This window comes from Kitasatospora sp. NPDC005856, from assembly GCF_040629945.1.
Classification (GTDB): Bacteria; Actinomycetota; Actinomycetes; order Streptomycetales; family Streptomycetaceae; genus Kitasatospora.
On record NZ_JBEXWT010000002.1, the window covers coordinates 169,315 to 223,193 of the forward strand.

56 protein-coding genes and 1 riboswitch (3 of these 57 cut by a window edge) are annotated in these 53,879 nt (G+C 74.6%); of the genes, 31 read left to right on the plus strand and 25 right to left on the minus strand.

Features of this window, described 5'->3' with window-relative positions:
- Positions 1-21: the end of a GuaB1 family IMP dehydrogenase-related protein gene (locus ABZ449_RS03205; RefSeq protein WP_360339267.1), read on the plus strand. 1,419 nt of this gene lie to the left of the window's left edge; only the last 21 of its 1,440 coding nucleotides appear in the window; its start codon lies beyond the left edge, outside the window; the stop codon is at positions 19-21.
- Here the strand turns inward: ABZ449_RS03205 and ABZ449_RS03210 are convergent.
- Positions 1-980, minus strand: partial view of a DUF5995 family protein gene (locus ABZ449_RS03210; RefSeq protein ID WP_360339270.1) — the 5' portion only. Its footprint begins 19 nt before the window's first position; the window shows 980 of its 999 coding nt (coding positions 1-980); the start codon lies at positions 978-980; its stop codon lies beyond the left edge, outside the window. The genes ABZ449_RS03205 and ABZ449_RS03210 overlap by 40 nt on opposite strands.
- Positions 981-1,163: 183 nt before the next feature.
- On the opposite strand from ABZ449_RS03210, the gene ABZ449_RS03215 reads away from it, so the two are divergent.
- A complete protein-coding gene (locus tag ABZ449_RS03215) occupies positions 1,164-2,003 on the plus strand; it encodes a poly-gamma-glutamate hydrolase family protein (protein ID WP_360339273.1) in 840 nt (279 codons plus the stop codon).
- 48 nt (positions 2,004-2,051) lie between these two features.
- Here the strand turns inward: ABZ449_RS03215 and ABZ449_RS03220 are convergent, their stop codons facing one another.
- Positions 2,052-2,441 carry a DUF3224 domain-containing protein gene (locus ABZ449_RS03220; RefSeq protein ID WP_360339276.1) on the minus strand — a complete coding sequence of 130 codons (390 nt, stop codon included), beginning with the start codon at positions 2,439-2,441 and terminating at the stop codon, positions 2,052-2,054.
- A 177-nt stretch (positions 2,442-2,618) separates the two neighbouring features.
- Entirely contained in the window at positions 2,619-3,710 is a 1,092-nt protein-coding gene (locus ABZ449_RS03225; protein ID WP_360339279.1) for a PP2C family protein-serine/threonine phosphatase, read from the minus strand.
- A 261-nt stretch (positions 3,711-3,971) separates the two neighbouring features.
- On the opposite strand from ABZ449_RS03225, the gene ABZ449_RS03230 reads away from it, so the two are divergent.
- Positions 3,972-4,922 (plus strand): pseudouridine synthase, encoded by a 951-nt coding sequence (locus ABZ449_RS03230; protein ID WP_360339282.1) that lies wholly within the window; start codon positions 3,972-3,974, stop codon positions 4,920-4,922.
- 42 nt (positions 4,923-4,964) lie between these two features.
- On the opposite strand, the gene ABZ449_RS03235 is transcribed toward ABZ449_RS03230, so the two are convergent.
- The 6 genes from ABZ449_RS03235 to ABZ449_RS03260 form a co-directional block, all read right to left on the minus strand.
- Positions 4,965-5,369: a nuclear transport factor 2 family protein gene (locus ABZ449_RS03235; protein ID WP_360339285.1), complete on the minus strand. Its 405-nt coding sequence runs from the start codon at positions 5,367-5,369 to the stop codon at positions 4,965-4,967.
- A 230-nt stretch (positions 5,370-5,599) separates the two neighbouring features.
- Positions 5,600-9,283 carry a SpoIIE family protein phosphatase gene (locus ABZ449_RS03240; RefSeq protein ID WP_360339288.1) on the minus strand — a complete coding sequence of 1,228 codons (3,684 nt, stop codon included), beginning with the start codon at positions 9,281-9,283 and terminating at the stop codon, positions 5,600-5,602.
- A gap of 204 nt (positions 9,284-9,487) precedes the next feature.
- Positions 9,488-10,678 (minus strand): alpha/beta hydrolase, encoded by a 1,191-nt coding sequence (locus ABZ449_RS03245; protein ID WP_360339291.1) that lies wholly within the window; start codon positions 10,676-10,678, stop codon positions 9,488-9,490.
- Positions 10,679-10,809: 131 nt separating this feature from the next.
- Entirely contained in the window at positions 10,810-11,610 is an 801-nt protein-coding gene (locus tag ABZ449_RS03250; protein ID WP_360339294.1) for a hypothetical protein, read from the minus strand.
- A gap of 194 nt (positions 11,611-11,804) precedes the next feature.
- Positions 11,805-12,869 (minus strand): serine hydrolase domain-containing protein, encoded by a 1,065-nt coding sequence (locus ABZ449_RS03255; RefSeq protein ID WP_360339297.1) that lies wholly within the window; start codon positions 12,867-12,869, stop codon positions 11,805-11,807.
- A 176-nt stretch (positions 12,870-13,045) separates the two neighbouring features.
- Entirely contained in the window at positions 13,046-13,459 is a 414-nt protein-coding gene (locus ABZ449_RS03260) for an HIT family protein (protein ID WP_360339300.1), read from the minus strand.
- Positions 13,460-13,642: 183 nt separating this feature from the next.
- Between ABZ449_RS03260 and ABZ449_RS03265 the strand changes: the two genes are divergently transcribed.
- Entirely contained in the window at positions 13,643-13,831 is a 189-nt protein-coding gene (locus ABZ449_RS03265) for a DUF1508 domain-containing protein (protein WP_360339303.1), read from the plus strand.
- A gap of 111 nt (positions 13,832-13,942) precedes the next feature.
- Here the strand turns inward: ABZ449_RS03265 and ABZ449_RS03270 are convergent, their stop codons facing one another.
- The gene (locus tag ABZ449_RS03270; protein WP_360339306.1) at positions 13,943-14,638 is read right to left on the minus strand and encodes an MSMEG_1061 family FMN-dependent PPOX-type flavoprotein; all 696 of its coding nucleotides are present in this window, start codon (positions 14,636-14,638) and stop codon (positions 13,943-13,945) included.
- 173 nt (positions 14,639-14,811) lie between these two features.
- Between ABZ449_RS03270 and ABZ449_RS03275 the strand changes: the two genes are divergently transcribed.
- Complete coding sequence (locus ABZ449_RS03275; protein ID WP_360339309.1) at positions 14,812-15,126, plus strand: antibiotic biosynthesis monooxygenase; 315 nt, start codon at positions 14,812-14,814, stop codon at positions 15,124-15,126.
- A gap of 94 nt (positions 15,127-15,220) precedes the next feature.
- On the opposite strand, the gene ABZ449_RS03280 is transcribed toward ABZ449_RS03275, so the two are convergent.
- Positions 15,221-15,469 carry an SCO4226 family nickel-binding protein gene (locus ABZ449_RS03280; protein ID WP_360339312.1) on the minus strand — a complete coding sequence of 83 codons (249 nt, stop codon included), beginning with the start codon at positions 15,467-15,469 and terminating at the stop codon, positions 15,221-15,223.
- Between the two features lie 327 nt (positions 15,470-15,796).
- Positions 15,797-15,924: riboswitch (FMN riboswitch) on the plus strand.
- A 223-nt stretch (positions 15,925-16,147) separates the two neighbouring features.
- Here ABZ449_RS03280 and ABZ449_RS03285 point away from each other — a divergent pair.
- From ABZ449_RS03285 to ABZ449_RS03330, 10 genes are all read left to right on the plus strand, one after another.
- On the plus strand, positions 16,148-16,867 hold the full coding sequence (locus ABZ449_RS03285) for a riboflavin synthase (RefSeq protein WP_360339315.1): 720 nt from the start codon (positions 16,148-16,150) through the stop codon (positions 16,865-16,867).
- Positions 16,868-16,923: 56 nt separating this feature from the next.
- Positions 16,924-17,511, plus strand: coding sequence for a nicotinamide mononucleotide transporter family protein (locus tag ABZ449_RS03290; RefSeq protein WP_360339477.1), 588 nt, complete (start codon positions 16,924-16,926; stop codon positions 17,509-17,511).
- A gap of 5 nt (positions 17,512-17,516) precedes the next feature.
- On the plus strand, positions 17,517-18,806 hold the full coding sequence (locus ABZ449_RS03295) for a bifunctional 3,4-dihydroxy-2-butanone-4-phosphate synthase/GTP cyclohydrolase II (protein WP_360339480.1): 1,290 nt from the start codon (positions 17,517-17,519) through the stop codon (positions 18,804-18,806).
- A gap of 56 nt (positions 18,807-18,862) precedes the next feature.
- Positions 18,863-19,336, plus strand: a complete 474-nt coding sequence (gene ribH, locus ABZ449_RS03300; protein ID WP_360339318.1) for a 6,7-dimethyl-8-ribityllumazine synthase — start codon at positions 18,863-18,865, stop codon at positions 19,334-19,336.
- A gap of 101 nt (positions 19,337-19,437) precedes the next feature.
- Positions 19,438-19,710 carry a phosphoribosyl-ATP diphosphatase gene (locus tag ABZ449_RS03305; protein ID WP_280685086.1) on the plus strand — a complete coding sequence of 91 codons (273 nt, stop codon included), beginning with the start codon at positions 19,438-19,440 and terminating at the stop codon, positions 19,708-19,710.
- A 73-nt stretch (positions 19,711-19,783) separates the two neighbouring features.
- Positions 19,784-20,632 (plus strand): ATP phosphoribosyltransferase, encoded by an 849-nt coding sequence (hisG, locus tag ABZ449_RS03310; protein ID WP_360339321.1) that lies wholly within the window; start codon positions 19,784-19,786, stop codon positions 20,630-20,632.
- Positions 20,633-20,812: 180 nt separating this feature from the next.
- Positions 20,813-21,253 (plus strand): PH domain-containing protein, encoded by a 441-nt coding sequence (locus tag ABZ449_RS03315; RefSeq protein ID WP_360339324.1) that lies wholly within the window; start codon positions 20,813-20,815, stop codon positions 21,251-21,253.
- 224 nt (positions 21,254-21,477) lie between these two features.
- The gene (locus tag ABZ449_RS03320) at positions 21,478-22,821 is read left to right on the plus strand and encodes a hemolysin family protein (RefSeq protein WP_360339327.1); all 1,344 of its coding nucleotides are present in this window, start codon (positions 21,478-21,480) and stop codon (positions 22,819-22,821) included.
- Entirely contained in the window at positions 22,818-23,864 is a 1,047-nt protein-coding gene (locus ABZ449_RS03325) for a hemolysin family protein (protein ID WP_360339330.1), read from the plus strand. The genes ABZ449_RS03320 and ABZ449_RS03325 overlap by 4 nt, the downstream gene beginning before the upstream one ends.
- Positions 23,865-23,954: 90 nt before the next feature.
- Entirely contained in the window at positions 23,955-24,941 is a 987-nt protein-coding gene (locus ABZ449_RS03330; RefSeq protein ID WP_360339333.1) for an NAD-dependent epimerase/dehydratase family protein, read from the plus strand.
- Between the two features lie 24 nt (positions 24,942-24,965).
- On the opposite strand, the gene ABZ449_RS03335 is transcribed toward ABZ449_RS03330, so the two are convergent.
- Together ABZ449_RS03335 and ABZ449_RS03340 are read right to left on the minus strand one after the other, a co-directional pair.
- Positions 24,966-27,116, minus strand: coding sequence for an AAA family ATPase (locus ABZ449_RS03335; protein WP_360339336.1), 2,151 nt, complete (start codon positions 27,114-27,116; stop codon positions 24,966-24,968).
- A gap of 322 nt (positions 27,117-27,438) precedes the next feature.
- The gene (locus ABZ449_RS03340; protein WP_360339483.1) at positions 27,439-28,041 is read right to left on the minus strand and encodes a hypothetical protein; all 603 of its coding nucleotides are present in this window, start codon (positions 28,039-28,041) and stop codon (positions 27,439-27,441) included.
- A gap of 264 nt (positions 28,042-28,305) precedes the next feature.
- Between ABZ449_RS03340 and ABZ449_RS03345 the strand changes: the two genes are divergently transcribed.
- The gene (locus ABZ449_RS03345; protein WP_360339339.1) at positions 28,306-29,469 is read left to right on the plus strand and encodes an acyl-CoA dehydrogenase; all 1,164 of its coding nucleotides are present in this window, start codon (positions 28,306-28,308) and stop codon (positions 29,467-29,469) included.
- Positions 29,470-29,582: 113 nt separating this feature from the next.
- Here the strand turns inward: ABZ449_RS03345 and ABZ449_RS03350 are convergent, their stop codons facing one another.
- Entirely contained in the window at positions 29,583-30,104 is a 522-nt protein-coding gene (locus ABZ449_RS03350) for a hypothetical protein (RefSeq protein ID WP_360339342.1), read from the minus strand.
- A gap of 229 nt (positions 30,105-30,333) precedes the next feature.
- Here ABZ449_RS03350 and ABZ449_RS03355 point away from each other — a divergent pair, with 229 nt between their 5' ends.
- From ABZ449_RS03355 to fxsA, 5 genes are all read left to right on the plus strand, one after another.
- Positions 30,334-30,774, plus strand: coding sequence for an Lrp/AsnC family transcriptional regulator (locus tag ABZ449_RS03355; RefSeq protein WP_045694655.1), 441 nt, complete (start codon positions 30,334-30,336; stop codon positions 30,772-30,774).
- Between the two features lie 50 nt (positions 30,775-30,824).
- Positions 30,825-32,432 carry an amidohydrolase gene (locus ABZ449_RS03360; protein WP_360339345.1) on the plus strand — a complete coding sequence of 536 codons (1,608 nt, stop codon included), beginning with the start codon at positions 30,825-30,827 and terminating at the stop codon, positions 32,430-32,432.
- Positions 32,433-32,475: 43 nt separating this feature from the next.
- Positions 32,476-32,928 carry an N-acetyltransferase gene (locus tag ABZ449_RS03365; RefSeq protein WP_360339348.1) on the plus strand — a complete coding sequence of 151 codons (453 nt, stop codon included), beginning with the start codon at positions 32,476-32,478 and terminating at the stop codon, positions 32,926-32,928.
- Positions 32,929-33,024: 96 nt separating this feature from the next.
- A complete protein-coding gene (gene lnt / locus ABZ449_RS03370) occupies positions 33,025-34,671 on the plus strand; it encodes an apolipoprotein N-acyltransferase (RefSeq protein ID WP_360339351.1) in 1,647 nt (548 codons plus the stop codon).
- A 56-nt stretch (positions 34,672-34,727) separates the two neighbouring features.
- Entirely contained in the window at positions 34,728-35,306 is a 579-nt protein-coding gene (gene fxsA, locus ABZ449_RS03375) for an FxsA family membrane protein (protein ID WP_360339354.1), read from the plus strand.
- A 200-nt stretch (positions 35,307-35,506) separates the two neighbouring features.
- On the opposite strand, the gene ABZ449_RS03380 is transcribed toward fxsA, so the two are convergent.
- From ABZ449_RS03380 to ABZ449_RS03390, 3 genes are all read right to left on the minus strand, one after another.
- Positions 35,507-35,881: an RNA polymerase-binding protein RbpA gene (locus tag ABZ449_RS03380; protein ID WP_360339357.1), complete on the minus strand. Its 375-nt coding sequence runs from the start codon at positions 35,879-35,881 to the stop codon at positions 35,507-35,509.
- A 322-nt stretch (positions 35,882-36,203) separates the two neighbouring features.
- Positions 36,204-37,820 (minus strand): hypothetical protein, encoded by a 1,617-nt coding sequence (locus tag ABZ449_RS03385; RefSeq protein ID WP_360339360.1) that lies wholly within the window; start codon positions 37,818-37,820, stop codon positions 36,204-36,206.
- 110 nt (positions 37,821-37,930) lie between these two features.
- Positions 37,931-38,125 (minus strand): hypothetical protein, encoded by a 195-nt coding sequence (locus ABZ449_RS03390; protein WP_360339363.1) that lies wholly within the window; start codon positions 38,123-38,125, stop codon positions 37,931-37,933.
- A 398-nt stretch (positions 38,126-38,523) separates the two neighbouring features.
- Here ABZ449_RS03390 and ABZ449_RS03395 point away from each other — a divergent pair, with 398 nt between their 5' ends.
- The 4 genes from ABZ449_RS03395 (at position 38,524) to ABZ449_RS03410 (ending at position 41,254) form a co-directional block, all read left to right on the plus strand.
- Positions 38,524-38,940, plus strand: coding sequence for an ankyrin repeat domain-containing protein (locus ABZ449_RS03395; RefSeq protein WP_360339366.1), 417 nt, complete (start codon positions 38,524-38,526; stop codon positions 38,938-38,940).
- A 24-nt stretch (positions 38,941-38,964) separates the two neighbouring features.
- Positions 38,965-39,480, plus strand: a complete 516-nt coding sequence (locus ABZ449_RS03400; RefSeq protein WP_360339369.1) for a GNAT family N-acetyltransferase — start codon at positions 38,965-38,967, stop codon at positions 39,478-39,480.
- Positions 39,481-39,528: 48 nt separating this feature from the next.
- Positions 39,529-40,644: a serine hydrolase domain-containing protein gene (locus ABZ449_RS03405; protein ID WP_360339372.1), complete on the plus strand. Its 1,116-nt coding sequence runs from the start codon at positions 39,529-39,531 to the stop codon at positions 40,642-40,644.
- 109 nt (positions 40,645-40,753) lie between these two features.
- Entirely contained in the window at positions 40,754-41,254 is a 501-nt protein-coding gene (locus tag ABZ449_RS03410; protein WP_360339375.1) for an NUDIX hydrolase, read from the plus strand.
- A gap of 7 nt (positions 41,255-41,261) precedes the next feature.
- Here ABZ449_RS03410 and ABZ449_RS03415 read toward each other — a convergent pair whose 3' ends face one another.
- The 3 genes from ABZ449_RS03415 to ABZ449_RS03425 all read right to left on the minus strand — a co-directional run bounded on the left by ABZ449_RS03415 (position 41,262) and on the right by ABZ449_RS03425 (position 43,646).
- Complete coding sequence (locus tag ABZ449_RS03415; protein WP_360339378.1) at positions 41,262-41,909, minus strand: vitamin K epoxide reductase family protein; 648 nt, start codon at positions 41,907-41,909, stop codon at positions 41,262-41,264.
- Between the two features lie 94 nt (positions 41,910-42,003).
- Positions 42,004-42,816, minus strand: a complete 813-nt coding sequence (locus tag ABZ449_RS03420; RefSeq protein WP_360339381.1) for a thioredoxin domain-containing protein — start codon at positions 42,814-42,816, stop codon at positions 42,004-42,006.
- Positions 42,817-42,971: 155 nt separating this feature from the next.
- Complete coding sequence (locus ABZ449_RS03425; protein WP_360339384.1) at positions 42,972-43,646, minus strand: hypothetical protein; 675 nt, start codon at positions 43,644-43,646, stop codon at positions 42,972-42,974.
- A 202-nt stretch (positions 43,647-43,848) separates the two neighbouring features.
- Between ABZ449_RS03425 and ABZ449_RS03430 the strand changes: the two genes are divergently transcribed.
- Complete coding sequence (locus ABZ449_RS03430; RefSeq protein ID WP_360339387.1) at positions 43,849-44,727, plus strand: CHAD domain-containing protein; 879 nt, start codon at positions 43,849-43,851, stop codon at positions 44,725-44,727.
- 55 nt (positions 44,728-44,782) lie between these two features.
- Here the strand turns inward: ABZ449_RS03430 and ABZ449_RS03435 are convergent, their stop codons facing one another.
- Complete coding sequence (locus ABZ449_RS03435) at positions 44,783-45,592, minus strand: uracil-DNA glycosylase (protein ID WP_360339390.1); 810 nt, start codon at positions 45,590-45,592, stop codon at positions 44,783-44,785.
- 201 nt (positions 45,593-45,793) lie between these two features.
- Here ABZ449_RS03435 and ABZ449_RS03440 point away from each other — a divergent pair, with 201 nt between their 5' ends.
- Together ABZ449_RS03440 and ABZ449_RS03445 are read left to right on the plus strand one after the other, a co-directional pair.
- Positions 45,794-46,804 (plus strand): slipin family protein, encoded by a 1,011-nt coding sequence (locus ABZ449_RS03440; RefSeq protein WP_360339393.1) that lies wholly within the window; start codon positions 45,794-45,796, stop codon positions 46,802-46,804.
- Between the two features lie 79 nt (positions 46,805-46,883).
- A complete protein-coding gene (locus ABZ449_RS03445; protein ID WP_360339396.1) occupies positions 46,884-47,333 on the plus strand; it encodes a CBS domain-containing protein in 450 nt (149 codons plus the stop codon).
- A 65-nt stretch (positions 47,334-47,398) separates the two neighbouring features.
- Here ABZ449_RS03445 and ABZ449_RS03450 read toward each other — a convergent pair whose 3' ends face one another.
- The 3 genes from ABZ449_RS03450 to ABZ449_RS03460 all read right to left on the minus strand — a co-directional run bounded on the left by ABZ449_RS03450 (position 47,399) and on the right by ABZ449_RS03460 (position 49,456).
- Positions 47,399-48,229 (minus strand): SDR family NAD(P)-dependent oxidoreductase, encoded by an 831-nt coding sequence (locus ABZ449_RS03450; RefSeq protein ID WP_360339399.1) that lies wholly within the window; start codon positions 48,227-48,229, stop codon positions 47,399-47,401.
- A 97-nt stretch (positions 48,230-48,326) separates the two neighbouring features.
- Positions 48,327-48,800, minus strand: a complete 474-nt coding sequence (locus ABZ449_RS03455; protein ID WP_360339402.1) for a PaaI family thioesterase — start codon at positions 48,798-48,800, stop codon at positions 48,327-48,329.
- Positions 48,801-48,832: 32 nt separating this feature from the next.
- Positions 48,833-49,456: a TetR family transcriptional regulator C-terminal domain-containing protein gene (locus ABZ449_RS03460; protein WP_360339405.1), complete on the minus strand. Its 624-nt coding sequence runs from the start codon at positions 49,454-49,456 to the stop codon at positions 48,833-48,835.
- A 73-nt stretch (positions 49,457-49,529) separates the two neighbouring features.
- Here ABZ449_RS03460 and ABZ449_RS03465 point away from each other — a divergent pair, with 73 nt between their 5' ends.
- Both ABZ449_RS03465 and ABZ449_RS03470 read left to right on the plus strand, forming a co-directional pair.
- On the plus strand, positions 49,530-50,033 hold the full coding sequence (locus ABZ449_RS03465) for a DUF1453 domain-containing protein (protein WP_360339408.1): 504 nt from the start codon (positions 49,530-49,532) through the stop codon (positions 50,031-50,033).
- Between the two features lie 42 nt (positions 50,034-50,075).
- On the plus strand, positions 50,076-50,594 hold the full coding sequence (locus ABZ449_RS03470) for a hypothetical protein (protein WP_360339411.1): 519 nt from the start codon (positions 50,076-50,078) through the stop codon (positions 50,592-50,594).
- Positions 50,595-50,648: 54 nt separating this feature from the next.
- Here ABZ449_RS03470 and ABZ449_RS03475 read toward each other — a convergent pair whose 3' ends face one another.
- Entirely contained in the window at positions 50,649-53,555 is a 2,907-nt protein-coding gene (locus tag ABZ449_RS03475) for an FAD-binding and (Fe-S)-binding domain-containing protein (protein WP_360339414.1), read from the minus strand.
- 121 nt (positions 53,556-53,676) lie between these two features.
- Between ABZ449_RS03475 and ABZ449_RS03480 the strand changes: the two genes are divergently transcribed.
- Positions 53,677-53,879 carry the 5' portion of a hypothetical protein gene (locus ABZ449_RS03480; RefSeq protein WP_360339417.1) on the plus strand. Its footprint extends 424 nt past the window's final position, so the window shows 203 of its 627 coding nt (coding positions 1-203); the start codon lies at positions 53,677-53,679; the stop codon falls past the right edge of the window.

Here is a 53,879-nt window from a genome sequence, read left to right on the forward strand (position 1 = left end):
CTGCACTCCAGCTGGGCCTGATCGCCGCCGGCGCCCGTCGCGCCTGCCGCACCCGTCAGGCCTGCCGCGCCCGCCGTGACCGTACCGCCGGCCGCCCGGCTCCTCGCTTCGGGGAGCCGGGCGGCCGCGGCCGTCACGGGGGCGCGCCGCCCGGTTCCGGGGCGGTCCGCCGCCCGGCGAGCCGCCTGGTCCTCCGAGCGGCTCCCCCGGGGAGCGGCGGGCCCGTCGTCCGGCGTGCCGTCCGGCCCGGGTGGGAGCAGAGCTCCGAGCGGGAGCAGCAGCGCGCGGCCGAGCAGCCCGACCGAAGCGTCCAGCGCGGTGGTGAACGCCCGGGCCGCGTCCGGCAGGTGGCGCAGCTCCCACAGCGCCTCGGCGGCGTTCCAGGCGCCCTCCCGGGCGGCCGCGACCGACCAGACGCCGAGCAGGTGGGTGAGCGGCTCGGCGAGCTCCAGCAGGTCGGGCCCGGGCATCAGCTGCTCCCGGACGGCCGCCTCCTCCTCGGCCAGCACCCGGTTGATCCGGTGGTAGTCCTCCTCCAGGACGGCCGGCTCGCAGCCCCGGCGGCGGCAGGTGTCCACGACGGCCAGCGGCAGGTCGTGCTGGATGTGGGCGTTCATCCCGGCCAGTGCGAACTGCAGCGGGAGCACGCCCGGGTGGGCCCGCAGCGCGAACAGCGGCCGCCAGGAGGCGGGCGGCTCCTGCCCGGCCTCGTCGGCCGCCACGGCCCGCAGGTAGTGCCCGGCGAACACCACGTCCAGCTCGGCCACCGCCCGCGGGTCGGCGAAGCACCCGCGGCCCAGCCGGTCGCGGACGGCCTCCGTCACGGTGAGGTAGAGCCGGTTGAAGACCGCCACCCCGTCGGCCGGGGGCAGCCCCGCCCCGATCCGCCGCAGCCGCCGGACCACCCGCTCGATCCCGGCCCTGTCCGGGGCCGCCTCCGCGGTCACCGCCGTCGTACGATCCACCGCCGTGTCGGGCATGTGCCACCCTCCGATGTCGATCGTCCACTGATCGCATCATCGTGGCAGCGTGGGCGGGAGCCCGGTGGACGCAGCACGTGTCCGTCGAGCCGGTGTCACACGATCAGGCTGTCCCCACCCGTGGCATGATCCGGCCAAGGCGTTGCCAAGTCTTTTCCGACACCCCGCCTCCTGCCATGATCCGTGACCGTGATCAACCGACGAACCCTCATCACCGCGCTGGCCGCGGCCCCGGCCCTCGGCACCCTCGGCGCCGTCGTGGGAAGCACCCCCGCGAGCGCCGCCGGCGACCTGTTCCCCTCCAACACGGCCCTCTACGCCAGCTCGACCGTGGTCGAGGGCGTGGACTACGGCCGCCGCTACCGCCGGCACCTGATCGACGACCAGAGCCTGCAGAGCCGCGGGCCGTTAGTCCGGACCACGATCATCGCCCCGCACGGCGGCGGCATCGAGGTCGGCACCTCCGAACTGTGCCTGGCCATCGCCGGCTACCACCCGGCCGACCTCACCCCGACCCCGGCCGCCGGGCCGACGCACGACTTCTGGATGTTCGAGGGCCTGCGCTCCTCCTACAACGGCGAGCTGCACGTCACCTCGACCCACTGCGACGACGGCGTGGCCCGTGCGATGTGCGCCGGCAGCCTCAACGTGGTGTCGCTGCACGGTTGCACCGCCGCCCAGGCCGGCCTGGAAGCCGGCGCCCAGGCCGTGCTGGTCGGCGGCCTGAACTCCACCTTCCGCCAGTACCTGATGGAGGAGTTCGCGGCGGAGGGCATCCGGGCCGTGACCGCCTCCGGCGAGGAGGAGATCGCGGGCATCTCGACGGAGAACATCTGCAACCGCAGCCTGCTCGGCATGGGCGCCCAGCTGGAGATGACCACCGAGCTGCGGACCGCGATGTTCGCCCCCGGCAAGAACACCCGTGCCGAGCGGGCGACCAACACCCTGCCGCTGTTCTGGAGCTACGCGACCGCCGTCCGGACGGCGATCAAGCGGCTGGAGGCCGGGCAGACCGTTCTCTGACCGTTCTCCGGCCGGTCGGGCGGCCGGCCGCGCGTGCCGCGGCCGGCGTCAGCCCAGCTCGTACTCCAGGACGTAGACGTGGGTGCCGGACTCGTCGACGGTCAGCCGGAACTCCCCGGTGATCCCGGCCAGCCCGCCCGTGCCCGTGCCCGGCACCACGCGTATCGTCGTGCCGGTGGTGTCCCAGGCCGCGTGCTGGAGCACGAACGAGCCCGCGCGCCCGTCCAGCTGACCCGTCACGTGCTCCACCGCGACGTACGAGGCCGGGCCGCCGGAGGGGCCCGCGACGGAGAGCATCCGCACCTCGCTCGTGCCGCTCAGCCCGCCCGTGAAGGTCTTGGCGATCCGGACCCGCCCGAAGGCAGCGCCCTCCCGCTCCTCCGTCTCCACCGGCTCGAACGCGGTGAGTTCGAACGACCCGCTTGCCCTGCTCCCCATGGCGCCGTCCCCTCGTAGACCGTCGGCCCTCGGGCGGCCGGCTCCCCGCCGACCGCGAACCGAGCCTTGCACACGGCACTGACAATCGCGTCCGGCCGCTTCCCGTAGCCGCTTTTCCTAGCCGCCTCCCGGAGGCGACGCGCGGAGCCGCCGGGCGGAGCCACCGGTGCGGCCCGGTCACGGCTCCCAGCGGATCGCCAGCACCGCCGCGTCGTCGGCCAGCCCGGCGTCCCCGACCCAGTCGCCGACGTCCGCCAGCACGGCGTCCAGCAGGTCCGCCGGGGAACCGCCGTGCAGGCCGGGCAGCCGCTCGGCGATCGGGTAGAACCCGCCCCCGGCGTCCCGGGCCTCCGACACCCCGTCGGTGTGCAGGAGCAGGACGTCGCCCGGCTCCGGGTCGAACCGCCGGTCCGCGTACCCGCCGCCGGTGAGCCCGAGCAGGCCCAGCGGCGGCGCCGGGAACGGGGGCTCCAGTTCGCTCACCCGGCCCGCCCGGCGCAGCAGCGGGTGCGGATGGCCGCAGTTCACCAGTCGCACCGGTCCCCGGTCCGGCGCCACGTCGAGCAGCAGCGCGGTGGCGAACCGCCCGTCGTCCGACGGCCGGGCGGCGAGCGCCGCGTCCAGCCGCTCGGCGAGCCGGCCGGGATCGGGCTCGGTCCGTGCGGCCTCCCGGAACACGCCGAGGACGTCCGCCGCCGTCTCCACCGCCGGCAGTCCGTGCCCCTGGACGTCCCCGAGCAGGATGCGCACCCCGAAACTGGTCTCCACCACGGCGTACAGGTCCCCGCCGATCCGGGCCTCGGCGGCCGCCGCCACGTACCGCACCGCCAGGCGCAACGGTCCGATCCGCTCCGGCGGCGGGCGCAGCAGGGCCCGCTGCGCGGCCTCGGCCACCGTCCGGACCTGGAACAGCTCCCGCTCGCGGGCCGCCACCAGGACGACGCTGGTGGCACTGGCCAGCGTGGAGGCCAGGACGGTGACCGGCACGCTGATCCGGACCGAGAGCGGCAGCCGCTCGTTGGTCGACTCCAGCATCCCGACGGTCAGCAGCGCCGCCGCGCCGACCAGCAGTGGCACCCTGGCCCGCCGGGTGGTCGCGCCGGCCAGCACCGGGGCCACCGCGAGCAGCGGGGCCAGGGTGGTTCCCGGCCCGATGGCCAGTGCGGTCACCACGGCGGCGACCAGCAGCAGGAGCGCGCCGTAGAGCAGCAGCCGGGTCCGCCTCGGCAGGTGCAGCGGCGGCACCCCGTCCGGGCCGTCGGCGGTCACGCGTCCTCCAGTGGTGCCGGCGGGTCCGGCGGTTCGGTCGGTCGGTCCGGCGAGTCGGTCCGGCGGTTCGGTCGGTCCGGCGGTTCGGTCTCGGGGCTGGTCCGGCCGGTGGGCCGGAAGCCGGCCCGCCCGTCGGCCGACCGGCACACGGTCGGAGGCCCCCGGCGGAGCGAGGGCCTCCGGTCCACTCTCCCCGCCCGGACCCGGGTCAGCACCTCGGCGGCGGGCCGCGCGCCGGCGCGCACTACGCTGGGCCGGGAGATGAGACGCAAGAACCGCCGCCCGGCCTCCCCCCTCCCGCAGCGCCGCGGCGTGGCCCCGGTGCACCTCCGGCTGCCGCTCGAAGGCCCCTGGCCGACGGTGCGGGACCACCTGGTGGACCGGCTGCCCGCCGTCCCGGCCGAGCGGATCGACGCGGCACTGCGGGACGGCGAGATCGTCGGTGAGCACGGCCCGATCGCCCCGGCGGAGCCGTTCCGCCCCGGCGCCCACCTCTGGTTCCACCGGGACCTGCCCGAGGAGGTGCGCGTCCCGTTCGAGCTGGTCGTGCTGCACCGCGACGAGCACCTGGTGGTCGTCGACAAGCCGCACTTCCTGGCCACCACCCCGCGGGGCCGGCACGTGGCCGAGACGGCGCTGTCCCGGCTGCGGCACGGCCTCGACCTGCCCGCGCTCAGCCCCGCCCACCGCCTGGACCGGCTCACCGCGGGCCTGGCCATGTTCGTCGTCCGCCCGGAGGACCGCGGCGCCTACCAGACGCTGTTCCGGGACCGCCTGGTGCGCAAGGAGTACCAGGCGATCGCCGCGTACGACCCGGAGCTGAGCCTGCCGCGCACCGTGCGCAGCCACATCGTCAAGGAGCGCGGGGTGATCGCCGCGCAGGAGATCGACGCCCCGCCGAACAGCGAGAGCCGGATCGACCTGCTGGAGCACCGCGACGGCCTCGCCCGCTACCGGCTGCGGCCGCTGAGCGGGCGCACCCACCAGCTGCGGCTGCACATGTGCGGCCTCGGACTGCCGATCCTCGGCGACCCGGTCTACCCGGTGGTGCTGCCCGAGCCCGCCCCGGACGACTTCCGCGGCCCGCTGCAGCTGCTCGCCTCGACCGTCGAGTTCACCGACCCGCTGACCGGCCGCGAGCGCCGCTTCGAGACCCGCCGCACCCTGGCCGCCTGGACCGACCCCCGGGGCTGGGCCGCCGGCGCCGTCTGACGGCCGGGTCCGCGCGGGCGTTCGGATGATCCGGCTGTTCCGTCAGGCCAGCAGCGTGCGGGCCACGTGGTCGGTGTCCAGGTACTCGCGGACGGCGGTGATCAGGCCGTCCGTCACGGTGAACACCCCCAGGCAGCGGTTCTCGTAGGCGGCGCCGTTGGCGGCCGTGCCGACGGTGGTCCACTCGGCCACCGCCTGCGGACCGTCGGCGAGAACCCGGGTGAGGGTGATGACCGGCAGGCCGTCGGCGGCGAAGAGGGCACCGACCCGGCCGAGGAAGTCCCCGAAGATCTCCTGCTTGCCGTGCCAGGTCCGGGAGAGCGGGAGGTCGCCCGGGTAGTTCCAGGTGGCGTCCTCGGCGAACAGGGCGATCGCGGCCTCGCGTTCGCCCGCCGCGAGGAGGGTGACGTAGTCGGTGACGACGGTACGGGCGTCGGGGTGCTGCACGGTGGGCTCCTGGGGTTCGTCCGGGCGGGGCGGTCCCGCCGCGGCACCAGACAACCGCCGGGGCGGGCCGACGGGCCAACAACCGCGGCGGCGGCCCGACAACCGTCCGTTGTTCATGCGGGCCGGACGGGCGTTCCGCACGCGGGACGGCGTTGGCGCACGCGGGGCGGCGTTCACGTTCGCGGGACGGGCGTCCGTGCGCGCGGGACGGCGTTCACGCGGGACGGCGTTCACGCGGGCGGGACGAAGCCCGGAGGCAGCTCCAGCTCGAACCAGACCACCTTGCCGTCCTCGGTCCGGCGGCTGCCCCAGCGGTGCGCCAGCTCGTTGACCAGGTGGATGCCCCGGCCGCCCTCGTCCTCGCCGCGGGCGCGGCGGATCCGCGGCACCTCGGATTCCTGGTCGGCGACCTCGACGGTGAGCACCCGGTTGCAGTACAGCCGCAGCTGGGTGGGCGATCCGGCGTGCACCAGGGCGTTGGTGATCAGCTCGCTGGTGAGCAGCTCGGCCCAGTCGGCGAGCGCGTCGAGCCCCCAGGCGGCCAGTGTCTCGCGGGTGAAGCGGCGCGAGTGGGCGACCATGGCGTGGTCCCCGGTGAGCGGGAGGATGGCGATCCGGTCCGCGCCCCGCGGGCGGACCTGCGCCATGATGACGGCGATGTCGTCCTCGCCGGTGGTCTCGGTGAGCCGGCTCAGGACGGCCTCGCAGGTCTGCTCCAGCGAGCCGCGCCGGTCGGCGACGGTCCGGCAGAGCAACTCCAGCCCCTCGTCCAGGTCCTGGCCCCGGCGCTCGACCAGGCCGTCCGTGTAGAGGGTGAGGATTCCTTCCTCGGGAAGGGTGAACTCGGCGCTCTCGAAGGCGACTCCGCCCACCCCGAGCGGAGTGCCCGACGGCAGCTCGATCAGGCGCGCCCGCCCCTCGGCGTCGGCGACCACCGGTGGCAGGTGCCCGGCGCTGGCCGCGGTGCAGCGGCGGTCCACCGGGTCGTACACCACGCAGACGCAGGTGGCGAACTGGCCCTCGCCGACCGTCGCGGCCGCCTCGTCCAGCCGGTACAGCACCCGCGCCGGGTCCAGGTCCAGGGTGATCAGGGTCCGGGCGGCCGTGCGGAGTTGGCCCATCGTGGCGGCGGCCCGGATGCCGTGGCCCATGACGTCGCCGACGATCAGCGCGACCCGCCCGGAGGACAGCGGCACCACGTCGAACCAGTCGCCGCCGACCTCGCTGACCACACTGCTCGGCAGGTAGCGGTAGGCGAGGTCCAGCCCGAGGGTGCGGTGCACCTCCTGCGGCAGCAGACTGCGCTGGAGGGTGAGCGCGGTGTCCCGCTCGCGGCGGTAGAGCCGGCCGTTGTCGATCGCCAGCGCGGTGCGGGCGGCCAGTTCCTCGGCCAGCGAGCGGTCCGCCGGGCCGAACGGCACCGGGTTGCGGGTGCGGACGAACTCCGCGCCGCCCAGGACGTGTCCGCGCGCCACCAGCGGCACCATCAGGTAGGAGTGCACCCCGGCGTCCAGGCTCGGCTGCACCCGGTCGGGCGAGGCGACGATCCGGCGCAGTTCCTCCTCGGTCACCTCGGAGACCAGGATCGAGCGCCGGGTGCGCAGGCTCTGCGCGTACAGCTTCGCCGACTGCGAGGTCTCGCCCACCTCGTCGGCCGCCCCCTGCATGGTGCCGTCCGGGCCGGTGTCGCCGACCGCGACCGCCCGCATCAGCACCGGGCCCTCCGCCGGGACGGCCCCGGGCTCCTCGCCGCTGAGCACCTCCTCACGCAGGTCCACGGTGACGAAGTCGGCGAAACGCGGGATCACCACCTCCACCAACTCCCGTGCGGTGCGGTGCAGATCGAGCGTGGTACCGATCCGGTTGCTGGCGTCGTTCAGCAGTGACAGCCGCTGCTGGGCGGCCCGTGCCTCGTCCAGCGCCCGCTGCCGGGCGGCGGCGGCGTCGCGCTCCCGGGTGAACAGCAGCGCGTTGTCGATGGACACGGCCGCCCGCACCGCCAACTCCCCTGCCAGCGCCACGTCGGCGTCCTCGTACGGGCGCTCGACGAGGGTGCGGTAGAAGCCCGCCACGCCGATCGGGGTGCCGCGCGCGATCAGCGGGACCACCATGAACGACCGCACGTTCTGCTCCCGAACGGCGGCCCTGCGCACCGGGTCGTCGGCGAACCAGGCCATGCCCTCCTCGTCCAGCCGCGGCACCAGCACCGGCTCGCGGTGCGCCAGGCACCACGCGTACGGCGAACCGGGCGCGAAGCGGTGCAGGTTGCGGGCGCGGTCGATCGGCGCCAGGGTCGAGCCGCGCACCGAGTGGAAGGCCATCCGCCGCAGCAGCGCCGAACCGTCCACAGGGGCGGTCGCCTCGCGCTCGCCGCGGACCAGTTCCTCCAGCACCTCCACCACCACGGTGTCGGCCAGCCGCGGTGTCGCCACCTCGGCCAGCTCCTGGGCGGTCTGGGCGAGATCGAGCGTGGTGCCGATCCGGGCGGAGGCCGCGTTGACCAGCGCCAGGCGCTCCTGCGCGGCCCTGGCCTCGCGCAGCGCCTGCTGCCGGGCCAGCCCGGTCTGGTGCTGGCGCAGGTACAGCCGGGCGTTGTCCAGCGCGACGGCCGCGCGCGAGGCCAGCTCGTCGCCGAGCGTGATGTCGGCCGCCGCGAAGGACTCCCGCGCGCCGCGCCGCGAGTACACCACCATGCCGAGCGTCGTGCCGCGCGCCACCAGCGGGGTGATCCGCACCGGGCGCGGGCGGTCGCCGAAGAAGGCCTGGCGGTGGCGCTCGTTGAGGCGCTCGCTCAGCGCCGGCAGCTCCCAGGACGGCACCACCACCGTGCGCCCGCCGGTCAGCGCCCGGGCGTACGGGGAGTCCGGCGGCAGCTCGTACACGGCGTCCACCGGCAGCGCCTCGGCCGGGTACTGGGCGTCGTCGGAGGCGATCGCGAGGCGGCGCACCAGCAGCGGGGCGTCCGGCGGGGGCGGCTCGACGTTCCGGCCGGCCACCAGCTCCTCCAGGCCGAACACCGCGCTGATGTCGGCGACCCTGGGCACCATCGCGTCGACCAGCTCCCGGGCGGTCTGCCGCAGGTCCAGGGTGGTGCCGATCGAGGCGGTCGCGTCGACCAGCAGGGACAGCCGCTCCTGCGCGCGGGCCGCCCGGGCGTCGGCGTGGAACCGCTCGGTGATGTCGATGACCGTGGCACACACCCCGAGCACCCGGCCGCCGCGGTCCCGCAGCCGGAAGTAGGAGGCCGACCAGGCGTGGTCGTGGCTCGGGTCGCCCGGGGTGCGGCCGTGCGCGAGGTCGTCCACCACCGGCTCTCCGCTCTCCAGGACCCGGCGCATCACCTCCTCGGACTCGGGGGCGTTGATCCCGGGCAGCACCTCGGAGAGCCGCCGGCCCAGGGGATCCCCGACGTCCAGGCCGTTGGCGTCCGCCAGCGCCTCGTTCAGCCGGACGAAGCGCAGGTCGGTGTCGAACACCGCCATGCCCACCGGGGACTGGGTGAAGAATCCGTCGAGGAGGGCCAGATCGGCCTGGAGCCGGTGCAGCGTGGTCACCTCGGAGGCGACCGCCAGCACCATCGGGGCGCCGCCGGGGCCGAGGACCGGATGGGTGCGGAACTCCAGGTCCACCAGGTGGCCGTCCCGGTGCCGGACGGGGAAGACCCCGGACCACGGTCGGCCCCCCAGGATCTGCCGGAACAGCTGGAGCACGTCCGGCCGGTGCTCGTCGGAGGTCAGCAGCGTCGCCGCCTTCGCCCCCACCGCTTCTCGCGCGGAGTGTCCGAGCAGCGCCTCCGCGTCACTGCTCCAGTGCAGGATGCGCCCGTCGGCGTCGATCAGCGCCGTGGCGATCGGCACCATCAGCAGGGCGTCCTGCCGAGGCTGCCCCGCGCGCTGCGCGTAGTCGTCCACCATGGCCAGAGAACCGTCCCAGAAACCGTCCGGAGATCGTTCCCACCAGCCCTGCCATCTTCGCACGCGCTCCCGGGCGGCCGCTCACCGTGGCAGCGGCCGCTCCAGGCGCAAGCCCCGGCCAGGTGGTCGGGCCGGGTGGTCGGGCCGGGGGTCGGGCGGAGGCCGCCGCCGCTCTGCCGGCGGCCCCCGCCCCGGGGACCGCCGTCAGGGGGTGAACCGCACCTCCGGGTTGGCGGCGCTCGGCCCGTCGAGCAGCGGCTGCGGGACGCCCTTCAGCTGGAGGTCGAAGAAGGCCCCGACGTACTGCCGGGTGAGCTCGACGGCGCGCCGGCTTCCGATGGTGGTGTACGGGCCCTTGGGGAGGCCGAGCCCGTCGATGAGGACCGGGAGGTCGGTGAAGCTGCCGTGGTCGGAGCCGTCGACGGTCAGCCAGCGCTTCCAGCCGTCCAGCCGGGGCCAGCTCGTGACCCAGCTCTCGTCCTCGGCGCCGTCGGGCAGCGGGTGGCCGATCATGAGGTACGGCTTGCCCTTGAGGCCGGACTCGGGCACCAGGTAGTCCATGGTGCCGTCCAGGTCCGCCCCGGCCCGGATCCGGTCGTCGGTGAGCAGGGCCGGGACGGTGGAGGCACCACCGGCGGAGTGCCCGGCCATGGCGATCCGGTCGCGGTCGATCAGACGGGCGTAGCGCCAGGCCGGGTGCGGGCGGTCGGTCAGCCGGTCGATGACGAAGGAGACGTCCTTGGCCCGGCTCTCGTTCAGAGCCTTCCAGGCCTCAGGGGTGCGCAAGGTCCCACACACCTCGCAGGGGAGCGTCCGTCCGTCGGGGAAGGTGGTTCCGGTGTTCTCGTAGGTGTGGTCGACCAGGGCGACGACGTAGCCGCGGCTGGTCAGCTCCTCGGCGAGGCCGCTGAGCGTGGTGCGCGGCATGGTGAAGCCGGGCGACAGCACCACCAGTGGGTAGTGGCCGCCCTGCGGGCGCGCCCCGGACTCCGCCCACGTCCGGGTGCCGGAGACCGCCTCGGTCGGGATGGTGTTGCCCGGCACCTTCGCGTCCAGCAGCGCCCGGGCGGCGGCGGGCGTCATGTACGGGGCGGGGGCGCCCGTCCCGGCGTGCGCGGGGTAGTACATCGAGACCATCAGCTGACGCGGACCGGAGGAGGGCACCCACGGGTCCGGGCGGTTCTGGTCCACCAGGTGCAGGACCTCCTGCCCGACCGCGTACGGCCCGGTCGGACGGGGGAGTTCGATCCGGGCGGTGGCCCGGCTGGCCGGGTCGGCGGGACCGGCGACGGAGTTGACGGGCGGCGCGGCCAGAGCGGGCGCGGCAGCGGCGACGGACAGCGGCAGTGCGAGCAGCAGGGCCGCCGCGGCGGCGGTCGTACGGAGTCGGCTCATGTCAGCGACGGTAGGCGCGGGACAGGGAACTGACGTCCACTCAGCGGCGTACTGATCCCTTCCGGGAAGGGCCCGTGGCGCCCCTTAGGGGGCGGCCCCGAGAGGGCGGGCGAGCGCCCGTCCGGCGGCCGTCAACCGGCGGCAGCCGTCCGCAGGTCCTCCAGGAAGTCCGCGGCCGCACGGGCGTTGGGCACCGGGAAGACGAGCGGCAGACCGGCCGAGTGGGTCCGGATCTCCAACTCGCCGAGGCCGGACGCCCGGGCCGAGCACACCTCCGCCCAGCGGTGGGCCTCCGTCGCGGCGAGTGGGTGCGGCGGCCGGTGCACCAGCCCGCCGGCCGTCACCGTCAGCCGCCCCCGGACGAAGCGCACGCTCCCCTCGGTGCGCAGCGTCTCGTGCAGGGCGGCCCGGAACCCGGGGGAGAGGCGCTCCTCCAGATCCTCGAACAGGGCGCCCAGCCCGCGCAGCTGCGCCAGCACCAGAGGCTCGTCAGCGCCCGCCGGCCATATTCGCCCGTGCTCGTGCTCTCGGCGCGCTCCGCCGGGGGAGTACTCGGTGGCCTCCACGGCGCGCCAGGGCAGTGCCTTCTCCCCGCCGTCGGCCGAGACCAGCACCAGGCCGCCCTCGTGGACCCGTACGGACCGAAGCCCCGGCGTCGGGCGCAGCCGCTCGAACCCGCTGACCGCCACCACCGCGGCGGCGGCCAGCACCGGCGAGGGCCACCACCCGCGCAGTGCCACGCAGACCGCCACGGAGACGACCACCCCGCAGGAGTGCAGCCACACCCGCGCCGGCCAGGACAGCGGCCGGTACCGCCGGTACACCCGCACCACCGGGCCGAGCGGACCGGTGGCACCGGTCGCACCGGCCGGACGGGCAGCGCCGGCCGAACCGGCCGACCGCACACACGTCGGCGACCACGTCACCGCCATGTCGGCCCCCTCTCACTCGGCGGACTCCCCAACGGAACCGCGACTGCCGGATCCCCAGCATCAACCGCTCGTCGCCCCTGGCGACAGTGCCAATCAGCACGTTTTGGCCTGAATCGACCCCGTCATCATCGCGCCCCCGCCGAGGCCTCCCACCACCGGGGTGGGGGCGGACGGGAGAGCCGGACGAGGGTCCCTCACCCCGTCGTCGCGAACCCGTTCTGCAGCCTGCGCAGCAGCGCCGTGCCCGCCGGATCGGCCGACCGGCGGGTGTTGACCAGCACCACCACGCCCACCCGCTTCTCCGGGTCGAAGGCCACGAACGAACGGAACCCGCCCGTGCCTCCGTTGTGCCAGACCTGGAGGTGCCCGCCCTGCTGGGCGTGCAGCCGGTGCCCGAGCCAGCCCAGGTGCGTCCAGGCGAACGGGTTGACCCGGTGGCGGCCCTCCCGGGTGAGGGCGATCGCCGGCGACAGCGGTGCGTCCGGCTCGCGTTCGGCTGCCAGCTGGGCCCGCAGGAAGAGCACCAGATCGGCAGCGGTCGACCGGAGCGCCCCCATGCCGGGCAAGGCCGCGAAGTTCCAGCCCGGGACCGGCCGGCCGCCCGGCGTGTGCCCCTGGGCCAGCCGCGCGGACCGTTCCTCGTCCGGCCGCACACAGGTGTCCGCCAGGCCCAGCGGCGCACAGACCTCGCGCGCCACCAACTCCTCGTACCCCACGCCGGACCGCTGCGCGAGGGCCAGGCCGAGCAGGCCCGCGCCGAGGTTGGAGTAGCGGAATCCACGCCCGGGCACGGACCGCAGCCGCGTCCGGGCGAGCCCGTCGAGCACCCGCTCGGCGGTGCAGTCGGCGTACGGATCGGGCGTGCCGGGCGACAGCAGCGACCGCACCGCCATGCCCCGGGGCAGCCGGGGGAGCCCCGAGGTGTGGCTGGCGAGGTGGCGCAGGGTGACCGGCTCCGGGCCCCTGACCGGGACGACGGCACGCCCGCCCGCGGGCCCGGTGAGCACCTCGGCGAGGGGCTCGTCCAGCCGGACCGCACCGTCCAGGGCCAGCCGCGCGAGCACGAGCGAGGTGAACACCTTGGTGACGGAACCTATCTCGAACAGCGTGCGCGGCCCGGGCACCCCACCGCCCGGACCGGTCCGCCCGGCGCCGCGGATCTCCACGTCGCCGCCGGCCAGCCCGGCGACCACCGCCCCGGTGTGGCGGCCCGCGAGCCGGTCGGCCGTGTCTTGCACGAGGCAGGCGAGTTCGTTCATGGTCGCGAGCCTAGGTGTCCTCACCGGCCGGATCGTCCGTCCGGAAAACGATATCGACCCCCGCCGATGCTCCCGCAGAGGTACGCCTCGTCGCTCCCGCCGGAGTACGCCCCGCCGGGCCCCTACTCCACCCGACGCTCCGCCCCCACCCGCCGCGCCCTGCCGGTCCTCCGCGCTCAGTCCTCCAGCGCCGCCCTCAGCCGGTCCGCGACCGCCGCCGCCCCTGCCTCGTCCGGGTACCGCCGCCGCGGCCAGAAGAACCCGCGCAGCCCGTCCTTCGGATTGCGCGGCACCACGTGGACGTGCAGGTGCGGCACCGACTGGCTGATCCGGTTGTTCGCCGCCACGAAGCTGCCCGCCGCGCCCAGCCCGCGCTCGACGGCCGTCGCCACCCGCTGCACCCGCAGGAAGAACGGCCCCACCTCGGCGGCCGGGAGGTCGGCCAGGGTCGGGTGGTGGGCGCGCGGCACGACCAGCACGTGCCCGGGGAACAGCGGGCGGCGGTCCAGGAAGGCCACCGCCGTCCCGTCGTCCAGCACCAGGTGCGCCGGCTCCTCGCCCGCCACCACCGCACAGAAGACGCAGTCCATCCGTCCATTCAAACCACCGGCCGGCCCTCCCGGCACGCCCGCAAACCCCCGGGCGTCCCCCTTCACCCGACCGGCTCCCGCCCGGGTGCGGCCGGCCCGGCCCGGGGCGCACGGTGGCGCCGGGGGCAGGACGGCGGGCGCATCGAGCGTTCGGCGAGGAGGCCCCGCGAGGAGGTGGCCCGGATGGCGGGCAAGTTCGAGGTCTATCAGGACGCCGGCGGCAAGTACCGGTTCCGGCTCAAGGCGGGCAACGGCGAGATCGTCGCCACCGGCCAGGGCTACGCCAGCAAGGACGCCGCCCACAAGGGCGTCGAGGCGGTCCAACGGGCCGCCGACGGCGCGGCCGTGGAGGACCTTCCGAAGGCGGCCTGAGCGCGCGCCGCAAGGCACGCGCCGCCCGGCACGCGCCGCCCGGCGACCGGCCCACCCGGACCGGTCGCCGGGCGTGCCGCGGCGCGCGGGGCTCCGCAGGCCGGCCCGGCCTCACTCGTACCGGTACAGCAGAGCCTCCCGCTCGTACTGCTCGATCATCTCCACGGTCAGCGACTCGTCCCGCAGGTGCGCGAGCGTGACCTCCGCCGAACTCGGCTGCGCGTCCTTCGCGAGCCAGTTCTCCGGCTTCCACGCCGAGGCGCGCAGGAAGGCCTTCGGGCAGTGTCCGTACACCTCCTCGACGGCGACCACGATCGCGCTGCGCGGCGGCTTGCCGACGGCGGTCAGCTGCCGCAGCAGCTCCGGGTCGGTCGAGACGCAGGCCCGCCCGTTGACCCGCAGCGTGGTGTCCCGGCCGGGGACGACGAAGAGCAGCCCGACCCGGCCGGTCTCCAGCACGTTGTGCAGGGTGTCCAGGCGCTTGTTGCCGGTGGCGTCCGGAATGGCCAGGGTGTACTCGTCGAGCACCGAGACCAGCCCGGCCGGCCCGCCGCGCGGGGAGACGTCGCAGCGTCCGGCGGCGTCCGTGCTGGCCACGAACACCAGCGGGGAGCAGGCGATCAGGCGCTGGGCCACCTCGTGCAGGTGGTCCACCTGCTTGCGGCGGGCCTGGTCGCCGGGCTGTTCGTAGATCTCCCGCAGCTGGGCGGGATCGCTGAGCGCGCCCGCACGGAGGGCGTCGAACAGACTGCCCTGCGGCTCCGGCGCGGTGGTTGACGAAACGACAGATTCCGGTGTGGTCGTCATACCGGGAATGTAGCCGAGGCCGCTCGGCGCAGCGGGCTCCCGTCTTCCCCCAGCCCTTCGTCCAGCCCTCCGTGAATTTCTGCCGCCACCCCTTCCCACCAGCGGTTTCCCGCTCATAATGGGGGCCAGGGAGCAGTGGGACAAGGCCCGCCGGGCACCCGGAGGTGGTGGTCGTGATCGTCAGAATCTGGGCCGGGCAGGTCCTGGCCGGTCGCCTCGAGGAGTTCTGCGCACACCTGGCCGCCCAGGTGATCCCGCAGCTCGGGCGGACCGACGGGTGTCTCGGCGGCGAGCTGCTGCGCCCGGTGTCCGAGGAGGGGCAGCGGGTGCTGGTGCTGAGCCGCTGGCGCGACGAGGAGGCCCTGCGCGGGTACGCGGGACCGATGTGGCGGATCCGGCCGGTCTGGTCGGAGGGTGAGCTGAACTACCTCGCCCACCCGCCCGAGGTCACCCACTTCGTGCAGGTCACCACACCGGCCGCGCTCTGAGCCACGGGCCCCGCAGCCTCGGCGTCCGCACACCCCGCAGCGACGGCGTCCGCAGGCCCCGCAGTGGCGGTGTCCGGAGCCTCACGCCGGAGTCTCACACCGACAGCGGCACCGGGTGGATCTCGTCCGCCGGGTGACCGGTGCGGCTGTGGACCCGCTGCACGGCCTCCTTGGACGGTGCGTCGGAGAGGCAGTACACCGTGCCCGACTCCGGGTCCGCCCAGGCCTGCTCGAACCGGACGCCCTCCTCGCCCTGGACCGCCACGTCGGCCGCGTGGGCCTGCCTGAGCTGCTCGGCCGTGATCCCGGCCATCCCGTGGTGGACATCCATGAACTTCGACATCGCCCTCGCCTCCGTAGCCTCGGTGTGTCATCGGCAGGGCCCCGTCTTCCAGCCTCGCCCCCGCCGCCCGCCTTCGCCACCAGACCGCTCCGCCCGTCCCGACCGGACCGCTCCGCCCGTCCCGACCGGACCGCTCCGCCCGTCCCGACCGGACCGTTCGCCCACGCCCGTGGAACTGTTCGCCCACGCCCGCGGACCGGAGCCCACGCCGGGCGGACGGCACCCCGCCGCGCATTCCCCGCAAGCCCGTGAAACAGACCACAGCCACGGGGTCTCCCTGCCGTTGCGCCGACCGTGGCACAATGACGGCATCAAGCAGTGACGTTCAGCGCACTCCGGGGTCGGTGAAAATCCGAACCGGCGGTTACAGTCCGCGACCCGTCCGCAGCCAGCGGCCGGTTGACCAGGTGAAATTCCTGGACCGACGGTTAAAGTCCGGATGGGAGGCGTGCGCGGGCGGACGAAGAGCAGTACCCGTGGGTCCAGTGGCGCAGCGCCGTCTTCCGGGCCCCGGTCAGGTGAACGACGGGAGCGGTGTCTCCCGTGCCGGGCGAGCGATCTCCCGGTGGCCCCGGCATCCCGGCGACGGGTGTGTCCCGAGGTCCGTACACCGGTGCCCGTCCGTGTCATCTCCCATGCCGCCCCGGAGTCCGCGCCCCAAGCGCGAGGAGAACCCGGGTGTTCACCGGCATCATCGAAGAGCTCGGCGAGGTCGTGTCGATCCAGGAGATCGGCGAGTCCTCCCGGATCCGCCTGCGCGGCCCGGTGGTCTGTACGGATGCCCGGCACGGCGACTCCATCGCGGTCAACGGCGTGTGCCTGACCGTCGTCGACAGCCCGGTGGAACTGGCCGCCGGCACCGGTGAGTTCAGCGCCGACGTGATGGCCGAGACGCTGCACCGCTCCAGCCTCGGCGAACTGGCGCCCGGCTCCCGGGTCAACCTGGAGCGCGCCATGGCGCTCGGCGCCCGGCTGGGCGGGCACCTCGTCCAGGGCCATGTCGACGCCACCGGGCGGCTGTTGAGCCGCGAGCCCGGCGAGCGCGACGCGGCGGGAGAGCTGCGCTGGGAGGTGCTGCGGTTCTCGCTGCCCGACACCATCTCCCGCTACCTGGTGGAGAAGGGCTCGATCACGGTCGACGGCGTCAGCCTCACCGTGGTGGAGGCCGCGAAGGACAGCTTCACCGTCAGCCTCATCCCGGCCACCCTCGCGCTGACCACGCTCGGCGCCAAGGCCGTCGGGGAGAGCGTCAACCTGGAGGTGGACGTGCTGGCGAAGTACGTCGAGCGCCTCCTGGAGTCCCGCACCCTCCCGAACCTCCCGAACCTCCCGAACGTCCCGGCCCTGTCCGACCCGTCCGCCCTCCCGGTCGACGGCACCCAGGGGGAGTCCAAGTGAGCTGGCTCAGCGGCGAGGCGTTCACCGTCCTCGGCGAACACGTCAAGTGGGCCGACATGATCGGCAACATCCTCGGCTTCGGCGGGCTCGCGCTCGGCTGGCGCCGCTCGGTCTGGAGCTGGCCGGTCCAGCTGCTGTCCGGCGCGGTGCTGATCACGGCTTACCTCGGCGGCCACGTCCCCGGCCTGATCGGCAAGCAGCTGATCGTGATCGCCACCGCCTCCTGGGGCTGGGCGCAGTGGCGGCGGGGGCGTCGCGACGGCGGCACGATCGCCGTGCGGTTCGCGAGTTGGCCCGAGCGGCTCGTGCTGGCGGCGGGCACCGCGGCCGCCACCGTCGCGCTCGCCCTGCTCTTCACGTCCTTCCCCAGCCTGTCCTGGAGCCCCTGGTCGGACGCCTACATCTTCGTCGGCACGCTGGCCGCGATGGTCGCCCAGGCCCGCGGCTGGGTGGAGTTCTGGTTCGCCTGGATCGCGGTCGACGTGGTCGGCGTGCCGTTCGCCTTCAACAGCGGCTACACCTTCTCCGGCCTGACCTACTCCGTCTACTTCGTCCTGGTGCTGCTCGGCCTGCGTTCCTGGTGGCTGAGCACCCGTGAGCCGCGCGCCAAGTCCGCCACCGTCCCGCAGGGAGCCACGGTATGACCGAGATGACCGAGAACCAGTCCAGCACCGGCGCCACCGGGTCCGAGCCCACGTCCGAGCCCGAACTCGTCCTCGACCCGGTCGAGCGGGCGATCGCCGACATCGCCCTCGGCCGCGCCGTGGTCGTGGTCGACGACGAGGACCGCGAGAACGAGGGCGACATCGTCTTCGCCGCGTCCGCCGCGACCCCCGAGCTGATGGCCTTCACCATCCGCTACAGCTCCGGCGTGATCTGCGCCCCGATGACCGGCGAGGAGCTGGACCGCCTCAAGCTCCCGCCGATGACCCAGGTCAACGAGGACCGCAAGGGCACCGCGTACACCGTCTCGGTGGACGCCCGCGAGGGGGTCGACACCGGCATCTCCGCCGCCGACCGCGCCCGCACGGTACGACTGCTCTCCTCGCCCGGCACCGAACCCGGGGACCTCACCCGCCCCGGGCACGTCTTCCCCCTGCGCGCCGTCGAGGGCGGCGTGCTGGTCCGCCCCGGCCACACCGAGGCCGCCGTCGACCTCGCCCGGCTCGCCGGACTGCCGCCGGCCGGCGCGATCGCCGAGGTGGTCAACGACGACGGCACCATGGCCCGGCTGCCCGAGCTGGTCGCCTTCGCCCGCCGGCACGGCCTCGCGATCATCTCCATCGAGGAGCTGATCGCCTACCGCCGCCGCACCGAGCTGCACGTCGACCGGGCCGCCGTGACCGCCCTGCCCACCGTGCACGGGGAGTTCACCGCCGTCGGCTACCGGGGCACCATCGACGGCGTCGAGCACCTCGCGCTGGTGGTCGGCGGCCTGGACGCGGAGGGCCGGCTGCCGGACGACGAGGACGTCCTGGTGCGGGTCCACTCCGAGTGCCTGACCGGTGACGTCTTCGGCTCGCTGCGCTGCGACTGCGGCCCGCAGTTGGAGGCCTCGCTGCGGCGGGTCGCCGAGGCCGGGCGCGGCGTGGTGCTGTACCTGCGCGGCCACGAGGGGCGGGGGATCGGCCTGGCCCACAAGCTGCGCGCGTACGAGCTGCAGGAGCAGGGGCGGGACACCGTCGACGCCAACCTGGACCTCGGCCTGCCCGCCGACGCCCGGGACTACAGCATCGCGGCCCAGATGCTGGTGGACCTCGGCGTCCGCTCGCTGACCCTGCTCACCAACAACCCGCAGAAGCTGACCGCGCTCACCGAGCACGGGCTCAAGGTCAAGGGACGCGAAGCGGTCGAGATCGCGCCCGGCGAGCACAACCTGCGCTACCTGCGCACCAAGCGCGACCGGATGGGCCACGACCTGCCCGGCCTCGGCTCCTGAACCCCCGTACGTCTCCTGAACCCCCGTACGTCCGAGACCAGAGAACGGAAGACAACATGAGCGGCCACGGAGCCCCCGAGCTGACCATCGACGGCGCCGCCGACCTCAAGGTCGCCGTCGTCGCCGCCCAGTGGCACGACCAGGTGATGAACGGTCTGCTGGACGGCGCCCACCGCGCGCTCAAGGAGCTGGGCGTCGCCGAGCCGACCGTGCTGCGGGTGCCCGGCACCTTCGAGCTGCCGGTCGCCGCCAAGCGCCTCGCCGAGCGCGGCTACGACGCCGTGGTGGCGCTCGGCGTGGTGATCCGCGGCGGCACCCCGCACTTCGACTACGTCTGTCAGGCGGCCACCGCCGGTCTCACCCAGGTCAGCGTCGACACCGGCGTCCCGGTCGGCTTCGGCGTGCTGACCTGTGACAACGAGGAGCAGGCGATCGACCGCGCGGGCCTGCCCGGCTCCGCCGAGGACAAGGGCCACGAGGCCGTCACCGCCGCCGTCGCCACCGCCGCGGTCCTGCGCGCTGCGCTCTGAGTACGACCCGAGCGGTCCCGGAGCGCGGACGTCCACCGGACTGTCCACGCTCCGGGACCGTTTACCGTCCGTCCGCCCGCACGCCGTATGGTGGGCGCATCATGGCTTCGAAGACATTCGAGGAGCTCTTCGCCGAGCTCCAGCAGAAGGCCGCCACCGGCGACCCCTCGTCCTCCCGCACCGCGCAGCTCGTCCAGCAGGGCGTCCATGCGATCGGCAAGAAGGTCGTCGAGGAGGCCGCCGAAGTCTGGATGGCCGCCGAGTTCCAGTCGGACGAGCAGACGGCGGAGGAGGTCTCGCAGCTCCTCTACCACGTTCAGGTGATGATGATCGCCCGCGGACTGACGCTCGACGACGTCTACAAGTACCTCTAGGTCTCCGAGCACCTCCGGAGACACCGCTCCCAGAGCACACCCATCCTCCCAACAGGTAAGGAAGCAACCTCCCATGCTGCGCATCGCCGTCCCCAACAAGGGTTCTCTCTCGGGTCCCGCGGCGGAGATGCTCCATGAGGCCGGCTACCGCCAGCGGAAGGACCCCAAGGAGCTCGTCCTCGTCGACCCGAACAACGAGGTGGAGTTCTTCTTCCTCCGCCCCCGGGACATCGCCGTCTACGTCGGCTCCGGCCGCCTCGACGTCGGTATCACCGGCCGCGACCTGCTGCTGGACTCGCACTCCAACGCCGAGGAGGTGCTCGCCCTCGGCTTCGCCGGGTCGACCTTCCGCTTCGCCCGCCCCGAGGGCGTGGACGTGAAGGACGTCAAGGGCCTGGAGGGCCTGAGGATCGCCACCTCCTACACCGGCCTGGTCGAGCAGCACCTGGCCGACCACGGTGTGAAGGCGACGGTCACCAAGCTGGACGGCGCGGTCGAGACCGCGGTGCAGCTGGGCGTCGCCGACGTGATCGCCGACGTGGTGGAGACCGGCACCAGCCTGCGCAACGCGGGCCTGGAGGTGTTCGGCGAGCCGATCCTGATCTCGGACGCCGTGGTGATCCGTCCCAAGGGCGCGGGCGAGGACCCGGCGGTGGAGCAGTTCCTGCGCCGCCTCCAGGGCGTGCTGGTGGCCCGCCGCTACGTGCTGATGGACTACGACATCCGCGCCGAGAAGGTCGGCGCCGCCGTCGCGCTCACCCCGGGCCTGGAGTCGCCGACCGTCTCGCCGCTGCACACCGAGGGCTGGGTCGCGGTGCGTTCGATGGTGCTCCGCAAGGAGGCCCAGCAGATCATGGACGACCTGTGGGGCATCGGCGCCCGGGCCATCCTGGTCACCAACATCCACGCCTGCCGCCTCTGACCGGTGGCCGCGCCGCCGCCCGCGACCCGCGCGTCCGGGTGACCTGCCCGCCGGTCCGCGGGTAAAGAACGGTTCAATGGGGCGGGGACGCCGACCGCGTCCCCGCCCCTCGTGCTGTCGCGAGCGGACCCGGTCGCGACCGGAACCCGCCGCAACCAGAACCACCCCCGGAGACCCCACGTGTCCACGCCGCCCGTCCAGTTCCCCGTCACCTGGGCGCCGCGCCGCACCCGCGCCGTGCTGCTGCCGGTCTGCGTGCTGCTGGTGGCGCTGTTCTCCGCGATGGCCGTGATGCTCCCGGAGAACTGGCAGCTCAACGACCGGATCATGATGGTCGCCAGCGGCGTCCTGTTCGCCGGCGTCGGCCTGATGCTGGCCCGCCCCCGGGTGAGCGCCGACGCGGAGGGCGTGACGGTGGTCAACTTCGTCCGCCGTCGCCGGCTCGCCTGGGCCGAGATCGTCCGTGTCAACTTCCGCCAGGGCGACCCGTGGGCCACCCTCGACCTCGCCGACGGCACCTCGCTCGCCGCGGTCGGCATCCAGTCCGGGGTCGGCAAGGACCGGGCGATCGCGGACGCCCGCGCGCTGCGCGACCTGGTCGAGCACCACGCCCGGGTCTGACTCCGGACCCGCTCCCACCTGGGCTTCCTCCGCCCCGGTGGGTCGAACAGGCTTCCTTCACCCATCCGGGTATGGTCTACGCTGGTAAAAGCAGGGCAAACTCCGCCCTGCCCGAAATCGAGTGCCCGAACCCGACCTGAGGAGTGACACTCCCCCTCGATGGACGATCCGTCCGGTAGTACCTGCGCCGCCTCGCTTCCGACCTCCGGAAGGCAGGCGGCACTGTGATCACCGCCTGGCTGCTGTTGCTCGCGGCCGTCCTCCTGATCCTCGCCAACGGCCTGTTCGTGGCCGCCGAGTTCGCCTTCGTGACCGTCGAGCGCGGGGAGGTCGATCGTTCCGCCGGAGCGGGCGACGCCAAGTCCCGCCGCGTCGCGAGGGCCCTGCGGCACCTCTCCTTCGAACTCTCCGGCGCCCAGCTCGGCATCACCGTCACCTCGCTGGTGGTCGGCATGCTCGCCGAGCCGGCGCTGTCCACCCTGCTCGCACCCGTGATGACCGGCATCGGCGTGCCCGAGTCCGCGGCCCGCGGCGTCTCCGTGATCGTCGGCATGGTGCTGGCCACCGTCGTCCAGATGGTGATCGGCGAGCTGGTGCCGAAGAACTGGGCGATCTCCCGCCCGCTCCAGGTGGCCCGCGCGGTCGCCGCTCCGCACATGGCCTTCTCCCTCGCCTGCCGCCCGCTGATCAGCTTCCTGAACGGCACCGCCGACCGGACCGTCCGGGCCTTCGGCATCGAGCCGCAGGAGGAGCTGGGCCACGCCCGCACCCCGGACGAGCTGGTCTCGCTGGCCCGCCACTCGGCCAGGGCCGGCGCGATAGACGAGGAGTCGGCGACCCTGTTCGTCCGGACCCTGGGCCTGAGCGAGCTGACCGCGGAGTCCGTGATGACCCCGCGCGTCGAGGTGGCCGCACTCCAGCGCGACGCCACCGCCTCCGACGTCATCAACCTGACCAGGGCCACCGGCCTGTCCCGCTTCCCGGTCTACACCGACAGCCTGGACGAGGTCACCGGGACCGTCACGCTCAAGGACGCCCTGGCCGTCCCGGCCGCCCGGCGCGGCCTGGTGCGGGTCGGCGAGCTGGCCTCGCCGCCGCTGCTGGTGCCCGAGACGCTGCCCGCCGAGCGGCTGCTCGACCAGCTGCGCCGCCTCCAGCCGATGGCCATCGTGGTCGACGAGTACGGCGGCACCGCCGGCGTCGCCACCGTCGAGGACATCGTGGAGGAGATCGTCGGCGAGGTGCAGGACGAGCACGACCCGGACGACCACCCCGAGCTGCTCCCGCTGCCGCCGGTCGACGGCCTGCCGGTCTGGGAGGCCGACGGCCGCGCCCGGATCGACCAACTGGAGCGGATCGGCCTGAACGCCCCGGACGGCCCGTACGAGACCCTGGCCGGCCTGGTCTCCGACCTGCTCGGCAAGCTCCCCGAGGTGGGCGAGCAGGCCGAGCTGCCCGGCTGGCGCTTCACCGTCACCGGTGTCGACCGCCACCGCACCACCGGGGTCCGGGTGGAACGCACCACCGCGCCCGCGCGGTTCGACGAGGACCGGGAGGAGGGCCGATGACCGCCCTGCAACTGGCCGTCGCGCTGGTGCTCCTGCTCGGCAACGCCTTCTTCGTGGGTGCCGAGTTCGCCGTGGTGTCGGTGCGCCGCAGCCAGATCGAGCCGCTCGCCGAGGCCGGGCACAAGCGTGCCCGCACCGTGCTGCACGCGCTGTCCAACGTCTCCGCGATGCTGGCCGCCGCCCAGCTCGGCATCACCGTCTGCTCGCTGGGCCTCGGTGCCCTCGCCGAGCCGACCATCGCCGCCCTGCTGGAGGGCCCGTTCCACGCGATCGGCGTCCCGTCCGGCCTGATGCACCCGCTCTCGTACGGCATCTCGCTCGCCGTCGTGGTGTTCCTGCACATGGTGATGGGCGAGATGGTGCCCAAGAACATGGCCATGGCCGGCCCCGAGCGGGCCGCGCTCTGGCTCGGCCCGCCGCTGGACCGGCTGGCCCGCTGGCTCGCCCCGGTGATCCGGCTGCTGAACGCCTTCGCCAACGGCGTGCTGAAGCTGTTCCGGGTGGACGCCAAGGACGAGGTCGAGTCGGTCTTCACCACCGAGCAGCTGATGTACCTGCTGGCGGACTCCCGGGACGCCGGCCTGCTCGACGAGGGCCGCCAGGAGCGCCTGGAGGACGCCCTGGAGCTGGGCCGCCGCCCGGTGACCGAGGTGCTGCTCAAGCCCGAGCAGCTGGTCACCGTGGACCCCAAGGCGACCGCCGCCGAGGTCGAGGAGCTGGCGCTGCGCACCGGCTTCTCGCGCTTCCCGGTCACCGACGGAGACCCGGCCGGCCACGGCTACCTCGGCTACGTCCACCTCAAGGACGTCCTCGACGCGGACGACCCCTCGGCGCCCGTCCCGGCCCGTCTGTGGCGGCCGATCACGGTGCTGCGCGGCAGCCTCCCGCTGGACGACGCCCTCGGCGCGATGCGCCGGGCCACCTGCCACCTGGCCGCCGTGCTCGACCAGGACGGGCGCACGCTCGGCGTGGTCATGCTGGAGGACGTGCTGGAGGAGCTGGTCGGCGAGGTGTACGACCCGGACCACCGCGCCACGGCCTGAACGTCCTGACGGCCGGTGTCCGCTCCTGGCGATTCTGCTGAGAGCATGCACCCGTTCCCATGCCGGCCAGCCTGGATCAGGGTGGTCGGCATGAGACTCCTGCTGCTGGGTGGAACGAAGTTCGTCGGACGGGTCGTCGCCGAGGAGGCGCTGGCCAGGGGCTGGGAGGTGACGGCCCTCAACCGCGGCACGCAGCCCGCACCCGAGGGCGTCGACGTGCTGAAGGGCGACCGTACCGCCGAGGGCGGCCTCGCCGCACTGGCGACGGGGGAGTGGGACTCGGTGGTGGACACCTGGTCCTGGGCTCCGGCCGCGGTGCGCGACAGCGCCCGGCTGCTCAACGGCCGGGTCGGCCACTACGCGTACATCTCCAGCGCTTCGGTGTACGCGTGGCCGAAGGCGCCCGGCGCCGACGAGTCCGCCGGGGTCGTGGAGGGCGACCCGGACGAGACCGGCGAGGTCGGCTACGCGGAGAACAAGCGCGGCGCCGAGCTGGCCCTGGAGGCCGAGTTCGGCGGCGGCGCGCTGCTCGCCCGCTCCGGGCTGATCCTCGGTCCGCACGAGAACATCGGCCGGCTGCCCTGGTGGTTGAACCGGATCGCCCGGGGCGGCCCGGTGCTCGCTCCCGGCCCGCGCGACACCCCGCTGCAGTACATCGACGTCCGCGACCTCGCGAGCTGGACCCTGGACGCCACGGCCGCGCGCCTGTCCGGGGCGTACAACGTGGTCAGCCCGACCGGCCATGCCACCACCGGGAGCCTCCTGGAGGCCTGTGTGCGGGCCACCGGCTCGGACGCCGAGCTCCGCTGGACGGACCCGGAGCGGATCGCCGCCGCCGGCATCGAGTCGTGGACCGAGCTGCCGATCTGGGCGGCGCCCGGCGAGCTGTACGACTACCTGCACACCGCTTCGGTCGCCCGCGCGGTGGCCGACGGGCTGCGCTGCCGCCCGGTCGAGGAGACCGTGGCGGACACCTGGGCCTGGCTGCGGGCGATCGGCGGCGAGGCCCCGCAGCGCGAGGACCGGCCGAACGTGGGGCTCGACCCCGAGCGCGAGGCCGAGGTCCTGCGAGGCTGAGCCCCGGGGGAGCCGGTCGTGGCCTCAGCCCCGGCCGTCGATCAGCTCCCCGTACGCCTGGACCAGGTCCGGCAGCCGCAGGGTGGCCAGGTCCTCCCGGCCCGGCGGCTCGCGCAGCAGCGACAGCCGCAGGTCCCGGTAGGCACAGGACTTCTCGTACAGGGTGCGGATGAACCGGCCGTTGCCCAGGTCGTCGATCCAGCCCTCGCGGACCACGTGGGTGCAGATGCTGGCGAGTTCCTCGGCGGCGTCCTCGTCCCAGCCGTCGCCGTCCCGGCCCGCCAGCGCGGCGCCGATCGCGGTCAGTTCGCCGGGTCGGTAGCTGGGGAAGTCGACCCGGGTGGTGAAGCGGGAGTTGAGGCCGGGGTTGGTGGCGAGCAGCCGGTTCATGCCCTCGGGGTAGCCGGCCAGGATCACCACCAGCCGGTCGCGGTTGTCCTCGGCGCGCTTGAGCAGCACCTGGAGCGCCTCGTCGCCGTACGCGTCGCCCTTGGTGTAGCCGGAGTTGGAGAGGCTGTACGCCTCGTCGATGAAGAGCACGCCGTCCAGCGCGGAGTCGATCAGCTCGTTCGCCTTCACCGCGGTCTGGCCGAGGAACTCGCCCACCAGGTCGGCGCGTTGGGCCTCCACCAGGTGGTCGCCGGAGAGCAGGCCGAGGGCGTGGAAGACCCGGCCGAGGATGCGGGCCACGGTGGTCTTCCCGGTGCCCGAGGGGCCGGAGAAGACGAAGTGGCGCTTCGGCGGCTGGACGGGCAGGCCCTGCTCGGCCCGCAGTCGCGACATTCTCAACTGCGCCGACAGCGCCCGCACCTGACGCTTGACCGGCTCCAGGCCGACCATCAGCGAGAGTTCGGCCAGGGCCGCGTCCAGCTCCCGCTCGTCGCCACCGGACCGGGGCTCGGGCGCGGCGGCGGTCCGGGGCTGCACCCGGCCGAGGGCCGGCGCCGGCGGTGCGCCGGGGGAGGGCGGCGCGCCCGAGCCGGAGCGCTCCCCGGCGGCCTGCGGTGCGCCGTCGCCCTGGCCGCCGTCCAGCAGGGCGCCACCGGCCAGGGCCCCGTCCGCGGCGGGCCCGTCCATCGGCCCGGCGTCCATCGGTCCGGCGTCCAGCAGTCCCGTGTCCAGCAGTCCCGCGTCCACCGAGGGTCCGCCGCCCGACGGGACGACGTCGGACAGGGCGCCGTTCGACACCCCGTCGCCCGAGACGGTCAGCCCGCTCGGCCCGCCCGCGTCCGCGAACTCCTCGCCGTACCCGGGCAGTCCGGCGAACCCGGCCTCGTCCGGGAACCCGGTGTCGGCTCCGGGACCGCCCGGTGCGGCGGCGTCGGCCGAACCCGGGCGCCCGCCCGTCGGCAGTCCGTCCGCGAACCCGTCCGCGAGGCCGTCCACGAGTCCGTCCGCGAGCGCGTCGTCGGCCGCTATGGCCGCCAGCCGGGCCGCGGTGTCCATGAACGCCGGGTCCGCCCGGTGCACCGCCCGGTAGAGCGGCAGCGCCGCCGCGCTGCGTCCGGCCCCGTCATAGGCCCGCGCGAGCCAGTACCGCAGCTCCTTGCGCTGGGGCTGCTCGGAGCGGCAGCGGGCCAGCGAGGCGGCCAGCGGGGCCTGGGCCTGGGCGCACATGTCCAGGCGCACCCGCGCCATGCCGGCGAACAGCCCGGCCTCGATGCCGAGCAGCGGGTCGTCCAGCAGGCGGTCGGTGTCCCGGATCAGCTGCTCCCAGTCCTTGAGCAGGTAGGAGCGGCAGGCGTACAGGAAGCGGGCGCAGGGGTCCTCGGCGGGCGCCGGGCACTGTTCCAACGCCCGGTCCAGCTCGGCCAGATGGCGGCCGTCGAGCCAGTGCGAGGCGTGCGCCAGCGCGAGGTCGCGGGCGTCCTCCAGCACCGGTTGCACCCACCAGCCCAGCCAGTACCAGGAACTGAGTGGCCGTCGGTGCAGCCGTCGCTGTTCGCCGAAGCGTTTCTGGTGTCGGTGCATGGCCAGCAGCGCGGCCGAGGTGTCGCTGCGCAGCGCGTGCAGTCCGAGCCAGGCGTCGGCCATGCCCGGGTCCAGCCGGACGGCGGCCCGGAACTCCTCCTCGGCCCGGGTGTACGCACCGGCCGTGTAGGCGTCCATGGCGCGCAGCCAGGCGCGGTCGGCGAGCCGGTCCGGCCCGCCCGCCGTGCTGTCGGAACTGTCCACCGTCGTCACTCACGCCCCCCGCGGTGCGGCCCGGGGCTCGACCGGCGAGTCGCCTGCGCCCAGCCCGGCCGGTGGTCGTCGACCCCTGCGGCGCATATGCGCCTGTCGGGAATCGTACCGGCGCGGAGCTGATCCGGAAGGGTGCCGTACAGGGTCAAATGTGATCGTGCGGACGGCCGTTGAGCGGCCGGGCGAGGAAACGCGCCGCCGGGGAGCGAGTTTCGGAAGGGGACCGGACGGCGCCCCCGGCTCACGGGGGAACAAGCCGGGGGCGCCGGGTCCGAGGCAACCGGAAGCATGTATTCCGGTGGCTGAGGAGAACCTAGATCCTGGCGATGCCGCAGGTCAAGGCAGTGGTTGAAGATTCACCGACGGTGCCCGGGGCGATCCGGCCGGTCACCCCGTCGACCCGCGTCGCGGCGAACGGACGGCTCGGATCGGCGGCGAAATGCGCCGATTCGGCCCGGGCCCAGCCCGCCCAGAACTCGGCCAGTTCCGGACCGTCCCGCTCCTCGCCGCGCCGCCGGGCCGCAGCGGCGTCCAGCTCCATCCAGATCACCCGGGCCAGCCGCGGCCGCACCGCCCGCCGGCCCGCGCCGACCCCCTCGACCAGCACCACCGGGGCGGCCGGCACCGCGGCCGTGCCCGCGAAGCGGCGCAGCGTCCAGTCGTACACCCGGTACTCGGCGTCCCGTCCGGCCGCCAGCGGCTCCAGCACCTGCTCGTACAGGCGCCCGGTCCACTCGAACGGCTCGCGGTGGGTGGCCAGGTCGTCGAGGTGGACCACCGGGGCCCCGCCGAGCGCCGCCGCCAGCCGCCCGGCGAAGGTGGTCTTGCCGGAGCCCGCGTGCCCGTCCACCGCGACCAGCCGCACCGGCCCGCAGGAGGGTGCCAGTGTGCGCAGCTCCGCCGCGAGCGCGGTCAGCCGGGCGTCCGGAGCGGTCCGGAGCGGGGACGGAAGAGGTTCGGATGCAGCCACAACGTCAACCCTACGGTGCCGTAGCCCGCCACTGCGGACAGTTCATCTGTGCAGGTCGTGACGGCAGCGCGGGTTTCGGGCATACTCGCCTTCGCCACGACTGTGAACGGCCGTTCACCGCAACCCGGTGCCGGTCGGTCCGACAAGCCGCACCCCGCCGGGACAGCCGACACCTCGGTCCGGCGCCCGAACGAGGAGGCGACCACCGCCATGACCCCCTCCCCTGTGAAAGCCGTGGAGCGCCAGCTGCCCAGCGAGGAGGCCCGCGAGCTGCTGAGCCTCACCCGGGACCTGGTCCAGCACGAGCTCCAGCCGCGCGCGGCGGAGGACGAGGCCGCCGACCGCTTCCCGCGGGACGTCTTCCGCACCCTCGGCGAGGCCGGCCTGCTCTCCCTCCCGTACGACGAGAAGTACGGCGGCGGCGAACAGCCCTACGAGGTGTACCTGCAGGTGCTGGAGGAGCTCGCGGCCGGCTGGCTGGCCGTCGGCCTCGGCGTCAGCGTGCACACCCTCTCCTGCCACGCGCTGGCCACCTTCGGCACCGACGAGCAGCGCGACAGGTGGCTGCCCGCCATGCTCTCCGGCGAGCAGCTCGGCGCCTACTGCCTCTCCGAGCCGCAGTCCGGCTCCGACGCGGCCGCGCTGCGCACCCGCGCGGACCTCGACGGCGACGCGTACGTGGTGAACGGCACCAAGGCCTGGATCACCCACGGCGGCCAGGCCGACTTCTACAGCGCCCTGGTGCGCACCGGCGTGGACGGCCCCAAGGGCATCAGCTGCCTGCTCGTCCCCGGCAACCAGCAGGGCCTGTCCGCGGCCCCGCCGGAGCACAAGATGGGCATGCGCTCCTCGCCGACCGCACAGCTGCACTTCGACGGTGTGCGGGTCCCGCGCGAGCGGCTGATCGGCGAGGAGGGGCAGGGCTTCCAGATCGCCCTGGCCGCGCTGGACTCCGGCCGCCTCGGCATCGCCGCCTGCGCCATAGGCGTCGCCCAGGCCGCGCTCGACCTCGCGGTCGACTACGCCCGCACCCGGCGCCAGTTCGGCCGCCCGATCGCCGACTTCCAGGGCCTGTCCTTCATGCTCGCCGACATGGCCACCCAGATCGAGGCCGGCCGCTCGCTCTACCTGTCCGCCGCCCGGCTGCGGGACGCCGGCCGGCCGTTCTCCAAGGAGGCGGCGATGGCCAAGCTGTTCTGCACCGACACGGTGATGCGGGTGACCACCGACGCCGTCCAGGTGCTCGGCGGCTACGGCTACACCCAGGACTTCCCGGCCGAGCGCTACATGCGCGAGGCCAAGGTGCTGCAGATCGTCGAGGGCACCAACCAGATCCAGCGCCTGGTGATCGGCCGCCACCTCACGAAGGGCTGACCCGCCCCGGGGGCCGCCCGGCGTCCATCCGCCCGGCGGCCCCGGCCTCCACACGGCCTCCGGCCGTCACTCCAGGGTGCGGAGTGACGGCCGGAGGCGTTCCGGGCGGAGGGTCAGCTCGCCTTGGCGGCGCGGCCGGCCAGCGCCGGACGACGGCGGCGCTGCTCCGGGATCGCGGACCGCAGCGCCGCGACGGTCGGGACGGCGGGCGCCACCGGGGCGGCCTGGGGGACCGCGGTGAGCCGTACCGGGCGGTGCGCGACGGCGTGCGAGAACGGCTGGGTGCGCCAGTCCAGCCCGCTCGGGAGCTTGAACAGGGCCTCGAAGCCGGTCGGCTCGGCGTCCTCCGGGGCCTCGACCTCGGCCAGGCCGTCCGTCGGCGTGCCCGAACCCGGGCAGATCGCGGGGGCGAAGGGGTTCCAGGCGGTCGGCAGCAGTGCGTGCTGCGGCAGCCGCTCCTCGTCCGCCACCAGAGCGATCGGGCGGCGGCACTCGGGGCAGTCGACCCGGAAGACGTCCCAGATCTCCGCCTCGCCGGGGTCGGCACCAGGCAGGTGGTCGACCGCGAGGTCCTCGTGGTCGACCGTATCGTCGGTCTCGTCGGAGCCCAGCGCACGCTGGTCGGTAGCAGGCATGAGGATCCCCCTAGGATCGGGCCCGGCGTGGTCGTCCAGGGCCACAACCAGCACTTCCCTGTGATCCGGACTCATAATCCTGCGGTCCCGTGCACCGTGATGCACCGGGTGTGTCCTTGGCCACATCCGGTGCCACATTCACCCGGCATGTGCCCGCCCGGCACCTGCGAACCCTCCCCGTGCCACCGCGTGCGCCCCCCGTGCTCCCGACCGGGTAGGTTTGCGCACTGTGGAGGATCTCGACCAACGCATCGTCCAGCTGCTCCTCGAGGACGGCCGGATGAGCTACACGGACCTGGGCAAGGCCACCGGCCTGTCCACCTCGGCGGTGCACCAGCGGGTGCGCCGCCTCGAACAGCGCGGGGTGATCCGCGGCTACACCGCGATCATCGACCCCGACGCCGTCGACCTGGCGCTGACCGCGTTCATCTCGGTCAAGCCCTTCGACCCGAGCGCCCCGGACGACACCCCCGAGCGGCTGGCCGGCCTGCCCGAGATCGAGGCCTGTCACAGCGTCGCCGGCGACGAGAACTACATCCTCAAGGTCCGCGTCGGCGCCCCCGGCGACCTGGAGGACCTGCTCGCGCGCATCCGCAGCGCCGCCGGCGTCTCCACCCGCACCACCGTCGTGCTGTCCACCCCGTACGAGGCGCGCCCCCCGAAGCTCTGAACCGCGGGCCGGTCCGCGCGGCGGAACCGGTGACGTGCAGACTTGTCGGCATGACCGAACGCACTCCACGAACCGTCCTGCTGCGCGGCGGCGCCGTCTACAGCCCCGCCGACCCCTTCGCCACCGCGATGCTCGTGGAGGGCGGGCATGTCGCCTGGGTCGGCAGCGACGGCGCCGCCGAGGCGTACGCCGCGACCGCCGACGAGATCGTCGAGCTGGACGGCGCCCTGGTCACCCCCGCCTTCGTGGACGCCCACGTGCACGCCACCGCCACCGGCCTGGCGCTCACCGGCCTCGACCTCACCGGCAGCCCCTCGCTGGCCGCCGCCCTGGCCGCCGTCACCGCGTTCGTCGAGGCCCGGACCGAGCCCGGCGGGGTGCTGATCGGCCACGGCTGGGACGAGACCGGCTGGCCCGAGGGCCGCCCGCCCACGCTCGCCGAACTCGACGCCGCCGCCCGCGGCGCCGCGCTCTACCTCTCCCGCACCGACGTGCACTCCGCGCTCGCCACCACCGCGCTGCGCACCCTCACCGAGGGCCTGGCCGAGGCGCCCGGATTCGACCCCGAGGGCCCGCTCACCAAGGACGCCCACCACGCCGTCCGGCAGACCGCGCTGGCCCGCCTCACCCCCGAGCAGCGCCGCCGGGCCCAGCGCGCCACCCTGGCCCGTGCCGCCGAACTCGGCATCGGCGCCCTGCACGAGTGCGCCGGCCCGGAGATCTCCTCGGAGGCGGACCTGGCCGCCCTGCTGGCGCTGGCCGCCGAGGGCGAGGGTCCCGAAGTCTTCGGCTACTGGGGCGAGTCGGGCGGAGTCGAGACCGCCCGCCGGCTCGGTGCGGTGGGCGCCGGCGGCGACCTCTTCGTGGACGGCGCGCTCGGCTCGCACACCGCCTGCCTGCACGCCCCGTACGAGGACGCCGAGCACACCGGCACCGCCTACCTGACCTCCGAGCAGGTCGCCGACCACGTCGCCGCCTGCACCGAGGCGGGGCTCCAGGCCGGGTTCCACGCCATCGGCGACGCGGCGGTCGCGGCCGTCCTGGACGGCGTCCGGGCAGCCGGCGCCCGGGTCGGCGCCGACCGGGTCAGGGCCCTGCGCCACCGCGTCGAGCACGCCGAGGCGCTGGACGACAAGGCCGTCGCCGCCTTCGCCGAACTCGGCCTCACCGCCTCCGTCCAGCCCGCCTTCGACGCCGCCTGGGGCGGCCCGGAGGGCATGTACGTCCATCGCCTGGGCGCCGAGCGGGCGGCCGCCCTCAACCCCTTCGCCGCGCTGCTGCGGGCCGGCGTCCCGCTGGCCTTCGGCTCGGACGCCCCGGTCACCCCGCTCGACCCCTGGGGCACCGTCCGCGCGGCGGCCTTCCACCGGACGCTGGACCACCGGATCTCGGTCCGCGCCGCGTTCACCGCCCACACCCGCGGCGGCTGGCGAGCGATCGGCCGCGACCAGGACGGCGTGCTCGTCCCCGGCGCCGTCGCCAGCTACGCGATCTGGGCGGCCGGCGACCTCGTCGTCCAGGCCCCCGACTCCCGGGTGGCCGGCTGGTCCACCGACCCGCGCTCCGGCACCCCCGGGCTGCCCGACCTCACCCCGGGCCACCCGCTGCCGACCTGCCTGCGCACCGTGGTCCGCGGCCGCACGGTGTACCAGCGGTAAAACCCGTGGAACGGCGGGCCGCCGCGGCCTAGGTTGACCGACCATGACCGCACTGGTGCCCGCCGACTTCACCGTCCCGCGCGAACTGCTCGCCCCGGAGTTCCGCCTGGAGCCCCTGGGCGAGCAGCACAACGCCTCCGACCACGCCGCCTGGACGAACAGCATTCCCCACATCCGCGCCACCCCCGGCTGGGTCGGCCGGGGTTGGCCGCCCGCCGACGGGATGCCCCTGGAGCGGAACCTCGACGACCTGCGCCGCCACGCCGCCGACTTCGAGGCCCGCACCGGTTTCACCTACACCGTCCTGGAACCGGACCGCGACGAGGTCATCGGCTGCGTCTACGTCTACCCGGACCGCGAGGACCCGTCCGTGGCCTCGGTCAGCTCCTGGGTCCGGGCCGACCGCGCCCACCTGGACGCGCCGCTGCACCGCGCCGTCTCCGACTGGCTCGCCGGCCACTGGCCGCTGCGGCAGTTCCGCTACGCCCCGCGCTGACCCCGCCACCACCCTCACCGCACGGGCCACCGACGTTCCGGGGTACCTTCTTTCGCACAGCGTCCGAACAGCAAGCCCCAGGAAGATGGTGCGCCGGTGGCCACTCCCGTCACCCAGGAACGGCCCGAGGCCGTGCCCGAGCCGCAGGAGCCGGCGCCCCGACCGAGCCGTGGAGCCCGCGCGCTCGCCAAGGTCCGCGCCGGGCTTCCCCGTACCGGCCTCGCCGTCCTGGCCGGCCTGCTGCTGGCCCTCGCCTTCCCGCCGTACGACCTGTGGCCGCTGTCGCTGCTCGGCGTCGCCGCGCTCTCGCTGCTCACCCGTGGCCGCACCTTCCGCCAGGGCCTGTGGACCGGCTTCGCCTTCGGCCTGCCGTTCTTCCTGATGCTGCTCAGCTGGCTGCGGGTGGTCGGCTGGGACGCCACGATCGGCCTGTCCGTCGTGGAGGCGCTGTTCCTGGCCCTGCTCGGCGGCGCCCTGGCCGTCACCTCCCGGCTGCCCGGCGCGCCGCTCTGGGCGGCCTGCCTGTGGGTCACCCAGGAGTGGGCCCGCGACCGGCTGCCGCTCGGCGGCTTCCCCTGGGGCCGGCTCGCCTTCGCCAACACCGCCACCCCGTTCACCCCGCTGGCCGCGCTCGGCGGCGCGCCGCTGGTGACCTTCGCGGTCGCCCTCTGCGGCGCCCTGCTGGCCTGGGCCGCCCTGCGGGTGCGCGGGCCCGGCAGGGCCCCGAAGGCGGCCGCGCTGGCGGCGCTCGGCGCGGTGGCCGCGCTGCTGGCCGGCTACCTCGTCCCGGTGCCCACGGCCGCCGACGACACCGTCAAGGTCGCCATCGTCCAGGGCAACGTGCCCAACCCGGGCATGGACTTCCTGGGCCGCCCGATGATGGTCCTCAACAACCACGCCTCGGCCACCGAGCGGCTCGCCGCCGACATCAGGGCCGGCAAGGTCGAGCGGCCCGACATCGTGATCTGGCCGGAGAACTCCTCCGACCTCGACCCGTTCAGCGATCCGCTGGCCCGCCAGCGGATCGACCAGGCGGTCAAGGCGGTCGGCGTGCCCACCCTGGTCGGCACCCTGGTGGACGGCCCGGACGCGCAGCACGTCCAGAACGAGGGCATCGTCTGGGACCCGGTCACCGGCCCCGGCGCCTCCTACACCAAGCAGCACCCCGTCCCGTTCGGCGAGTACGTGCCCTTCCGCGCCCAGCTGATGAAGGTGATCACCCGCCTCCAGCGGGTCGCCCGGGACTTCTACCCCGGCGACCACAACGGCGTGATGCAGCTCGGCCCGGCCAGGATCGGCGACGTGATCTGCTTCGAGGTCGCGTACGACGAGATCGTCCGCGACACCGTGGACAGCGGTGCCCGGGTGCTGGTCGTCCAGACCAACAACGCGACGTACGCCAAGACCGGACAGCCCGAGCAGCAACTGGCGATGAGCCGGCTGCGGGCCGTCGAGCACGGCCGGGCGGTGCTGATCGCCGCCACCAGTGGCATCAGCGCGGTGATCGCCCCGGACGGCACCGTCCAGCAGCGCACCGAGGAGCTGACCGCGGCCGAGCTGTCGGCCACCGTCCCGCTGCGCGACGGCACCACGGTGGCCGACGAGGTCGGCGCCGCCCCGGAGTGGACGCTGGCCGTCGGCGGCCTGCTGGCCTGCGGCGCGGCGGTGCTGGTCGGACGGCGCCGGAAGGCCTCGGCTGGAACACCGGCCGGGGCGGAATCGTTGGACCAGGTGGTGCCGTAGCCGGCCCGGACCTCCCGTGCGGCGCGCAGAGCACCGCCTTGGAGTGGATTCGTACCGTGACCCAGCAAGCTACCCCCACCCGTCCGGCCCCGCGTAGCAGGCTCCGCCGGGTGCTGCCGCTGCTGATCACCGCCTGGCTGGTGCTGGAGATCTGGCTGCTGGTCCAGGTCGGCTCTTGGCTGGGCGGCTTCACCGTCGTGCTGCTGCTGATCGCGGGCGCCCTGATCGGCGGCTCGCTGATCAAGCGGGCCGGGTTGAAGGCGCTGTCGGCGGCGATCGAGCAGAGCAAGAACCCGCAGTCCCAGCAGCCGCAGACCGGCACCAGCATGACCGTGCTGGCCGGCCTGCTGCTGATCGTCCCCGGCTTCCTGTCGGACCTGCTGGCCCTGACCCTGCTCTTCCCGCCCACCCGGGCGCTGTGGCGGGCGCTCGGGCGCCGGGTCGCGGAGAAGGCGCTGCGCAGTGCCTCCGTGGCCGGCGCCGACCCGTTCGCGGACGCGATGCGGCTCCAGGAGCAGCTGCGCATCCACCGCCCGGACGGCAAGGTGATCCAGGGCGAGGTGGTGGACCCGGAGGCCGGCCCGCGCGGCCCGCAGGGCCCCGACACCACCTACCGCCCGCCGATCGCCGGCTGACCGGCCCGTCACGACGAGAGCCCCCGAGGCGCGGAGGACCCGCCCCTCGGGGGCTCGTCGCGCGTAGGGCGCGGGACGGGACGGTGCGCGGAACGCGGACCCGTGTGCGGAACCTGCCGGACGACGCCCGACAACGCGAAAGGGACCCTGGTGGCCAGGGTCCCTTTTCGCGTCCTCCCGCTCGGGGCGGGAGCGAGGTGTCAGGCGCTCTTGCGGGTGTCCCGCGGGTGCACCGCGAGGTTCATCCCACCGGAGCGGAGCACGGCCAGCCGTTCGGCCAGCACCTCCTCCAGCTCCTCGCGCGTACGGCGCTCCATCAGCATGTCCCAATGGGTGCGCGTCGGCTTGGTCTTCTTCTCTTCCGGCTCGTCACCGTCGAGAAGCACCGCCTCCTGGCCGCAGAAGCGGCATTCCCAGGTCGCGGGGATCTCCGCCTCGACCGAGAAAGGAACCTCGAAACGGTGTCCGTTCTGACATGCGTACTCGACGGTCTGGCGGGGAGCCAGATCGATACCACGGTCGGTCTCGTAGCTAGTGGCCCCGAGTCGCGTGCCGCGGAGAGCTCGCTCGCTCATGAATCGTGCCTCCCGGGCTTATGGCCCACAGGACTAGTGGTCGCTGTTCTTCGTCGTTCGGTCAACGCTCGGCTTCCGACGAAGATTCCCGTCCCGGGACATGCGTCGTCTGTAGTGCCGTCCCTGTTTGTACCCACCTGCGCCCGATTTGTCACATCTGGCCGGCGATATCGCCCCAGGTGTCACCTATTTCACATCTGGTGATCCTGCGGACTTTCCGTGACGAGCGTACCGGGACGGGATTCGGCGCCGGGCGTCGACCCCTGCCCGGGAGCCGGCGGACCGGCCGGGAAGCCGGCCCGGAGGCGGCCCGGCCCCGCCGTCAGGAGATCGGCCGTGAACGGATCATCGGCTCGCCCTTGGCCAGGTCGACCGGACGGCCCGGCGCGTCCTGATCGGCCGCGGGCACCACCGGCGGGCGGTCCGGCCGGGGCGGAACGGCCGCGGCCGTCTCGGTGCGGGTGTCCCGGTGCGGCAGCAGGGCGATCACCGCGTCCCGCAGCGGGGCCGGCGCCTCGTCGTCCAGCGGATCGACGGTGGCGGGCACCTGGAGCCGGACGGGGGCGCCGTTGCCGATCCGGGCGTAGCCGCGCCCGATCGGGGCGTGGGCGGCGGGCACGATGTCCAGCGGCGCGCCGAGCGCCTCGCGGCCCTCGTCCGGGCAGGCCGGGCCGAGCACCACGCGGGCCCGGGTGGTGGCCCGGACGGTGGGGGTGATCCGGTCCCTGGCCTCCAGGTCGTCGGCGATCACCACGGTGACCCGGGCGGCCCGGCCGTGCCGCAGCGGGAGCTCCAGCAGGTCCTGCGGGTCGGGGCGGCCCTCGGCCCGGGCGAGTTCGCTCAGTTCGGTCGGGTGGTCCAGCAGCAGCCACAGCGGCCGGGTGACGTCCTCGGGCGGGGCGGTTCCCGCGTGCCGGGCGGCGTTGAGCGCGCCGAGCCGGCGCTCGGTCTCGCCGACGGCCCAGTCCAGGGCGGCCAGCGCGCCGTGCAGGCTGGTCTCCACGGTGTGCACGCCGGGCCGGTTCACCAGGCAGGCGTGCTCGCCGGTGCCCGCGCCGTCGACCACCACCAGGTCGGCGTACGGGAGGGCCTGGAGCGCCACCGAGCGCAGCAGGCTGGAGGTGCCGTAGCCGGTGACGCCGAGCGCCAGCAGGTGGGGTTCGGCGGAGCGCGGGCCGGTGCGCCAGACCACCGGCGGCTGCTGGACGGTGGTGCCGCACCGGGTGACCGGGATGGTCCTCGCGGTGCCGTCCTGGTCGGTGAAGCCCAGCACGATCTCGCCGGGGGCCGCCACGAATCGCTGGGCGGCGATGTCGGTGGGCAGCGGGGCGAGCGCGGTGATCCGCAGCCGGTTGGACTCCTCGTCCCAGTCGAAGCGGTACTCGCGGGCCCGGCCGGCCTTGCCCTGGACGACCTGCTCGATCCGGGCCCGGGCGGCGGGCTCGGTGTCGGTGAAGTAGGCGGGGTAGGTCATCTCCAGCCGGGAGAGCCGGCCCTCGCCGTCGAAGTCCCACGCGCCGAAGGCGTCCTTGTAGCTGCCCTCGAAGCGGTAGAGCGGGTTGGCGTCCTCGGGGCCGCAGAGGTAGGGGGTGAGCGCCGCGTAGAGGGCGGCGAGCTTGACGTCGGCGACGTCCGGGGCGGGCGCCGCGGGCGCCGCCCTGGGGGCCCGGCCGGCCCAGGCGGCGCTGGCCATCAGCGCGATCAGGGCGAACAGCAGACCGTGCGGCAGCAGGTAGACGCCGATCAGCAGGGCGGCGGTCAGGAACAGCGTCGGCCCGCGGCGGTCCTTCGGGGTGGCCTGCCAGCGGGACTTGGCCCAGTCGACGTGGTGGCGCAGGCCGCGGCCGATCACGGAGAGCGGGGCGAACATGTCGGTGGCGTGGTCCCCGGCGGTCCGGGCGATCGCGCGGCCCTTGGTGAGGTGGCGGTGGAGCGGCATTCCTTGACTCCCCGGGCGGTGGGACGGGTGGGGTGGCGCGGGTGGGGAACGACGGGGCCCGGGGCGGTGGGATCCGCGCCCGGGCCGGTACGGGGGAGAGCGGGGTGCGGTCAGAACCTGATGCCGCTGAGCAGGCTGGCGAGGCTCGCGCCGCCCGCGGTGATGCTCGGTGCGATCGAGGAGCCCGCGATGTAGAAGCCGAAGAGGGCGCAGACGATGGCGTGGGAGACCTTTAGTCCGTCCCGGCGGAAGAAGAGAAAGCCGATGGTGCCGAACAGGACGATGCCGGAAATCGAGAGGATCACGTTCCGCTCCTCGGGAAGGGGGGACAAGCGGGGGTGTTACGGAAAGTGCACTCATCGTGACAAAAAGTAATAGATGATGGAACGGTGCAAATGGGTGGTTCTGCCGCCAATACCGTTCCGACCGCCGGGTGGCGGTATGCGAACCGGCCGGGGTGGGGGCGGGGCGCGGACGGGATTCGATGTGCCGAGGCATTCCCGGGCGGGGGGCGGGAAGTTTCCGGGGGGTCCGGGAAGTTCGCTCGGATGGCTGCGCAACGCGCGCGGCCGCGTGTCGTGGCGGGCGCGGGCCGTCATCCGGATTCCGGACGCCCGCTGGTCCGCCGCGGCACCGGCCGCTACCGTGCCCTGGGCGCAGCCCCGAGACCGACCGACGATCCGACCGGAAAGGCCGCCCTCCCATGACCGACGCCGCCAGCCAGCAGCCCGCCGACGCCCCCGACGCCGAGGTGGTCGCGCTCGCCGGGAAGCTCTTCGACGCCGCCCGTGCCGGGGAGACCGAGACCCTCTCCGCCTACCTGGACGCCGGTGCCCCGGCCGACCTCACCAACGGCCGCGGCGACAGCCTGGTCATGCTCGCCGCCTACCACGGCCACGCCGCCACCGTGGCGGAGCTGCTGCGCCACGGCGCCGACCCGAACCGCGTCAACGACCACGGGCAGACCCCGCTGGCGGGCGCCGTCTTCAAGGGCGCCACCGATGTGCTCGACGTCCTGCTGGCCGGCGGCGCCGACCCGCGGGCCGGCACCCCGAGCGCCGTGGACGCCGCCCGGATGTTCGGCAAGGACGACCTGGTCGCCCGGTTCGAGGTCGGCTGAGCCGGGATCGTAGGCTTTTCAGCCATGAGCACCAGCACCGTCCGGGACACCGGCACCGTCGAGTTCCGCGTCACCGGCTACGCCCACCCCGACGCCCAGACCCTGGCGGCGGAGGTGCAGCAGGAGTACGTGCGCCGCTACGGCGGCCCGGACGAGACCGTCCTGCACCCGGAGGACTTCGAGGCGCCGGCCGGCCTGTTCATGATCGCCTACCTGGACGGCCGTCCGGTCGCCTGCGGCGGCTGGCGGGCCAAGCAGGCCGGCCCGGACGGCCTGCGCGACGGCGACGCCGAGCTGAAGCGGATGTTCGTGATACCCGCGGCCCGCGGCCGCGGCCTGGCCCGCGCGGTGCTGGGCCGCCTGGAGCGGACCGCGATCGAGGCCGGGCGCGCCCGCTTCGTCCTGGAGACCGGCACCGAGCAGCCCGAGGCCATCGCGCTGTACGCGTCCGAGGGCTACGCCGCGATCCGGAAGTTCGGCATCTACAAGGACCACGAGCAGAGCATCTGCCTCGGCAAGGAGCTGGCTCCGGCGGTCTGAGCGGCCGCCGCGCGGGGAAGGCTCCCGTCGGCCCGAGAGGGGAGACGGATGAGCCATCGAGCACCCGGAGCCGACGTGCCGGACGCACCGGACGCACCGGAAGCGCCCGGAGCCGGCCGGCTCCCCGCCCTGGCCGCGCCGGGCGGGGAGCTGGACCGGCTGGTCCGGGACGGCGCGCACACAGTCGGAGCGGGCGCCGTCTGGGCCGTCGGCGACGCCGGCGGCACGCTCGGCGGCGGCAGTCACGGAGCGCTCGGTCAGGGGCGGTACGCGCGGCTGCGGCCCGGGCCGGACACGCTGTACGACCTCGCGAGCCTCACCAAGGTCGTCGCGCTCTGGCCCTGCGCCGGGGTGCTGCGGCAGTCCGGGCGGCTCCCGCTGGACGAGCCGCTCGGCCGCTGGTGGGCGCCGGCCGCCGGCCGCCCCGCCGCAGCGGTGACGGCCCGTCAACTCCTCGCCCACACGGCGGGGATGCTCCCGTACACCCGCTTCGAGCAGCTCTACGGGCGCGATCCCGCGGCGATCCGGGCCGGGGTCCTCGCCGCCCCGCTGCACCGCCCGCCGGGCACCGCCGTCGAGTACACCGACCGCGCCGCCGTCCTGCTCGCCTACCTGGTCGAGGACCTCGGCGGGGCGCCGCTGGACGAGCTCGCCGCGCGCTGGGCCTGGCGGCCGCTCGGCATGACCGACACCCGGTACGGCCCGCTCGACGCCGCGCTCCTCGCCCGCACCGCGCCCACCGAGTACGAGGAGGGTGCCGGCACCCACCTGCGCGGTGTCGTCCACGACCCCTCCGCCCGGCTGCTCGGCGGGGTCTCCGGCAACGCCGGGGCCTTCTCCACCGCCCGTGACCTCGCCCGCTTCCTCACCGCGCTGCTCGCCCCGCCGCCCCGGGTGCGCTGGGGCGAGCCGTGGATCGACGAATCGCTGCGCGAGCACACCGGCGGCCTCGCCCCGGCCCGCGGCCTGTCCTGGCTGCACGCCCCCGGCACCGAGCCGGCCGAGGGCACCTTCGTCCACTACGGCTTCACCGGCACCGGCTTCTGGGTCTCCCGCAGGCTCGGCCGCTGGGCCCTGCTGCTGACCAACAAGGTGCACTACGACCGGGGAATCCGGCAGCTCACCGATCTGCGCAACGCCTTCCGGCGGGCCGTGTTCGGGTAGCCGCCGCCTGTCGGCACTCATTCGGGTGGATTAGCCGCGAACCGCCGCCTCCGGGGCCGCGGTCGCGGCAGAGTGACCGCGAGGACGGGCACCCGGCGGAGGAGGCGCGATGACGGACACCTGGGCACTCTCGGAGGAGGAGTGGCTCGCCGGAATGGTGCGCGCCTACGTCGGGTGCAGCGTGCTGCTCACCGACGGAGCGGGCAAGGTCCTGCTGCTGAAGGCCAGTTACCGTGACCAGTGGCAGTTCCCCGGCGGCGGGATGGACCCGGGGGAGGGGCCCGCCGAGTGCGCGGCCCGCGAACTGTTCGAGGAGACGGGGCTGTTGGCCGGTCCGCTGCGGCTGCTCGTCGTGGAGTGGCGGGACGCGATCCCCGACCAGGGCGAACACGCCCACCCCGCCGTGCAGTTCATGTTCGACGGCGGGACGGTCGCACCGGGGTCGGTGGTCCGGGCACAGATCGAGGAGATCGCCGACCACGGCTACTTCACCCCGGCCCGGGCGGCCGTCCTGCTGCAGCCCGGTGCGGCGCGTCGGCTCACCGCGGCCCTGGAGGCCCGGCGGACCGGCGCCGCCGCACTGCTGCACTCGGACGGGTACGTGGGGTGACGCGTGCTCAGAGGAGCGTGCTCCAGTAGTACCAGAACCGGTTGAGGACCAGCAGGGCGATCACCGCCGCCCACAGCACCGGCAGCGCCCAGTGGTAGCGCGCCGCCTCCCGGACGGCCACCGCCGCCCGCGGGCCCACCGGGATCACGCCGGTGCGCAGGTTGTGCAGCGTCGTGTACCAGAACAGCACCACCACCGTGGCCCACACCACCATGCAGTACGGGCACAGCGCGCCGATGTCGTACAGCGCCTGGTAGATCAGCCAGTGCGCGAACACCACGCCCAGCGCGGTGCCCGCGTTCAGGCCCAGCCAGAACCAGCGCCGGTAGGCGGCACCGGCGAGCAGGCCCGCGCCGATCGCCGTCAGCGCGCCGAAGGCGGCCAGGCCGAGCAGCGGGTTCGGGAAGCCGAAGACCTCCGCCTGCTCGGTGCGCATCACCGAGCCGCAGCTGATCACCGGGTTGATGTTGCAGCTGGGGATGTAGGAGGGGTTCTCCAGGATGCGGAGCTTGTCGAAGGTCAGGACGGCCGAGGCGGCCAGTCCGACCAGCCCGCCGAGGAACAGCAGCAGGGCGTAGGCCCGGCTCGCGCCGACCGGGGCCCGGCCGGCTTCGTCGGGGGCGGAGCGGGACAGGGGCATCGTTGCAGCGGACATGGCAGCACACTCCGGTGGCTGGCTGGGAGGAGCCGGCCCGGCCGGGAGTTCGGCCGGGCCGGGTGGTGCCGTGCGGTGCGGGGGAGCCGGGCGCCTACCGGAGGCCGGCGGCCTGCTTCACCTGCGCGGTGAACTGCTCGGCCGGGACGGCGGCGTTGCCGGCGAACAGGGTGATCTGCTTGCCGTCCACCTTGACGGTCGGCGTGCCGGTGACGTCGCTCTTGTTGAACTCCTCGTTGACCTTGGCCGCCCACGGGGCGTAGGTGCCGTCCTGGACGGCCTTGACGAAGGCGTCGGTCTTCAGGCCGGGCACCTGGCCGGCCAGGTCCAGGATGTGGTTGACGTCGCCGAAACCGTCCTCGCGCTCGTCCGGCTGGTTGGCGTACAGCACGTCGTGGAACGCCTTGAACTTGTCCGTGCCCTCGTTCAGCGCGGCGCCGACCGCGGCCAGCGCGGTGCGCGAGCCCTTGCCGCCGAGGTTCTTGTCCAGGAAGGCCGCCAGGTGGAACTCCACCTTGATCTGGCCGTCCTCGGTGAGCTTCTTGACGGTCTCGCCGTTGGCCGCCTCGAAGTGCTTGCAGACCGGGCAGCGGAAGTCCTCGTAGATCGCCATGGTGTGCGGGGCGTCGGCCTTGCCGTAGGTGATCACGGTGCCGTTGGTGCCGCTCGCGTTGGCCGGCACGACCAGCGACGCCGCACCGGCGGCGGAGGACTTGTCGTTCTTGTCGGAGGCCGAGTTGATCGCGACGGCGACACCGCCCGCGAGGGCCAGTACGGCGACGGCGGAGACCGTCACGACGATCCGCTGACGGCGCCTGGCGGCCTGCTGCTCCCGGCGCTTCGCCTCCTGCATCCGCTCACGGGCGGTGATGCGCTTGGCCTGCTGCTTGCTGGGGGCCTGAGCCATGGGGAAGTCAACTCCTGTACGCGGCGCGCGGGTGCGCGCGGGAAGCCGCAGCGGGTGCGGCGGGGTCGGTGAACGCGGGAGTCGTGCGCACTGCCTGCGGGCGTACCGGGGCCGTCCGGCCGGGTACGTACGAGGTGATCGGAGGGGGTCGGCGATCAGCAGGCAGGCGCGAAGGCGGGCGGGCCGCGGCGGGGCGCCGGGCTCAGCACCACGTCCTCGCGGCGCGGCCGGGCGCGGTCCGACACCGGCAGCGGCACCCGCAGCACCGGACGGACCGGGGCCGGGATCAGCAGGACGACCAGGGCGTGCAGCGGGCCGGCCAGCGACTCGCGCAGCGCGCACAGCGCTCGGGCCAGGCCGGACAGGGCGGCATCGCCCATCCGCAGCCAGGCCGAGGCGGCCAGGGCGATCACCAGGTGCACCAGGAGGAGCAGCAGCTGGGTCGCGGCGGGGGCCAGCTGACCGGCGTGGCCCAGCGGGCCGCTCAGCAGCGAGCCGTCCACCGAACCGCCGCCACAGACCAGCAGGTTCACCCCGCGGGCGGGCACCTGACCGGTCAGCACCGGCGAGCAGCCGGCCTGGCCCAGGTTGAAGGTCGTGTTGAGCAGCAGCTCGACCGGCACCATCACGCCGCAGATGTGCAGCATCCGCCGCTCCCCGCCGGCCAGTACGGCCGCGACCAGGAAGACGACGGCACCGGCCGAGGCCACCAGCGACAGCGGCAGCGGACGGCCCGTGATGACGACCTGGCCCAGGGCGGCCATCGGCACGGCGAGCGCGGTGAACACCGCGGCCCGCAGGGCCCTGGTCGCATGGGAGGAGGTCGTCACGCTCCGGAGTATGTCATGGCGCTCGTGTCCGGCACGAGGGCCCGTAGGTCCCTGGTGCGGCTGACGCGCGCTCAGTAGTCTGCGGGGTTCCCGTCCCGGCCGCCCGCGGGGTCGTGCGCCCGGGTGCCGCGGGCTCGCCATCGGCCGCCCGCGGATTAGCCTGGAAGGCGTTCCCGCTGACCCGACGAGGGGGCGAGCGTCCATGGCGAAACCCGAGACCACGGTGGGGCAGGTGCTGCTGGCCCGGATCGAGACGCAGGCGGCGGAACTGGCCGGCCTGGACGACGCCGTCCGGACGGACGAGCCGGACGCCGTGCACCGGATGCGGGTCGCCTGCCGACGGCTGCGCAGCGCGCTGCGGACCTTCCGGCGGCTGTTCACCCCCGGCGCCACCGACGAACTGGTCGCCGAGCTGCGCTGGCTGGGCGCCGCCCTCGGCGGGGCCCGGGACCGCGAGGTGCTGACCGCACGGCTGGCCGCCGAGGCCCGCGAGCTGCCCGCAGCGTGCGGGCCGCAGCGGGTCGCCGCCGCGCTGGAGCGGTGGGGTGCGGCCGAGTACCGGCGGATCCGGCCCGAGGTGGTCGCCGCGCTCGACAGCCCACGCCGCCGGGCGCTCGGCGACGCCCTCGCCGTCCTCCTCGCCGACCCGCCGCTGCGCCCGCGCGCCGGCCGCAGCGCCGTCCCGGAGCTCTCCCGGATCGCCGCCCGCGAGCAGCACCGCACCGCCGAGCGCGTCCGCACGGCCCTCGGCGCCGCCCCCGGGGAGCGGAGCGTCGCCCTCCACGAGGCCCGCAAGGCGGCCAAGCGCGCCCGCTACGCCGGGGAGACCGCCGCCCTGGCGGTCGGCGCCCGGGCCGAGCGCTACGCCCGGCGGATGAAGGCCGTCCAGGACGTGCTGGGCGAGCACCAGGACGCCGTGGTCGCCGCGAGCACCCTGGCCGAGCACGCGGCGGGCGGTGGCGAGCCCTTCGGCTACGGCGTCCTGTACGGGCGCCAGCTGGCCACCGAGGAGGCGGCCCGGCGACGGCTGCCGGACGTCTGGCGGCGGGCGGGAAGGAGGAAGCTCTCCCGGTTCGGGTAGCGGTCGAGGCTTGCGGCCGGCGGCTTCGGCGGGGGCGGCTTCGGCGCGGGTGGCTTCAGCGCGGGTGAAGTCCCGCCGAGCGGGCCGCCTCGCGCAGCAGGTCCCGGAGCATCGCGGTGGTCAGCCGGCCGGTGTTCGTGTTGCGCGGGCTCACGTGGTAGCAGCCGTACATCCGCAGGTCCGGGCCGCCGTCGCGGGCCGGGAAGACGGCCCGGGCGGCGTGGCCGAAGGCCGGGCGGGGGCGGGGGACCTGCCAGCCGGCGTCCGCGATCACCGGCAGCATCGCCTGCCAGGCGAAGCCGCCGAGGGCGACGACGGTGCGCACGGTGGGGCGCATCAGCTCCAGCTCCCGGGTGATCCAGGGTCGGCAGGTGTCGCGTTCGGCCGTGCTGGGCTTGTTGTCCGGCGGGGCGCAGCGGACCGGGTCGGTGATCCGGACGCCGAACAGCTCCAGGCCGTCGCCGTGGCGGACGGACTCGGGGCGGTTGGCGAGCCCGAGCTCGTACAGGGCGGCGTAGAGCAGGTCGCCGGAGGGGTCGCCGGTGAAGATCCGGCCGGTGCGGTTGGCGCCGTGGGCGGCCGGGGCGAGGCCGACCAGGACCAGCGGGGCGTCCGGCGGCCCGAAGCCGGGGACGGGGCGGGCCCAGTAGTCCCAGTCCCGGTAGGCGCGGCGCTTGGTCCGGGCGGTCTCCTCGCGCCACTCCACCAGGCGCGGGCAGGCCCGGCAGTCGGTGACGACGCGGTCCAGCGCGGCGAGCGCGCCGGCCCGGCGGGCGGCCTCGGCGGGATGGCGGGGGTCCTCGGGGTCGTCGGCGGGGCCGCCGGAAGGGTCGTCGGAGGGGGAGGACGGGGCCACGGTCGGCATGGTCGAGATCCTAGGGGCTCCCGGGCGTTCGCTCCGGGTGCCCGGGTGCCCGGGTGCCGGGGTGCCGGGGCTCCGGAACGTTCGGTCCGGCGCGGACCGGGCAGGCGTAGCGTGGAATCAGTTGCTCCGGCGGTCCCCGGCCGGTCAGGGTCGGCGGAGGCCGGACGCGCCGGTGTGCGCGCAGGCCGCGAGGAGGCCGCCATGATCGTCGAGTCGGTGCTGGGGGCCCTCGGGGCACTCGCCGGGCTGGGGGCGATCTGGGCGAGCCTGAGCATCAGGGTCGTCCAGCAGTTCCAGAAGGGCGTGGTCTTCCGCTTCGGGAAGGTGCGCGACGAGGTGCGCGATCCGGGGCTGGTGGCGCTGCTGCCGATCGCGGACCGGCTGCACAAGGTGAACGTGCAGATCGTGACGATGCCGATCCCGGCGCAGGAGGGCATCACCCGGGACAACGTGACCGTGCGGGTGGACGCGGTGGTCTACTTCCGGGTGGTGGACCCGGTGAAGGCCACCGTCAACGTGCAGGACTACAACTTCGCGATCTCCCAGGTCGCGCAGACCTCGCTGCGCTCGATCATCGGCAAGAGCGAGCTGGACGACCTGCTGGCCAACCGGGAACCGATCAACCAGGGGCTCGAGTTGATGATCGACAGCCCGGCACTGGGCTGGGGCATCGAGATCGACCGGGTGGAGATCAAGGACGTCGCGCTGCCGGAGTCGATGAAGCGCTCGATCGCCCGGCAGGCCGAGGCCGAGCGGGAGCGGCGGGCCCGGATCATCACGGCGGACGGTGAGTACCAGGCCTCGGAGCGGCTGTCGGAGGCCGCGGCGGTGATGAGCGCGACCCCGACCGCGCTCCAACTGCGGCTGCTGCAGACCGTGGTGGAGGTGGCCGCGGAGAAGAACTCGACGCTGGTGCTGCCCTTCCCGGTGGAGCTGCTGCGCTTCCTGGACAGCGCGACGGAGGTCCAGCAGCGGAACCTGTTGACGGCCGCCGCGACCGCGGTCGGGGCGAAGGCCGCGGAGGAGGCGGTGGAGAGCGGAGAGGTCTCGGAGGAGGAGCTCGAACCGGGGCAGCCCAGGCACGAACTCAAGCCCCTGGAGGAGGTGTTGGAGAAGTCGCCGCTGGGCCGTCCGGACTCGCCGGACGGACGGGTCGAGCAGGACGACCGGGCCGAGCGGGGCAGCCGCACGGGCCCGGACGGCGACGGCTGAGGCGCCGGCCCCGGTGGCGTCGGCCATCGGCCCGGACCACGATGGACGGGGGAAGGGAAGCCAGGTCAGGAGGCGGACCATGACCAGAGCCAGCGACATCATGCACCCGGGCGCGGAGTGCATCCGCGAGCACGAGACGCTCGCGGCCGCCGCCCGGATCATGCGGGATCGCCACGTGGGGGCCCTGCCCATCTGCGGGCCGGGCGACAAACTGCTGGGGATCGTGACCGACCGCGACATCGTGCTGCGCTGCGTCGCCGAGGGCCGTGACCCGGCGTCGGTGACGGCGGGCGAGCTGGCGCAGGGGCGGCCGATGACGGTGGAGGCGGACGAGGACTGCGAGCAGGTGCTGCGGGTGATGGAGCAGTACCAGGTGCGCCGGCTGCCGGTGATCAACCACCCCGAGCACAAGCTGGTCGGCATGATCAGCGAGGCGGACATCGCGCGCGGCATGCCGCAGGCGCGGGTCGCCGAGTTCGTCTCGGCGGTCTGCGCGGAGGAGGCGCCCGCGGGGGCCGCCCAGGGCTGACACCGCCGTGCGCACACGGCCGCGGCCCCGCCCCCTGACGGGCGGGGACCGCGGTCGTGCCCGGGTCAGGCGGCCGGGGCGGTGGGGCCGTGCGCCTCCGTCGACAGCTCCGCCCACTCCTCCCAGGTGGCGAGCCGGTCGGCGTAGACCTGCCGCAGCATCGGGTGGCCCTGGGAACCGAAGAACACCCGCAACGGCGGCCGCTCGGTGTCGACGAGCCGCAGCAGTGCCCGGCCGGCGGCGGCCGGGTCGCCGGTGTCGAGCGTCCCGGCCTGGGCGGCGAAGGCGTCGCGCAGCCCGTCGTACCGCGGGTCGGCCTCGGCGTGCACGGCGGAGGCGATCGCGTCGGTGGCGTAGCTGCCGGGCTCCACCACGGTGACCTTGACGCCGAACCCGGCGACCTCCTGGGCGAGCGCCTCGCTCAGGCCCTCCAGCGCCCACTTGGAGGCGCAGTACCCGCCGCCGAGCGGGAACGCGGCGAGGCCGGCGACCGAGGAGATCTGGACGATGTGCCCGGAGCCCTGGGCGCGCAGCAGCGGCAGCGCGGCCTGGACGACCCGCAGCGGGCCGAACAGGTTGGTGTCCAGCTGGTCGCGCAGCTGCCGCTCGGAGAGTTCCTCGACGGCCCCGGACAGGCCGTAGCCGGCGTTGTTGACGACGACGTCGAGCCGGCCGAAGTGCTGGTGGGCCCGCAGGACGGCGCGGTGCACGGCCGCCCGGTCGGCGACGTCCAGCGGGAGCGGGAGCACCGCGTCCCCGTGGGCGGCGACCAGTTCGGCGAGCTGCCCGGTGTTTCGGGCGGTCGCGGCCACCCGGTCGCCGCGGGACAGGGCCGCCGAGACGAAGGCGCGGCCGAGGCCGCGGGACGAACCGGTGACGAACCAGACCTTGCTCATGTTTTCCGCTCCACTGTGTCCGATGACCTGGTGGCATGTAGACACCGTCGGGCGTGCGGATGTGACATCCGGGCTCGGAGTCGGGGCGCCGGCCGGGTCAGCCCAGGGCGTAGACGGCGGTGGCGTGGGCGGCGGGCTCCCGGGTGCCCCAGGCGCCTCGGGTGCCTTCGGCGGCTCCGGTGTCCTCGGTGTCGCCGGTGTCCTCGGTGTCCTCGGGCACGAGGGTGATGTCGAGGAAGGCGATCCGGCGGCCGAGCCTGGTGATCCGGGCGTGCACCAGGAGGTCCCGGGCGAGGACCGCGCGCTGGAAGGTGGTGGACTGCTGGACGGTGGTCATCGGGCCGAACCCGCCGCGGGCCGCGCACAGGGCGATCACGCAGGCCGTGTCGGCGGCGGCCATCAGCGCCTGACCGGACAGCGCGCCGCCCTCGCGGGCGAGCCGGTCGGACCAGGGCAGCCGCAGGACGGCGTGGTGGTCGTCGGCCTCGACGGTCGACAGGCCCAGGTCCTGCACCCAGGGCGCGAAGTGGTCGGCCAGGATCCGGTCCGCCTCGGCGGTGGTGAGGGTCATCGCGCCATTGTGCCGGGGGTGTTGGCGCGGTGTCAGGAGGCCGGGGCGGCCAGGGTGTCGAGGTGCCGGCGCAGCACCGTGCGCAGCTCGTCCGGTCCGACCAGGTCGGGGTGCTGGACGGCCTGGAGGGTGAGGCCGTCCAGCAGGGCGGAGAGCCGGCGGGTCTCGACGCCGAGGTCGAGGCCGGGGGCCAGGCCGCCGGCGCGCTCGGACTCGGTGAGGACGCGTCGGACCAGGTCGTCGAGTCCGGCCTGCATCTCGGCGGCGCGGGGCCGCAGGTCGGGCCTGGTCCGGGCGGCGGTGACGAAGGAGAGCCAGAGCGCGGACTCCTCCCGGCGCTCGGCGTCCAGCGGGAGGGTCTCGGCGAGCAGCCGGACGGTCCGTTCGCGCCGGTCGGTGCCGGCGGAGGCCGGGTCGAGCAGGACGGCGGCGTGCACCCGGACGCGGGCCTCGATCCGGTGGGCCAGCTCGCCCATCGCGAAGATCATCAGCTCCGAGCCGCCGGCGAAGTAGTGCCGGACCGAGCCGACGGCCAGTCCGGCCTCCTCGGCGACGTTGCGCAGGGAGGCGTGCTCCAGCCCTTCCCGGGCCGCGACACGAAGGACGGCGTCGGCGACGGCCTGGCGGCGCTCGGCGGGATCGACGATCTTCGGCATGTTGCCGTTATAGCACGGGCGAGCTAAATTGCTGATTTAGCACGGTCGAGCTACAAAAATCGGGGGAGCGGGAATGAACGGCTGGGTGTACGCGGGGCTGATCGCCGCCGTGGTCGTGGCGGTGGTGATCCGGCGGTTGCGCGGTGAGCCGCTCAACGCCCGGGACCTCTTCGCGCCGCCGGTGGTGCTCACCGGCCTCGGCGTGTGGGCGCTCGCCCGGCGACACGGCCTCGGTGCGGCCGACTACGGCTGGATCGCGGCGGGTGCCGCGCTCGGCGTCGCCCTGGGGGCGGCGCGCGGCGCCACCATCCGGGTCTACGAGCGGGAGGGCGTGCTGTGGCAGCGGTACACCGGGCGGACCTTCCTGGTCGCGGCGCTCTCGCTCGCCGTGATGGCCGGCTTCGCCGCGCTCGCCGGACATTTCGGCCTGGCCGCGGACGCCCGGCCGGTCCAGCTGTCGATCGGCCCGGGCTTCCTGGGGGAGGCCCTGGTGGTGGGCTGTCGCGGGCTCGCCTCGGGCACTCCGTTCGCGCCCGAGCGGCGGGCTTCGGGGCTCCTGGATCGACTCGGTCGGTAACTTTGGTTGTCGATTCGGGATCTGGTAACTAAAGTTGTCGGCATGACGATCGTGGAGATCACCCATGAGGAACGGGCCGAGCTGGCCAAGGCCCTTCTCGATGCCCTCGGCCCCGTCGCCGCCGCCGCGCGCGCCCGCGCGACCGGTGTGCCCGCGGAACGGATGTGGAACGCCGAGCCCGTCGAGGTCGCCCTCTCCGTGCTGTCCGCCTGGAAGCTGGTGGACGCCGAGGTCAAGCGGCTCACCGCGGGCGCGGCCGCCACCGCGGGCTCCTACGGCGCCAGCTACGAACAGCTCGGTGCCGCCTGGGGCATCACCCGGCAGGGCGCCCGGAAGAAGTGGCCGGAGGCCGTCAGTCGTCCGGCAGTGGAGTCCGAATCGCTTCGACTCTTCGGTGGAACAGTCGAGTTGACCGAGGACACGGCTGCCGGCGGCTGGCGCTGGACGGCCACCGGTGCCGACGGCGCGACCGGCGAGGCGGTCACCGGCCACCGGTCCCGCGAGGAGGCCGCGGCGCACGCCGGGGCCTTCCTCGCGGCGCACGCACAGGGCGTGGCCTGAGGTCTGTCCGGCGGATCCTCGCCGGGTCCGCGAAGATCCGCCGCCCCGGCCTGGTCACTCCTCGTGCCGCAGCTCCCGGGCGATCAGCTCCGCCAGGTGCAGGGCCCGCCGCCCGTCGGCGAGTTGGGCGATCTGGGTGCGGCAGCTGAAGCCGTCCGCGAGGAGCACCGTCCGAGGCCCGGCGGCGCGGACCTCCGGCAGCAGCACCCGCTCCGCGATGGCCTCGGACACCTCGAAGTGGCCCCGCGCGAAGCCGAAGTCGCCCGCCAGGCCGCAGCAGCCGGAGTCCAGCACCCGGTTGTTCAGGCCGAGTCGGGCCTCCACCCGGCGGTCGGCGGCGCTGCCCAGGACCGCGTGCTGGTGGCAGTGGGTCTGGGTGAGGGCGTCCAGCCGGATCCGGGGGAGCGGGGCGTCCGGGGCGTACTCGTCGAGGAACTCGGCGAAGGTGCGGGTGCGGTCGGCGAGCGGGCGGCCCCGCGCGCCGAGCAGCCGGGGCAGGTCCTCGCGCAGGGTCGCGGTGCAGCTGGGGTCCAGGCCGACCACGGGGGTGTCGGCCGGGACCCCGCCCGCCGCCGGATCCGCCTCTGTCAGCGCCCGCAGGCTGCGCCGCAACACCCGGCGGGCGGTGCCGAGTTGGCCGGTGGAGTACCAGGTGAGGCCGCAGCAGACCGGGCCCGAGGGCAGCCGGACGTCGAAGCCCAGGTGCTCCAGCACCTCGACGGCCGAGCGCAACACGCTCGGCTGGAGGTGGTCGGAGAAGGTGTCCGGCCACAGCAGCACCGGCCGGGTGCCCGCCGGGGCCGGGTGGGCGGCGCGGTGCCGCCGGTACCAGGCGGTGAAGGTCTCCGGCGGGAAGACCGGCAGCACCCGCCGCGGGTCGATCCCGGCGAGCCGCTTGAGCGGCCCGCCGGCCCGGGAGCGGGCGAGCGCGTTGGCCGCTCCGGGCGCGAGCGCGACGGCCCGCAGCCAGAGCGGCAGCCAGCCCATCGAGTAGTGCGCGAGCGGGCGCGGCCGGCGCCGGTAGTGCTGGTGCAGGAACTCGGCCTTGTAGGTCGCCATGTCGACGTGGACCGGGCAGTCGCTCGCGCAGCCCTTGCAGCTCAGGCAGAGGTCCAGCGCCTCCCGGACCTCCTCCGAACGCCAGCCGTCCGCGACGGCGTCCCCGCGCAGCATCTCGGCGAGCAGCCGGGCCCGCCCCCGGGTGGAGTGCCGCTCCTCGCCGGTGGCCAGGTAGCTCGGGCACATCACCCCACTGCCCGGGGCCACACACTTGGCGACGCCCACGCAGCGGTGCACCGCCTTGACCAGGCTGCCGCCGTCCTGCTCGTACGGGAGGGCCAGCGGCAGCGTGCGGCGCGGGGCGGTGACGAAGCGCAGGTCGGCGTCGAGCGGCCGGGGATCGACCAGGGCGCCCGGGTTGAGCAGGTTCTCCGGGTCCCAGATCCGCTTGAACTCGCCGAAGAGGCCGATGACTTCGGGCGGGTACATGCGCGGCAGCAGTTCGGCCCGGGCCTGGCCGTCGCCGTGCTCGCCGGAGAGCGAACCGCCGTACGAGACCGCCAGATCGGCGGCCTGCTCCAGGAACTCCCGGAAGACCAGCACCCCTTGGGGCTCGTCCAGCGGGAAGTCGATCCGCAGGTGCACGCAGCCGTCGCCGAAGTGCCCGTACGGGACGCCGTGCAGGCTGTGCCGGCGCAACAGGGCGCGCAGGTCCCGAAGGTAGTCGCCGAGCCGCTCGGGCGGGACGGCGGAGTCCTCCCAGCCGGGCCAGGCCTCGCCGCCCCCGGGCAGCCGGGTGACGATTCCCGCGCCGGCCTCCCGGACGGCCCACAGCTGGCGCTGCTCGACGGGGTCGGTGACCAGGGCGACGGTGGCGGAGCGCTCGCGCCGTACCGCGTCGCCCAGCCGGCGGGCGGCCTGGTAGGCGGCCAGCGGGGTGTCGCCGCCGGTCTCCAGGAACAGCCAGCACTCGCCGGCCGGCAGCCGGTCCAGCGCGGGCGGGCGCGGGCCGGCGGCGAGCAGCGCGGCGATCAGGTCGGCCGCCATGCCCTCGGCGGTCAGCGGACCGTACGGCAGCAGCGCCGGGACGGCGTCGGCGGCGGCGGCCTCGTCGGGGTAGCCGGCCACCACCAGGGCCCGCGCGGGCGGGTCCTCGACCAGGCGGACGGTGGCGCCGAGCAGCAGCGCGCAGGTGCCCTCGGTGCCGGTGAGCGCCCTCGCCAGGTCGTGGCCGTGCTCGGGCAGCAGCGCGTCCAGCGGGTAGCCGGAGGTGCGGCGGGGCAGTCGGGGCATGCCCTGCCGGATGAGGGCGAGGTTGCGGTCGGTGAACTCCTGCAGCTCGGTGTGGAGCCGGCCGGCGCGTCCGGGCCGCGCGGCGAGCGCGGCACGCTCCGCGGAGCCGAGCCGGCCGCCGACGGTCAGCTCGGTGCCGTCCGCGAGCAGCAGCTCCAGCCGCTCGACGTTGTCGGCGGTGCGGCCCCAGGCGAGCGAGTGCGAGCCGCAGGAGTCGTTGCCGATCATGCCGCCGAGGGTGCAGCGGCTGTGCGTGGACGGGTCGGGGCCGAAACGCAGCCCGTGCGGCCGGGCGGCGCGCTGGAGGTCGTCCAGCACGGTGCCGGGCTGGACGCGCGCGGTGCGGGCCTGCGGGTCGAGCTCCAGCACCGAGCCGAGGTGGCGGCGGAAGTCCAGCACCACCGCCCCCGGGCCGATCGCCTGCCCGCCGATGCTGGTCCCGGCCCCGCGCGCCACCACCGGCACCCGGTACTCGCGGCAGAGCGCCATCGCGGTGCGCACGTCGTCGAGGTCGGCGGGTTTGACCACGCCGAGCGGCAACTGCCGGTAGTTGGAGGCGTCCTGGCTGTAGACGGCGCGTTCGGCGGTGCCGAAGCGGACCTCGCCGTGCAGCACGGCGGCCAGCTCACGGGCCAACTCGGCCCCGGGGACGGCGGACGGACGGCTCACCAGGGACCTCCCGGGCGGGTGCGGCGACTGCTCCGCCGATGATCGCAGGCGCTCCGCGGCACCGGTACCGGGCACGACGGGGGTACCGCCGACGGGGTGTCATATGACACTCTCGATGGTCATGATCGACGAACCCGCGGCCGCCGACCCGGCCGGTCCCGACGCCTACCTCGCCCGACTCCCGATCGGCGAGCCGCTGCCCGTCCCGTCGGACGGCGCGCCCTCCTGGGAGATCTTCCCGTACGACGGCGAGCTGACCGTCCGCGTACTGCGCGCGCCCGAGCTGCCCGAGCCGCCGAGGCACGGCGAGGACGGCCCGGAGAG

What these genes read in the sequence shown, in the direction of transcription:
- ABZ449_RS03400 (WP_360339369.1), top strand. Translation starts at nt 38,965, where the DNA reads ATGAGCACCAGCACCGTCCGGGACACCGGCACCGTCGAGTTCCGCGTC.
- ABZ449_RS03465 (WP_360339408.1), top strand. Translation starts at nt 49,530, where the DNA reads ATGAACGGCTGGGTGTACGCGGGGCTGATCGCCGCCGTGGTCGTGGCG.
- ABZ449_RS03290 (WP_360339477.1), top strand. Translation starts at nt 16,924, where the DNA reads ATGATCGGCAACATCCTCGGCTTCGGCGGGCTCGCGCTCGGCTGGCGC.
- ABZ449_RS03455 (WP_360339402.1), bottom strand. Translation starts at nt 48,800, where the DNA reads ATGACCCTCACCACCGCCGAGGCGGACCGGATCCTGGCCGACCACTTC.
- ABZ449_RS03255 (WP_360339297.1), bottom strand. Translation starts at nt 12,869, where the DNA reads ATGAACGAACTCGCCTGCCTCGTGCAAGACACGGCCGACCGGCTCGCG.
- ABZ449_RS03470 (WP_360339411.1), top strand. Translation starts at nt 50,076, where the DNA reads ATGACGATCGTGGAGATCACCCATGAGGAACGGGCCGAGCTGGCCAAG.
- ABZ449_RS03380 (WP_360339357.1), bottom strand. Translation starts at nt 35,881, where the DNA reads ATGAGCGAGCGAGCTCTCCGCGGCACGCGACTCGGGGCCACTAGCTAC.
- ABZ449_RS03430 (WP_360339387.1), top strand. Translation starts at nt 43,849, where the DNA reads ATGGCGAAACCCGAGACCACGGTGGGGCAGGTGCTGCTGGCCCGGATC.
- ABZ449_RS03460 (WP_360339405.1), bottom strand. Translation starts at nt 49,456, where the DNA reads ATGCCGAAGATCGTCGATCCCGCCGAGCGCCGCCAGGCCGTCGCCGAC.
- ABZ449_RS03325 (WP_360339330.1), top strand. Translation starts at nt 22,818, where the DNA reads ATGACCGCCCTGCAACTGGCCGTCGCGCTGGTGCTCCTGCTCGGCAAC.
- ABZ449_RS03450 (WP_360339399.1), bottom strand. Translation starts at nt 48,229, where the DNA reads ATGAGCAAGGTCTGGTTCGTCACCGGTTCGTCCCGCGGCCTCGGCCGC.
- ABZ449_RS03395 (WP_360339366.1), top strand. Translation starts at nt 38,524, where the DNA reads ATGACCGACGCCGCCAGCCAGCAGCCCGCCGACGCCCCCGACGCCGAG.
- ABZ449_RS03250 (WP_360339294.1), bottom strand. Translation starts at nt 11,610, where the DNA reads ATGGCGGTGACGTGGTCGCCGACGTGTGTGCGGTCGGCCGGTTCGGCC.
- ABZ449_RS03260 (WP_360339300.1), bottom strand. Translation starts at nt 13,459, where the DNA reads ATGGACTGCGTCTTCTGTGCGGTGGTGGCGGGCGAGGAGCCGGCGCAC.
- ABZ449_RS03330 (WP_360339333.1), top strand. Translation starts at nt 23,955, where the DNA reads ATGAGACTCCTGCTGCTGGGTGGAACGAAGTTCGTCGGACGGGTCGTC.
- ABZ449_RS03365 (WP_360339348.1), top strand. Translation starts at nt 32,476, where the DNA reads ATGACCGCACTGGTGCCCGCCGACTTCACCGTCCCGCGCGAACTGCTC.
- ABZ449_RS03405 (WP_360339372.1), top strand. Translation starts at nt 39,529, where the DNA reads ATGAGCCATCGAGCACCCGGAGCCGACGTGCCGGACGCACCGGACGCA.
- ABZ449_RS03270 (WP_360339306.1), bottom strand. Translation starts at nt 14,638, where the DNA reads ATGACGACCACACCGGAATCTGTCGTTTCGTCAACCACCGCGCCGGAG.
- ABZ449_RS03280 (WP_360339312.1), bottom strand. Translation starts at nt 15,469, where the DNA reads ATGTCGAAGTTCATGGATGTCCACCACGGGATGGCCGGGATCACGGCC.
- ABZ449_RS03445 (WP_360339396.1), top strand. Translation starts at nt 46,884, where the DNA reads ATGACCAGAGCCAGCGACATCATGCACCCGGGCGCGGAGTGCATCCGC.
- ABZ449_RS03240 (WP_360339288.1), bottom strand. Translation starts at nt 9,283, where the DNA reads ATGGTGGACGACTACGCGCAGCGCGCGGGGCAGCCTCGGCAGGACGCC.
- ribH (WP_360339318.1), top strand. Translation starts at nt 18,863, where the DNA reads ATGAGCGGCCACGGAGCCCCCGAGCTGACCATCGACGGCGCCGCCGAC.
- ABZ449_RS03420 (WP_360339381.1), bottom strand. Translation starts at nt 42,816, where the DNA reads ATGGCTCAGGCCCCCAGCAAGCAGCAGGCCAAGCGCATCACCGCCCGT.
- ABZ449_RS03385 (WP_360339360.1), bottom strand. Translation starts at nt 37,820, where the DNA reads ATGCCGCTCCACCGCCACCTCACCAAGGGCCGCGCGATCGCCCGGACC.
- ABZ449_RS03360 (WP_360339345.1), top strand. Translation starts at nt 30,825, where the DNA reads ATGACCGAACGCACTCCACGAACCGTCCTGCTGCGCGGCGGCGCCGTC.
- ABZ449_RS03350 (WP_360339342.1), bottom strand. Translation starts at nt 30,104, where the DNA reads ATGCCTGCTACCGACCAGCGTGCGCTGGGCTCCGACGAGACCGACGAT.
- ABZ449_RS03220 (WP_360339276.1), bottom strand. Translation starts at nt 2,441, where the DNA reads ATGGGGAGCAGGGCAAGCGGGTCGTTCGAACTCACCGCGTTCGAGCCG.
- ABZ449_RS03410 (WP_360339375.1), top strand. Translation starts at nt 40,754, where the DNA reads ATGACGGACACCTGGGCACTCTCGGAGGAGGAGTGGCTCGCCGGAATG.
- ABZ449_RS03295 (WP_360339480.1), top strand. Translation starts at nt 17,517, where the DNA reads ATGACCGAGAACCAGTCCAGCACCGGCGCCACCGGGTCCGAGCCCACG.
- ABZ449_RS03415 (WP_360339378.1), bottom strand. Translation starts at nt 41,909, where the DNA reads ATGTCCGCTGCAACGATGCCCCTGTCCCGCTCCGCCCCCGACGAAGCC.
- ABZ449_RS03345 (WP_360339339.1), top strand. Translation starts at nt 28,306, where the DNA reads ATGACCCCCTCCCCTGTGAAAGCCGTGGAGCGCCAGCTGCCCAGCGAG.
- ABZ449_RS03305 (WP_280685086.1), top strand. Translation starts at nt 19,438, where the DNA reads ATGGCTTCGAAGACATTCGAGGAGCTCTTCGCCGAGCTCCAGCAGAAG.
- ABZ449_RS03440 (WP_360339393.1), top strand. Translation starts at nt 45,794, where the DNA reads ATGATCGTCGAGTCGGTGCTGGGGGCCCTCGGGGCACTCGCCGGGCTG.
- hisG (WP_360339321.1), top strand. Translation starts at nt 19,784, where the DNA reads ATGCTGCGCATCGCCGTCCCCAACAAGGGTTCTCTCTCGGGTCCCGCG.
- ABZ449_RS03245 (WP_360339291.1), bottom strand. Translation starts at nt 10,678, where the DNA reads ATGAGCCGACTCCGTACGACCGCCGCCGCGGCGGCCCTGCTGCTCGCA.
- ABZ449_RS03230 (WP_360339282.1), top strand. Translation starts at nt 3,972, where the DNA reads ATGAGACGCAAGAACCGCCGCCCGGCCTCCCCCCTCCCGCAGCGCCGC.
- ABZ449_RS03265 (WP_360339303.1), top strand. Translation starts at nt 13,643, where the DNA reads ATGGCGGGCAAGTTCGAGGTCTATCAGGACGCCGGCGGCAAGTACCGG.
- ABZ449_RS03435 (WP_360339390.1), bottom strand. Translation starts at nt 45,592, where the DNA reads ATGCCGACCGTGGCCCCGTCCTCCCCCTCCGACGACCCTTCCGGCGGC.